Consider the following 57,671-nt stretch of genomic DNA (forward strand, 5'->3'; position numbering starts at 1 on the left):
TGTCGTTGTCCATGGCGGGCATGTCGTCGTGAACCAAGGAATAGACGTGTACCATTTCGATCGCCGCCATGGCTTGTTCGACGGCGTTTTGGTCGGCATCGCCCAATTCGGACGCGGCGAGCACCAAGAGCGGGCGCAGCCGTTTGCCGCCGCCGAGGGTAACGTAACGCATGGCTTCGTGCAGCGTGTGCGGCACTTGGTTTTCAGACGGTAGGAAACGCTCCAGCAGCAATTCGGTCTGCGCTTGGGCTTTTTGCTGCCATGCTTTCAATTCATTCGCCGGGTTCAAGGTTCAACTCCTTCAGTTCGCCCGCGTCCAATACTTGCAGTTTTTGTTCGACTTCCGCCAACTTGGTTTGGCAGTATCTGACCAGCTCGTTGCCTTCCTGATAGGCTGCCAAAGCGTCTTCCAGCGGCATTTCGCTGCTTTGAATGGACTGGGTCAGGGTTTCGAGGCGGGCGAGGGCTTCTTCAAAGGATTTGGGGGCTTTTTTCATGATGATGCGGGCAAAAAATCAAAGTGGTATTGTAGCATTTTATGGGCTGCTTCTTGGACGGGAACGGAAAAAGGTCGTCTGAAAACCCGATTTCCAAGTTTTCAGACGACCTTTTGAGCTGATGATACGGTAAAAATCAGTCTTTCAGCATGGCGGCGCCGAACGTACCGCTCTTGCCTTCGCTCGGATGGTCGAAGCGGCCTGCCATTTCTTCCGCCTGCGGACCGAGGAAGATGCCCGACATACTGTTTTTAGTTGTCCCGTCCACATAAACAAAACGGTTACCGGCGATATTGGCTTGGAGCATTACGGGGTCAAAACGTCCTTCTGCCGAATAAATGCCGCCGGTCAGCGTTTTTTCGCCGAAATCAACATTGAACAGGGATGAGCCGACAGTGTTGATGTTGGATGCGTCATTGTAAAACGCATTGCCTTGGTAGATAGCCGAACCGGTTTGCGGCATGGCTTCGACAGGCGTCATCAGACCTTGGTAGAACACCAGGGATGAATTGAGCTCGCCGTTTTCCTTTTTGCTTCCGTAAAAACCGTAATGGCCGTATTGCAGATGCGTACCGATGGCGCGGATAATTTTGTTGTCCGACAAGGACAGCATACCGTTTGCCGCGTCAAATGTTTGTGGCAGCAGGTTGATTTTTTGTCCGTTGACTTCGAGGACATCAGGACTACCCACTCTGTCGATCACTTTGTTATCGGTACCGTCAACCGTCAACATGGTGTAAAAACCGCCGATTGATTGCATAGCCGGAGCAACCTCCGATTTTGGGTTAACTTCTTCAGCGGCCTCATGCTCTGCTTCAGCTTTCTCGGCTTCTTCAGCAGCTTTGCGTTCTGCTTCCACTCTAGCTTTCTCGGCTTCTTCAGCAGCCTTACGTTCGGCTTCCGCCTTAGCTTTTTCAGCTTCTTCAGCCGCTTTACGTTCTGCTTCTGCTTTGGCTTTTTCGGCTTCTTCAGCCGCTTTTCGTTCTACTTCCGCCTTAGCTTTTTCAGCTTCTTCGGCGGCTTTTCGTTCTACTTCCGCCTTAGCTTTTTCAGCCTCTTCAGCAGCTTTACGTTCCGATTCCACTCTAGCCTTTTCAGCCTCTTCAGCAGCCTTACGTTCGGCTTCCGCCTTAGCTTTTTCAGCTTCCTCAGCCGCTTTACGTTCAGCCTCGGCTTTGGCTTTCTCAGCTTCTTCCGCAGCTTTACGCTCAACTTCCACTCTAGCTTTTTCAGCCTCTTCAGCAGCCTTACGTTCTGCCTCAGCCTTAGCTTTCTCAGCTTCTTCAGCAGCTTTACGCTCAGCTTCTGCTTTGGCTTTCTCAGCCTCTTCAGCGGCTTTACGTTCTGTTTCTACTCTGGCTTTTTCAGCTTCTTCAGCAGCCTTGCGTTCTGCTTTGGCTTTGGCAGCTTCTTCCGCAGCCTTGCGTTCTGCTTCGGCTTTGGCAGCTTCCTCAGCAGCCTTGCGCTCAGCTTCGGCTTTAGCTTTAGCGGCTTCTTCAGCGGCTTTGCGCTCAGCTTCTACTTTGGCTTTGGCAGCTTCTTCTGCCGCTTTACGTTCCGCTTCAACTTTAGCTTTGGCAGCTTCTTCCGCAGCTTTGCGCTCGGCTTCAGCTTTGGCTTTTGCAGCTTCCTCAGTCGCTTTGCGTTCAGCTTCAGCTTTAGCTTTGGCAGCTTCCTCAGCCGCTTTACGTTCGGCTTCTGCCTTGGCTTTAGCAGCCTCTTCTGCCGCTTTACGTTCGGCTTCGGCTTTAGCTTTGGCGGCTTCTTCCGCAGCTTTTCGTTCCGCTTCGGCTTTGTCGTTGCTATCCGCTTTTACGTCTTGATTCTGGTTTTCAGACGACGTTTGTGTTGAATTTACGGAATCTTCGACTTCTTTATGGATATTTTCTTCAGATGCTTCTAAAGCATTATTTGCATCAGCTTGATTACCGGCAGGAGGGGTTGCCGTTCTTTCCGTTTGTACGGATGGATTCGGAATATTGCCCGGCTGGACAATCGGGTAAGTCGGGGTTGGCGCGACAGACGGTGTACCGCCTCCGCCACCTCCTCCACAGGCTGTTAATATCGAAACGGCAATACAGGATAAGATATGGGGGTAAGGTGTTTTCATCGCAATGTTCTCAATTTAAAGTAGTTATGTGAAAATCATTCTATGCGTGTTTCATTTTTATGTCATCTAATTTTTGCGACGAACGGTATCATTTTTAGTTAAACGGTTTATTTTATTTGCATTTTTTTAGTGTAAAATATGCAAAAAGCGTGATAAATGGTCGTTTTTTATACTCAAACGGTATGTTTTTATTGTGTTATAATCCGCGTTTCATACAGGTCGGACAGACAGTCGCCGCGTATCGCGTAAGGCATACGGGGAGGAAAGTCCGGGCTCCGCAGAGCAGGATGCCGGCTAACGGCCGGGCGCGGAAACGCGACGGAAAGTGGAACAGAAAGCAATACCGCCGACGGCCGCCTTCGGGCGGCACGGGTAAGGGTGAAAAGGTGCGGTAAGAGCGCACCGTGCACTTGGTAACAAGGCGCAGCAGGCTAAACCCCATCCGGAGCAAGACCAAACAGAACGCTTTGACGCTGCTCGCCGAGCGTTCGGGTAGGTTGCTGGAGTGCATCAGTAATGGTGTGCCTAGAGGAATGACTGTCCGAGACAGAACCCGGCTTACCGTCCGGCCTGTATGTCCCGATTATTGAAAAAGGTCGTCTGAAAACAGAATTCTGTTTTTCAGACGACCTTTTGCTTTTTTAGGTCAATCAGTTTGACAGTTTTTTGATATTACGTTAAAAAAGGTTATGCCATATACGGCTGAAAAATGGGCGGTGCGCAATGTGCCGCAACTGATAATAAAAGGTGTTTCAACGCCTTTGGAGAACTTTTATGTCTGACAACTACTCCGCCCGCAAGGAAAAAACCTTCTTCGGGCATCCCATCCAGCTTTCCACCCTGTTCCACATCGAATTGTGGGAACGTTTCTCGTTTTACGGTATGCAGGGTATCTTATTGATTTATCTGTATTACACTGCCGACAAAGGCGGTTTGGGCATGGACAAGTCGCTCGCCGGCGGCATCGTCGGCGCGTACGGCGGCAGCGTTTATTTGTCCACCATCCTCGGCGCATGGCTTGCCGACCGGATTTGGGGCGCGGAAAAAACGCTGTTTATTTCCGGCATCGTGGTCATGCTCGGACACATCGTTTTGGCAATCGCACCGGGGCTGTACGGGCTGCTGTGCGGCTTGGTACTCATCGCGTTGGGCAGCGGCGGCGTGAAATCGTCGGCAAGCTCGATGGTCGGCTCGCTTTATGAGACAGACGAATTGAAGCCGCTGCGCGATGCGGGTTTTTCGATTTTCTATATTTCCATCAACATCGGCGGCTTCTTCGGCCCGCTCCTGACGGGTTTACTGCAAACCGAGATGGGTTTCCACTACGGCTTCGGCGCGGCGGCAGTCGGTATGGCTTTTGGATTGTGGCGTTACTCCGTCGGGCGCAAACTGCTGCCGCACACGCCCGCGCCCAATCCGCTGCGTCCTGAAAAAGTGAAAACCGCGGTTGCAGTCGGCGTGCTGATTGTCTTGGTTGTCGGCAGCCTGATTGCTTCGGGTACGCTCAATCTGGACAATTTCTCGAAATTCCTGCTCGGTACGGTAATCCTTACCGTCATTGCCTATTTCGCGCGACTGCTCGGCAGCAGCCATGTGTCGTCTGAAAACAAACGCTACATCACCGCCTATATTCCGCTGTTTCTGACCATCTGCCTGTTTTGGGCGGTCTGGTTCCAAGTTTATACCGTGGCGACGGTGTACTTTGACGAAACGGTTGACCGAACCATAGGCGGCTGGACTGTCCCCGTTGCCTGGAAAGATTCCATCCAAAGCATGTGGGTCGTCCTCTTTTCCGGCGTGATGGCGGCGATTTGGACAAAAATGGGCAGACACCAGCCGAAAACCCCATTGAAATTTACATTGGCGATGATTGTCGTCGGCATATCCTATCTTGGATTCGTGCCGTATATTTCGTCCGGCACGCCCATGCCGATCATCGTTTTCGCGCTGATCCTGCTTGCCATCACCGTAGGCGAACTCATGATTTCTCCGATTGCGCTTTCCATCTCTACCAAAATTGCTCCGCCCATGTTCAAAACCCAAATGGTCGCGCTCAATTTCTTGGGCTTTTCCTTGGGCTTCACTTTGGGCGGCGTGCTGTTCAAAGAAGGATTCAACGATAAAGCACCGCTGGATTTCTACTGGATGCTTTGCGGCATAGGCGTGATAACCGGTGTGGTATTGTTATTGCTTGTTCCCGTTTTGAATAAAATGCTCAAAGGCGCGGATTAAAAACCGCTCTGAGCAAGACATACAAAAGGTCGTCTGAAAAATTTTTCAGACGACCTTTTGCATGAACGCGGTTTGCCGTTCTTGCGTTGGGAACCGTCAAACCAAATGTTCCGCCAAAAATTCAAGGGCGAAGGCGACTGCCTGATTTCTGACGGCCTCTCGGTCTCCGCTGAAGATTTTCATTTGCTCCAACGATTCGGTCGGCGTGGACAACCCGAACCACACCGTGCCGACGGGTTTTGCCGCGCTGCCGCCGCCCGGGCCTGCGATGCCGGAAATACTCAGGGCGTAGTCGGCTTGTGCGACGGCTTTCGCACCGCGCGCCATTTCGTACACGGTTTCGCGGCTGACCGCGCCGTGTTGCAGCAAGGTGTCGGGCATGACGCCGAGGCGTTCTTCTTTGGCTTGGTTGCTGTAAGTAACGAAACTTTGATGAAACCATTGCGAGCTGCCCGCGATGCTGGTGAATGCGCCCGCAAGCAGGCCGCCCGTGCAGGATTCGGCGCAGGTAACGGTTTGTCGGTGTCGGGTGAGGTGTTCGGCGATGGTTTGCAGCGCGGTCATGTGACGTCCTTTCGTTTTTGGGGTTCGGACTTGATTATAGGCCGATTGCGATGAAGATAGGAAAGGTCGTCTGAAAAACTGATTTTTCGGTTTTCAGACGACCTTTTTTCATTCGCGGCAGCAGTGTCGCTACCCGCCCTTACCCCAAAAACTCTTTCAAAAACAGCAACACGCAGGCGAGTTCGTCGGCGGCATCATGTTGCGTACCGTTGCCGGTATGACCGCCGCCGTCCGGAGCGTAGAGCCACGATTGCGCGGAGGTTTCGCGCAGTTTGGCGTAGAACTTGAGCGCGTGGGCGGGATGGACGCGGTCGTCGCTGAGGCTGGTGGTGATGAGTGCGGGCGGGTATGGCACGTCGTCTGAAAGATTGTGATACGGCGACAATTCGCCCAGCCAGCGTTTGCAGACTTCGTATTTCTGCGGGTTGCCGTATTCATCCGTCCAGCTTGCGCCGGCGGAGAGCAGCGGATAGCGGATCATGTCGGTCAGCGGCACTTCGCACACCAGCGCGCCTATGCTTTGCGGCTCGCGCACGAAGGCGGCGGCGGTAATCAGGCCGCCGTTGCTGCCGCCCTGCAAACCGATGTGTTCGGGCGAACTCATGCCGCGTTCGGACAAATCGCGCACGACGGCAAGCAAATCATCGACGCTTTTGTGTTTGCTGATTCCCTGCGCCGCCTGATGCCAGCGCGGGCCGAACTCGCCGCCGCCGCGTATGTTCGCCAACACGAAGGCATTACCCTCTTCCAGCCAGTATTTGCCGATGCTGCCCAGATAATGCGGCAGCTCGGGCACGCCGAAACCGCCGTAGGCATAGACCAGCGTCGGCGTGTCGGGCGCGGCGTTTTTGCCGACGTGGAAATAAGGGATGCGCTCGCCGTCGGACGACACCGCCCAAAACTGCCGCACTTCGATACCATCTGAAACAAACTGCTGCGGCTGGCGGCGCATGACGGTCAGTTCCATCACGTTCAAATCCAGCGCAAACAGCGTCAGCGGCGTGGTGAAATCGCTGGCGGCAAGGTAAACCACGTCGCCGCCCCAAGGCTGGTCGGTCATTTCCAGCGCGCCCGAAGGCAGGCGCGGCAGTTCGGCCTCCTGCCATTTGCCATCAGTAAAACGCCACGCTTTCAGACGACCTTGCACGTTTTCCAGCAGGCTCGCCACCACAAAACGCTTGGTCGTTTCCACGCTTTCCAATGCCTGCGTTTCATCGGGCGCAAACAAAAGCTGCGCCGCCCCGAGTTCTCCCCGATTCAGCTTCACCGCTACCAGCGCGCCGCTCGGATAGCTTTGGTTCGCGCGGTTCCAGTCCTTGCGCAGCGTCAGCAAAAGATGCCCCGCCAAATAGCCGACCACGTCGCAATCGGCGGGCAGGTTCAACGGTTTCGCCTCGCCTTCAGACGACACCTGCAAATACGTCTTGGTATAAAAACCGTCCGACGCTTCAATCAAATCAATCGGCGAACCCTGCGGATCAAGGTAACGCCACGCGTTCACCATCATCCCGTCTTCACCGATTTGGTACACCGGCAGGCTTTCCTCGAAACTCTTGCCGCGCTCCACCAGCCACACCTCGCGCGGATAGCCCGATTCGGTCAACTGCCGCTCGTCCCAAGCCGGACACACCCACACGCTGTTTTCATCGCGCCACGACACATGGTTTTTCCCCGCCGGAAAATGAAAGCCGCCCTCGACCAGCCCGCCCGCTTCCAAATCCACTTCCAGCGTATAAGCCGTATCGCCGCCCGATTTGCTCAAAGTCAACAGCGCGCGGTTGGGCTGCTCCACCAAGTGCGACACCCCGCCCAGATACACATCGTCGCCGAGCAGCCCGTCGAAATCCGCCACCGAAAACAAGATTTTCCACTCAGGATAGCCTGAACGGTAGGTCGCCGCCGTACATACGCGGTACACACCCTTCGGATATTCCGCGTCCTGATGGAAATGGTACATCCGCGCGCGGTGTTCCTGACAAAACGGAATCTGCCGCGTGTCCTGCATCTGAGCCAAAATCCCGTCCGACAGCGCGCGTGCCTTATCGTTGTCAAAAAAACGAGCGCGCGTTTCGGCATGCGCTTCAGCGGCAAAATTTTGCGTTTCGGGGGCGTCGAGGTTTTCGAAATGGAGATAGGAATCGGGGTAGGATTTCATAGAAGGGAGGCCGTCTGAAAATAGCGAAAGCGGGAATTATAGCGGGAAAGCCTTGCAGACAGATGAAAAGGTCGTCTGAAAACGAGTGTGGCGGGTTTCTTCGCTACCGCTTCCGATACACCGCTTAGCCATCAGCCTTCAAAGCGGGAAACACCAGTTCGGTATCCGTAGAGCTTGGGGAAAGGTCATCTGAAAATAAGTGTGGGAGAGTCCACTACCGTTTCAGATACACTTAACCATCAGCCGTCATTCCCGCGCCGGCGGGAATCCAGTCCTGTCGGCACGGAAATCTGTCAGGAAAAAAGGTTTCCTCAATTCCGCATCCTGGATTCCCGCCGGCGCGGGAATGACGGGGCTAAAGGGAATGACGAGACTAAATAAGCTGCTGTATCAAAAGTTTCAGTAGGTCGGATTCTCGAATCCGACGGCTTTGGGGATGGCAGGTTTTTGTCGGATACAAGTATCCGACCTACGGCTACGGCTGTTTCGGCATTGCCGCGCAAACCAACCTACTTATTCGGCGGATTAATCGGCAGCGTCGAGCGGGAGACTTTGACGTCGGGGCATTTTTGCTTCATCCGATAGCGGAACACTTCCGCCTTGCGTTGATTGCCGGTTTTTTCGTAATTCGTGCCCAAAATCACCTCGTCCGCCTGATTCCGTATATCGGCATAAGGGATATAGATGGATTTAGTATCCTTGCAATATTCGATTTCCTCCGAATCGATTGGCTTGATGACCAACAGGCGGAACTCTTCTTCATCGCGGAAGGCGAAGTCTTTAAACAGATAGCGGATGTATTCCAAGGCATCTTTACTTTCGTCACTGACGGCAGATTTGTCCTTGAAAAACCCGATAAGCTCTTCCAACGCTTCTTTTAATCTTTCCAAGCGAAACTGATGCCATCCTTCATTTCCGACGGGTTTCAGGCGGATACCGAATTTCGGTTCTTCTTGAGACGGAAACCATATCCCGCATTTCTTTTCCGCAATATATTCATCTTTGTACGCGATATAGGCGACTTGATAAAGCGGCAGTTTTTCATATTCATCAACTTTGGGCAGGTCGTCTGAATTCTGCCCAGACGTTTCAGACAGACTACGGAATGTAAATGTAGCGGAAATATCCGCGTTTTTCAGCCAATTCCTGTTTTTATTGAACACCAGGCAGCAGCCCGAAGCCTCCACGCCGTCTTCTTTCCCATACAGGCGGAACTGGTTCAAATCGTTGACGCGGCTGGAGAAACAGGTAAAAAAAGCATTGTGGGACGCGCTATCCGACTTGTTTTCCACCCCTAAATCTTGCTGGTTTAGCAAGTCCAGCAAACTCTTGCCCTCGGACGGGTCGTTCATATAGGTAGAGCTGCCAAGCCGCATCGGACTGGCGGTTTCGTTGTTATCAATCCCGAATAATATATGGCATACATGGGGCGAGGTGTAATGCGCCATCGGGATGGAACCCAATTCTATCGGTGTGATATGGAGAACCGCCAACACGGTTGAAACGGCATCTTGCAGTTGTGAAGTTTCGTCTTTGAAAAGTGATTCCTGTATTTCTTGCTTTTTCTTCTCGAAATAGGAATGCCAATCTTCATTTAGGTAATGAATATCTTTTAAACCTTGATAGATTATTTTTTTCCATTCTTTTTTTTCTTCCTCATCCTCATCGCTTAATTGTGATAATTTTTCGTAAGCAGCCAAAAAATTTTCGTTAGCCTGTTTAACAAAGCTTTCTGTGCCTTTACTTCTCTTAATCAGTTCAAGATAACAACTGCCAAGTTGATATTGAATCAAGAATTGCTCTGAAATTTGGTTATTTTTATCTGGAATCTCGCACCAAGCCTGATTCAGCTTTTCAATCGCTTCAACGTATTTTCCATCATTGGATAATAGTAAACTTTCAAAAATCAAACGATTAATATCCATCATTTATCCCTTTATCAAACCAATCCATTAAAAAACGATCAAGCAGAAATTGTACATCATAAATAAGCAAATAACTTACTCCGATATATTGTTTACCGCCTGTGCGGGAATGACGGGGCTAAATAAGCTGCTGTATCAAAAGTTAAATTCCCCGCGATATACCAAAGCTCCCTCTTCCCACACCAAAAGCAGAAAACCGATTCAGTATCCATCCATGTTTATAAAAAGGTCGTCTGAAAACCCAAAAATCCGGTTTTCAGACGACCTTTCGACCATCGGTTTTTACCTGTCCGTCCTGACCCGCACAAACGTGGCAAATTTCGGCGTGCCTTTTTGTGTGAAGCCGCGGTAGCGGTATGTGATGACCGCGCCGATTTTGGGCGGGTTGTCGCGGTCTTTGTCTTTGAAGCCGCTGCCGATGCGGAATTCGCCGTGTTGGTTTTTGCAGCCGACCGCGCCCAGCCGTCCGGCGTTGCGCCCTTTGCCTTCATAATGCCGCGTTACCGTGCATTCGTCGTCGTATTGGCTTTTCAGCTTCAATAATTGGCTGCTCCTGCCGCCGATGTAACGCGATTCGGGCTGGCGCAGCATCACGCCTTCGCCGCCCTGCGCTTCGATTTGTTTCAAAAAATCCATCGCGTGCTGCCGGTCGCGGACTTTGATTTGCGGGATGATGGTAATGGGCGCATTCGGATGCGTTTTCAGCCATTGCGTTGCGACGGCGAGGCGTTGGTAGAGGTTGCCTTGCGCTTTGGGTACGTCGAAAACGTGCAGGCGGATGCCGCGCCAATCGCCGGAAGACGAGCGCACGGCGGCGGAAATCTGTTCAAACTGCCCGCGCCCGCTATACAGCTCGCCGTCGAGCGGATAGGGTGGGAACTGCGCGGTAAAGCCTTTGGGCGGCGTGAACGCGTAGCCCTGCCTGCTGACCAGTTGCCGCCCGTCCCAATACGCGCGCACGCCGTCGAGCTTCTCGCTCATCGCCCAGCCTGTAATGTCTTGGTCTTTGTATTCCTGCGCCAGCATCAAATCGGCGCCGAGCGCCGTTTGGATGAAAAAAGCGGCAAAAATCGGTATCATGCCCTGCATTGAAGTTCTCATAAACGTTCCAATAATGTGAGTGATTATTTCAAATATAATAATGATACCGCATAAGCAGACCGAAGGTCGTCTGAAAACATCGTTTCATCGTTTCAACGAAGTTCAATCCCCGTCCAACCACTACCCAAGGAATCCCGCCTCATGGCACTTCAAGCCGAAATCATTGCCGTTACCCCTTTCCGCCAAAACTGCACCCTCTTGTGGGATGACGAAACCCGCGAAGCCGTCCTGACCGATGTCGGCGGCGACGTTTCCTACCTCCTACAAGAGCTGGACGCGAAAAACCTCAGCCTGACCGCCATTTGGCTGACCCACGGACACCTCGACCATGCCGGCGGCGTGGTGGAATTGCGCGAACACCGCCCCGTCCCCGTCATCGGCCCTCATGCGGACGACGAATTCCTGCTGCAAGCCCTGCCCGAAACGACCGCCCAATACGGCTTTCCCGTTTCCCCCGCGTTCGAGCCGACCCGTTGGCTGACCGAAGGCGAAACGCTCAAGGTCGGCAGCCACGCCTTCCAAGTCCTGCACATCCCCGGCCACACGCCCGGCCACGTCGTTTTCTACTGCGCCGAAGCAGGGCTGCTCATCGCGGGCGACGTATTGTTTTACGAAACCATAGGCAGAACCGACTTCCCGCGCGGCAACCACGCCGACCTCATCCATAATATCCGCACCAAACTGTTCGTCCTGCCCGAAGACACGCGCGTCATCGCCGGACACGGCAGAATGACCGACATCGGGCATGAAAAACGGCACAATCCGTTTTTTTAAATCCTGAAAGCGAAAGGTCGTCTGAAACACGGATAAGCGTTTCAGACGACCTTTTTTAAAAAATTGGCATAAAACTTGCATGGAATCTGAACGAGAAATTTACATTTCGCCTTAAATTTGATTAAACATCAAAATAAACAACCAGTAACGCGATTTTACCCGACCCGGACACACGCTTTCCTGAAGCCGATGTACCATCATTTACAATTATATCCGTATGAAATTGTTACAAAGTGACAATAAACGGCATCGGCACAAAGGGCAGCGTGCGGGTAAATCGTATTTTTCCATGCGGCAGAGGCATAACCGAAGCCGCCAACACGAAAAAGGATTAACCATGAAAACGTCCCGCATCGCCAAAACCGCCCTTTACCTCGCTGCCGCAGCCGTATTGTCCGCCTGCGCCGGCAAAAGCCACGTTAAAGCCGACGGAACGACAGACAACCCCGTCTTTCCGAAACCCTACTCCGTAACCTTCAACAAAAACCAAGGCACATTCCCTACCGCCGATGAACTCGAACAGATGAAACCGGGTCTGAGCAAAGACGACATCTACAAAATCCTCGGCCGTCCGCACTACGATGAAGGTATGTTCGGCGTGCGCGAATGGAACTACCTCTTCCACTTCCGCACTCCCGGCGTTCCCGCCAATCCCGACATCGGCTCCGGCGTAGAAGGCATTACCACCTGCCAATACAAAGTCTTGTTTGACAAACACAAATACGCCCGCAGCTTCCATTGGAAAGCCGTCTTCCCGGAAGACGCCGTCTGCCCGCCCGTACAAGAAGTTGCCCCACAACCCGCGCCTGAACCTCAAATCATCATCCGCGAGGTTGCGCCCGAAACCCACCACCGCATCCGCAAATAACAGGAAAACATGTTTAAAAGAATCATCCTCGGCGTATCGCTGCTGGCAGGGCTGAACAGCTTTGCCGCAGCCGATGCCGCCAAAGAATACATGCAACGCAAAAAAGTCATCGTCAACACCGCCAAAGCCGAGCTGTGTTTCACCGACGATGCCCAGTGTTACCCCGTGCTCATCGGCAAAACCACGCCGAAAGGCACTTTTGATATGCAGTTGATGAAGACTTCCAAACCCGGCTACGGCGGCGAAATCATCGGCTTCAAGCAGGAAAAAGACTTCCTATTCGCCCTGCACCGCGTCTGGACGCTCAAACCCTCCGAGCGCCGTATGCAGCGCATCGCTTCCAACGTCGTCTCCGACCGCATCATCACCAACGGCTGCATCAACGTAACCGACAAAGTGTACGACAAATTGCGCCAATATTTTGTTTTGGAAGTGATTTGACGGGTTTCACCATATAGCAGGCATGAAAAAGGTCGTCTGAAAACTTGAAATTCAAGATTTCAGACGACCTTTTTATTGACTCGATACATACTTGGAGCAACCGAACCCGTAGCGTGGGCTTTGCTCACGAAATTTACTGCTTAATAATCTGAATTAGTTATCTGTGTCCGAGCATTCATCTCATGGACAAAACCCACGCTACTCGTTGCTTCAACGGCAACTTGTCCCTTCCCCAGTCGGGCGGGGGAAGGTTAGGATGGGGGTGGTTTTCTATGGCTCTGGGTAAAATCAAATTCGTGTAGCCCGCAGAGCCACCCTCTCCCCAGCCCTCTCCCGCCGGACGGGAGAGGGGGCGGTTTTCGGATAAAAACGAGGTCGTCTGAAACTTTAAGATTCGGGTTTTATAGAAACAAACCCGTTCATACCCGTTTTCAGACGACCCGTGTATTCAATCAATACAGATTTTGGATAACTCAAGTAGCGTGGGCTTTGCCCGCGAAATCCATCATTTAAGTAATCAAAATCAGACAATAGCCGAATGTGCTTTCATTTTGGCATTCATATCGTGGGCAAAGCCCACGCTACGGATTGCTGCAACGGCAATCTGTTCCTTCCCCCGTCCGGCGGGGAAAGGTTAGGATGGAGGTGGTTCTATGGCTTTGGGTAAAATCAAATTCGTTCAGCCTGTAGCCCCCCTCCCCAGCCAGACGAGAGAGATTGAAGACCGCAGATAAAAACAAGGTCGTCTGAAAACCTGAATCCCAAGTTTTCAGACGACCTCTTTATTTTCAAACCCAACTTACTTGACGCGTCCTGCTTTCAACACGCGTTGGGCGAAGAACACCATGCCTGTGATGAAGAATGCCAGTCCCAGCCATGATGCGGTGGTTTCCCAGTTTTCCAGACCCAGCGCGAGCGGGGCGTCGGAGCCGCCGTTGGTTACGGAGAAGGCGATGATGAACGCCATCACTACGCCGACCAGGCTTTCGCCGACAATCAAACCGGCGGAGAACAAGGTTCCGATGCGTTCGGCGTTTTTCAGACGACCTTCTCGGTTTTCCGCTTTTTTGCTGATGATGTGTTTCAACACCGCCGCCAACACTGCGCCGATCACGATAGGCATATTGATGGACGGGGGCAGGTAGATGCCCATGCCGACTGCGAGGACAGGCAGTGCGCGTTTGCCGCCGGACGATTTTTTCAACACCAAATCGACGACGATCAACACCGCGCCGATCGCGATACCGGTGAAGATGTACGCCCATTCAAGGTTGTGGGCGAAAATACCTGACGCGATAGTCGTCATCAAAGTCGCTTGCGGAGCCGCCAAGGCCTGTGCCGCGTCCATGCCTTCGCGCGGCATTGCGCCGGTAAAGCCATAAGCTTCGTAGAGCAGTTCCAACACGGGTGAGATGACGAATGCGCCGACGATACAGCCGATAATCAACGCAATCTGTTGTCTCCAAGGCGTTGCTTTGAGCAGGTAGCCGGTTTTCAAGTCTTGCAGGTTGTCGTTGGAAATCGAAGCCACACAAATCACTGCCGAGCCGCAGAACAAGGTCAGAGCCAGCAAGAATTTGCGGTTGGCTTCATCCGCCATCAAGCTGCCAGATTCACCTACGACCAACAACACCAGCGAAATGATGACGATGGAAACGATGCCCACACCCGAAATCGGGCTGGAAGACGAGCCGACCAAACCCGCCATATAACCGCAGGCGGCGGCGACCAAGAAGCCGATGATGGAAGCCAAAAGCGTACAAACGACCACCAAAAGCCAAGCCATGCCGCCTGTAATGTGCGAATCGCCGATAAAGTGATAAAACGATACGCCCAGCACCAGCATCATGGACAATACCCAGAAAATCATGGCCTTAGGTGACAAATCCTGTCCTGTACGTTCCGCAGCGGGCGCACCGCCGCCGAAACTCTTGAACGACATTTTCAGGCCCTCCAGCATCGGCTTGAGCAGCATCAAAAGCGTCCAAACCGCCGCGATACCGATGGTACCCGCGCCGATAAAGCGTACTTTTTCCTTCCACAGCTTCATCGCAAACGCCGCCATTTCCATATCGGAAGGCTGCGGAATGTGCGATGAAAAATACGGCACGGCAATACCCCAAGCAATCGAAATGCCCAACAGGATGGCGATACCGCCCGTCAGTCCGACCAAGTAGCCCGCGCCCAACAATGCCAGCGAAAAGCCCATCGGCAGTTGGAAAATTGCCGTGCCGCTTTTAAACCAATAACTCGCACTGTCGGCAATCACGCGCAAACCGTTGGAACAAAAGCTCATAAAGCCCGCCAGCGCGCCGCCGGCCGCCAGCTCTTTAATGCCGCTGCCGCCCTGACGGCCTTCCTCTTCCTCGTGGCTGCCGACTTTCAAAATCTCCGCCGCCGCCACGCCTTCGGGATAAGGCAACTCGCTTTTCACCACCATCGCATAACGCAGCGGAATGGTGAAAATCACCCCCAAAATTCCGCCGGCAATACATAAAAGCGTCGTCTGCCAAAACGGGAAACCGCTCCAGTAGCCCGCCATCAGCAAACCGGGCAGGACGAAGATGATGGTCGAAAGCGTACCCGCTGCCGAAGCCTGCGTCTGCACCATATTGTTTTCCAAAATATTGCTGCCTTTGCAAAACTTCAAAACCGCCATCGAAATCACCGCCGCCGGAATCGACGAAGCAAAGGTCAGACCGACCTTCAAGCCGAGGTAAACGTTCGACGCGGTAAAGATAACGGTAATCAGCGCACCGAGTATCATGCCCCGAAGCGTCAGCTCGCGGTAATCCGCGTAAGGATCGTGAGTGGATTGTGTCATCGTGGATAGCCTTTCGGTTGATAAAAAACACGACGGCAGGCTCGAACCGGCTGCCGAATCTGCCTTTATGGTGTTGCGGCGGCAAGGAAATGTCAAGTTAGACAAAGAATGTGCAAAGAAAGCGGAAAGGCAAAAGGTCGTCTGAAACCTTAAATCCCCCTTTTCAGACGACCTTTCCCCCGTCTCGCCCGCACGATTTACGGTATAATTCCACATCTTTATCCATTGTTTTCCCAAGCATAAAACCATGACACGCAAAATCCTCGTTACCTCCGCGCTGCCCTATGCCAACGGCAGCATCCACCTCGGCCACATGGTCGAACACATCCAAACCGACGTTTGGGTGCGCTTTCAAAAACTGCGCGGCCACGAGTGCCACTACTGCTGCGCCGACGACACCCACGGCACGCCCGTGATGCTTGCCGCGCAAAAACAAGGCATCGCGCCCGAAGACATGATTGCCAAAGTGCGCGAAGAACACCTCGCCGACTTCACCGGCTTTTTCATCGGCTACGACAATTATTACAGCACCCATTCCCCTGAAAACAAACAGTTTTCCCAAGACATTTACCGCGCGCTGAAAGCCAACGGCAAAATCGAAAGCCGCGTCATCGAGCAGCTTTTCGATCCCGAAAAACAAATGTTCCTGCCCGACCGCTTCGTCAAAGGCGAATGCCCCAAATGCCACGCCCAAGACCAATACGGCGACAACTGCGAAGTCTGCGGTACGACCTATTCCCCGACCGAACTGATTAACCCGTATTCCGCCGTATCCGGTGCCAAACCCGAATTGCGCGAATCCGAACACTTCTTCTTCAAACTGGGCGAATGTGCCGACTTCCTCAAAGCATGGACTTCCGGCAACAACCCGCACGACGGCAAACCCCATCTGCAGCCCGAAGCCCTCAACAAAATGAAAGAATGGCTGGGCGAAGGCGAAGAAACCACCCTGTCCGACTGGGACATTTCCCGCGACGCGCCGTATTTCGGTTTCGAAATCCCCGACGCGCCGGGCAAATATTTCTACGTCTGGCTGGACGCACCCGTCGGCTACATGGCGTCGTTTAAAAACCTGTGCGACCGCATCGGCATCGATTTCGACGAATACTTCAAAGCCGACAGCCAAACCGAGATGTACCACTTCATCGGCAAAGACATCCTCTATTTCCATGCCCTGTTCTGGCCCGCCATGCTGCATTTCTCCGGCCACCGCGCCCCGACCGGTGTGTACGCACACGGCTTCCTGACCGTCGACGGACAAAAAATGTCCAAATCGCGCGGCACCTTCATCACCGCCAAATCCTATCTGGAACAAGGTCTGAACCCCGAGTGGATGCGCTACTACATTGCCGCCAAACTCAACAGCAAAATCGAAGACATCGATTTGAACCTGCAAGACTTTATCAGCCGCGTCAACAGCGACCTCGTCGGCAAATACGTCAACATCGCCGCCCGCGCGTCAGGCTTCATTGCCAAACGCTTTGAAGGTCGTCTGAAAGACGTTTCAGGCAGCACATTGCTGGCAAAACTCGCCGCCGAAAGCGACACCATCGCCGAACAATACGAAAACCGCGAATACGCCCGCGCCCTGCGCGACATCATGGCATTGGCGGACGCCGTGAACGAATACGTCGATGCCAACAAGCCGTGGGAGCTCGCCAAACAGGAAGGTCAAGACGAACGCCTGCACGAAGTATGCAGCGAACTCATCAACGCCTTCACCATGCTGACCGCCTACCTCGCCCCCGTATTGCCGCAAACCGCCGCCAACGCCGCGCGTTTCCTCAATTTGGACGCGATTACCTGGGCGAACACGCGCGAAACCCTAGGCGAACACGCCATCAACAAATACGAACATTTAATGCAACGAGTGGAGCAAAAACAAGTGGACGATTTAATCGAAGCCAACAAACAAAGCATTCAGACGACCCCTGCGCCTGCCGCCGAAGAGGGCAAATACGAAAAAGTCGCCGAACAGGCGAGCTTCGACGACTTCATGAAAATCGACATGCGCGTCGCCAAAGTATTGAACTGCGAAGCCGTCGAAGGCAGCACCAAACTCCTGAAATTCGACCTTGATTTCGGTTTTGAAAAACGCATCATCTTCTCCGGCATCGCCGCGTCTTATCCCAACCCCGCCGAATTGAACGGCCGCATGGTCATCGCCGTCGCCAACTTCGCCCCGCGCAAAATGGCAAAATTCGGCGTATCCGAAGGCATGATCCTCTCCGCCGCCACCGCCGAGGGCAAACTGAGGCTCTTAGATGTCGATGCCGGCGCGCAGCCCGGGGATAAAGTGGGCTAAACGTTAAAAGGTCGTCTGAAAATAGTTTCAGATGACCTTTCTACACGATAACACGTTATGAACATCACTTTATTGCAAGCCTGCCACATCGAGCCGCTTACCCGTGCGCTCTACCAAGAATGGCACGACTTCGCCCCGTGGTCGTCGCTTGAAAAAATCCGTGCCTATTACCGAAAATGTCTGGACGGGGACGGTTTGCCGCTCGCCTTTGCCGCAGTTTCGGAAGACGGACGACTGCTCGGTTCCGCCGCGCTCAAACGCTTCGACATGGAAGAATTTCCGCAATACGAATACTGGCTGGGCGACGTATTCGTATTGGCCGAATATCGAGGCAAAGGCATCGGACACGCGCTCATCACCTATTGCCTGCAAACCGCCCGCTCCTTACGCCTGCCCGCACTTTATCTCTATACGCCTGATGTACAGGCGGTTTACGCCAAATACGGTTGGCGGGAAATCGCGACGCAATGGCACAACGGCGAAACCGTCTCGGTGATGAAACTGGATTTATAGTGGATTAAATTTAAATCAGGACAAGGCGACGAAGCCGCAGACAGTACAGACAGTACGGAACCGATTCACTTGGTGCTTCAGCACCTTAGAGAATCGTTCTCTTTGAGCTGAGGCGAGGCAACGCCGTACCGGTTTAAAGTTAATCCACTATACAAGTCGTCTGAAAACGTAGCAACAGAAATCGCAAGGTTGCGCCTGCTATGTTCAGACGACCCTTCCGACCATTCGTACCCCGTAAACGCCCTTCGGAAGAATTCTCCCCGCCCGCCCGCAAAACCGTCAAAATCCCTTATAATTCCGAACCTAAACGAATCCCGTCCTGCCGGCAGCGCCGTCGGGACTTGTCTTAACAACGAAAGAAACACTGTGGACAAACTCAAAATCACCGCCAACGGCCCGCTCAACGGCGAAATCACCGTATCCGGCGCGAAAAACGCCGCCCTGCCGCTGATGTGTGCCGGACTCTTGACCTCCGGCACCCTGCGCCTGAAAAACGTACCCATGCTCGCCGACGTCAAAACCACCCAAAAACTGCTGCAAGGCATGGGCGCCCGCGTTTTGACCGACAACGTTCACGAATTCGAAATCGACGGTGCTACCGTCAACAATACCCGCGCCCCCTACGAACTGGTAAAAACCATGCGCGCCTCCATCCTCGTGCTCGGCCCGACGCTGGCGCGTTTCGGCGAAGCCCAAGTCAGCCTGCCCGGCGGCTGCGCCATCGGTTCGCGCCCCGTCGACCAGCACCTCAAAGGCCTCGAAACCATGGGGGCGGAAATCACCATCGAACACGGCTACGTCAAAGCCAAAGGCCGTCTGAAAGGGGCACGCGTCCTGATGGACGTCGTTACCGTCGGCGGCACGGAAAACCTGCTGATGGCGGCAACCCTCGCCGAAGGCACCACTGTTTTGGAAAATTGCGCCATCGAACCCGAAGTCGTCGATTTGGCAGAATGCCTCGTCAAAATGGGCGCAAAAATCAGCGGCATCGGTACATCAACTATGACCGTCGAGGGCGTGAAAGAGCTGCACGGCTGCGAACACAGCGTCGTACCCGACCGCATCGAAGCCGGCACCTTCCTCTGCGCCGTCGCCATGACCGGCGGCAAAGTCGTCCTGCGCAACGCCGCCCCCAAAACCATGGAAGCCGTGTTGGACAAACTCGTCGAAGCAGGCGCGATCATCGAAGCGGGCGACGACTGGATTTCCATCGACATGCAGCAGCGCCCCAAAGCAGTGGACATCCGCACCGTCGTCCACCCCGGCTTCCCGACCGACATGCAGGCGCAGTTTATGGCGATGAACGCCGTTGCCGAAGGCGACAGCCGCGTCGTCGAAACCATCTTTGAAAACCGCTTCATGCACGTTCCCGAACTCAACCGCATGGGCGCGAACATCACCACCGAAGGCAACACCGCCTTCGTCAAAGGCGTGGAAAAACTCTCCGGCGCCGTCGTGATGGCGACCGACCTGCGCGCCTCCGCCAGCCTCGTCATGGCAGGCTTGGTCGCCGGCGGCGAAACCATCGTCGAACGCATCTACCACCTCGACCGCGGCTACGAACACATCGAGAAAAAACTCGGCCAAGTCGGCGCGAAAATCGAGCGGGTACGCTGTTAAGGGCCTCATAATCCCTTGGTCGTGGGTTCGAAACCCACCAGACCCGCTAATTGAATCAATGCCTTGCGTAAGCGGGGCATTTTTTTCAAGTTGACTGTGTCCAATTTGTGTCTTTACATAGCCTGATTTCGTCCAATACCTCGGCATGGGCTTGAAGATGTTCCGCCGACAAATGTGCGTAACCGCGTACCATCTCAACGCTTTCCCAACCACCCATCTCCTGTAAGGCGCACAACGGCACGCCAGACTGAAGCAGCCAGCTTGCCCACGTGTGCCGAAGATCGTGCCAGCGGAAATCAGAAATTCCTGCCTTTTCCAAGGCGTTTTTCCAAATCCTCAAGCTAATGCTTTGAACTTTTCGTCCATTGGAATAAGTAAACACAAATCGGGAATGCTTCCCCATCTGCCTTGATATAGTCAATTAAAAACAAAGTAGTACAATACTCAACTTTGAAGGTCTAACCATGGCATACTCTGCGGACTTAAGAAACAAAGCTTTAAACTATTACGAACAATGCAAAAACATCAGCCAAACCGCAGCAACGTTTAACTTGTCAAGAAACACGCTTTACCTGTGGATTCGCCTTAAAAAACAAACAGGCAGCCTAAAACATCAAGTTACCGGTCTAAATGCCGTCAAATTGGATAGGCAAAAACCGGCTCAATATGTTGGGCAACACCCGGATGCCTATCTGCATGAAATCGCCAAACATTTTGATTGTACGCCAGCCGCCGTTTGCTATGCACTCAAACAGATGGGGATGACGCGCAAAAAAAGACCACCACTTACAAAGAACAAGACCCGGCCAAAGTAACGCATTATTTGACACAGCCGGCCGAATTTTCTGACTACCAACGCGTTTATTTGGATGAAACAGGATTTGACCGCTACCTGTTCCGTCCCTATGCCCGCAGCCCGAAAGGGCAAATAGTGAAAGCGCAGATAAGTAGAAAAAGATACCGACGCTTATCTCTGGTGTCCGCACAAGTCGGCAACCGGCTGATTGCTCCGATGGTTTATCAAAATACGATGACCGGAGTCTTTTTTGAAGCGTGGTTTCAGCAATGCCTACTGCCCGCATTGACTCAAAAATCGGTGATTATTTTAGATAATGCACGATTTCACCGTATGGGTGTTTTACGGGAAATGGCGGAAAAATGGGGACATAAGGTATTGCCTCTTGCACCTTATTCACCTGAGCTCAACCCGATTGAGAAGGTGTGGGCGAATATTAAGCGGTATCTGCGAACCGTATTGTCTGATTACGCCCGATTTGACGATGCGCTACTGTCCTATTTTGATTTTAATTGACTATAAAGAAAGGTAGAAGAGTGATGATTCAAGAAGTTAAAGAAGTGAATATGATAGATAGAATTTTAAATGAAATTTCAGCGTTAAGCCCAAAGGAAATCCGAGAAATTTTTATGCGGATGTGGCGGCATATGAATGCGCTGAATGACGGCTTGACGGCTGACGATTGTGTCGAACTTTTTGCAACTGCATTAAAAGGCAGTTCAGATTTGACCTATGATTTGCTGAAAGACACCTGACATGATTATCGCGTTGGAACGATGACAGATACATTTACATTATTGCCGCGTGAAACGTATGACAAAATGTTTTCTGAATGCCTTAAAGGTAAAATTCCCGCTGAAACGGAGCTGGAAACTGAAGCCCTAATAAAGCTGTTGATGTTCGAAAACGTATCTGAAGTAGAGGCAAGCATTAGAAAAGGTTTATTAGGGCAACACATTTTATAGGTTCTGATAAAAATATATCTATGATACAGGAGCTTACGATGAAAACATTCAATGGAAAATTGAAGATTTCAAGGCTAATTACCCGCATATATGGTGGACGGGTAGAGCAGATTATTTACAATGACTAAGATATAGAGGTCGTCTGAAACGGCGATTTCAGACGACCTTTATATGCTGAAGGGAAATGAAAGAAAAAAAAGCCCGCCGCGGCCCTGTTACCGCCTCTCAAGGTTCTGCCGAAACGTCCTCACGCCCCCAAGAGAAAAACAGACTTAGGCAACTTTTCCGGCACCTTCGGCAGCCTGCAAAATTGCCACGCCTGTTTTTCTCTTGCCCCCTACGGCGGGCTTTTTTATTTATGCAAGATTAATACTATTCAATCTAGTAGCTGACAGCTCTTAAACTGGAGCTATTTAGACAAAATATCTGCCTTTGTCGATTTTGAGCGGTGTTTGACGTGGGCAGGGATGGAAAATAACACATAAGGAAAACTAATGCTTTTACTAAGGCGTGAACACATTGATCGCTTGTTTGATATGTTGATAGCAAACCGCAGGTTTGATACTCCATTTAAAATTACGGAGTACGATGGTGGGATGAATTTTTTGGGTACGTTTGGCGAAGTCCCGGTACACGAGCTTGGAAACCGATCGGCGACATTGTGCTTTGAATGGAAAGGGAAGATCTCCGAACCACGAGATACCCATGATATTGCGGGGATGAAGCCAAACATTCTTTATGACTTTAACGGATCAGGACGGCACTTTGATAACCCTGATCCACGTTACCTGCTTCCTGTGGGTTCAAAAGGGTTGATTCTGAAGCATATCGTGATTAATGACGAAGACGAGCTTTTGAGGATTTGGTGTAACCGACGAAAAATTTATTTTTACCGATACCGGATATTGAAAGCCACCCCAATTGTGCGGAACATTTTACTGCATAAGGCATGGCAGGAAATTTACCGGATAAATGAAATATGCCGTAACACTTCATTTGAAATTTCCATATGCCACCGTCTAATGGAAGACGAATAAACATCCAACCGAGCTTTTATCTACTAGAGCTAATAAAAGGTCTCTTTTTCTCTTTTTTTGTTCATTGCTATAATTGTCCATTTACATTACTTAGCCCAATTCTATGAAATCCTTCGTTTACTCCCAAGCCATATTTCCTCCATTATCACTATTATTCCTATCATTGATAGCTGCCTTTCCTGTCCCAACATCAGCCGCTCCCACTCCCGAAGCCATTTCACAACAACAGGATATTCTCCAGCGTCAACGGGAGAAGCAGCTGCGTGAACAGATGTTGCCTGAACAAGATGTGCGTTTAGATGATGCTGATACAGGTAGGGAGAAGATGGCAACACAGGCAGGTAGTGCAAATTCGGATGAAGCAAGCCCATGCTTTCCTATTTCTGAAGTGGAATTGGTGGGTAAAGGAGCCGCTAAATTTCGATTTGCGCTCAATCAGGCTTTGCGCCAAACACATTTTGTTCCCGGCAAGTGTTTGCATGCGGGCGATATCAATCAAATCATGTCTTTGGCGCAAAATGCTTTGATCGGCAGGGGGTATACCACGACACGTATTTTGGCTGCGCCACAAAATTTGAATAGTGGCAAACTTCAATTAACACTGATGCCGGGCTATCTGCGCTTCATACGAATCGATAGATCTAATGATACTCAAACCCATGCTGAACGCATTGCAGCATTCCAAAACAAATTTCCCACCCGCTCAGACAATCTGTTGAATCTACGTGATTTAGAACAAGGGCTGGAAAATCTCAAACGGCTCCCAACAGCAGAAGTCGATATCCAAATCGTTCCCGTAGAGGACGAACCAAACCAAAGTGATGTTGTGGTGCAATGGCGGCAACGTTTGTTGCCCTACCGTGTAAGTGTAGGCGTGGATAATTCAGGCAGTAAAGCGACGGGGAAATATCAAGGAAATATCACTTTCTCTGCCGACAATCCTTTTGGACTGAGTGATATGTTTTATGTAAATTATGGACGTTCAATTGGCGATACACCCAATGAGGAAAATTTTGACGGCCATCGCAAAGAAGGCGGATCGAATAATTACGCAGTACATTATTCAGTTCCTTTCGGTAAATGGACATGGGCATTTAATCATAACGGCTACCGTTACCATCAGGCAGTTGCCGGATTGTCAGAAGTGTATGATTACAATGGGAAAAGTTACAATACTGATTTCGGCTTCAACCGCCTGTTGTATCGTGATGCCAAACGCAAAACTTATCTTGGTGTAAAACTGTGGGCAAGGGAAACAAAAAGCTATATTGATGATGCCGAACTGACTGTACAAAGGCGTAAAACTGCAGGTTGGTTGGCAGAACTTTCCCACAAAGAATATATCGGCCGCAGTACAGCAGATTTTAAGTTGAAATATAAACGCGGTACTGGCATGAAAGATGCTCTGCGCGCACCCGAAGAGACCTTTAACGAAGGCTCGTCACGTATGAAAATTTGGACGGCTTCGGCTGATGTAAACATTCCTTTTCAAATCGGTAAACAGCTATTTGCCTACGATACATCTGTTTACGCACAATGGAACAAAACCCCGTTAACATCGCAAGACAAACTGGCCATCGGCGGACGCTACACTGTGCGTGGCTTCGACGGCGAAATGAGTTTGTCTGCCGAGCGGGGATGGTATTGGCGAAACGATTTGAGTTGGCAATTTAAACCAGGCCATCAGCTTTATTTTGGGGCTGATGTGGGACATGTTTCGGGACAGTCCTCCCAATGGTTGTCAGGACAAACCTTAGCAGGAACAACAATTGGAATGCGCGGACAAATGAAGCTTGGCGGAAACCTGCATTACGATATTTTTACCGGCCGTACATTGAAAAAGCCGGACTCTTTCCAATCAAGGAAATGGGCAAGCGGTTTTCAGGTAGGTTATACTTTTTAAAACGGTATAGTCAAATGAGTTGCAACAAAGGGATAATAAAATTCGATAATAGCTGAGATCCTGCAAAATCACTCTTCATCTTTTCCTCTCGACAGCCAAAACCCAAACATAGATTTTCTGCTGTTAGGTAAAAGGGCTTTTTTGCAAAGGTCTCAGGGTGTCGTCTTGCGCCAGCCAGTTACGGTAGCGGCATAAGGTGCTGTAATCGGGGATGCTCAGTTCGTCAAAACGGCAAAACAGGTTGAAATCGATGCGGGTGATGAGGCTGTGTTCGAGTTCGGAATCGGAGAGGCTGTGCCATTGTCCGAGCAGGACGGCTTTGAACATGGACAACAGGGGATAGGCCGGATGGCCGCGGTGGTCTCTAAGGTAATGGGTTCTTTGACGGTTCAGGTATTGTTCGATCGGTTGCCAATCAATCACCTGATCCAACTTCAATAATGGGAAGCGGTCGATGTGTTTGGCAATCATGGCTTGTGCGGTTTGCTGGAAGAAGGTGCTCATGGAAAATCCCCTAAATGTCTTGGTGGGAATTTAGGGGATTTTGGGGGATTTTGCAAAGGTCTAAGGATGTGTGTTGTTGTACAGGTAAGTAAAGACCGTCTGAAACGGTTTTGCTGTTTTCAGACGGCCTTTTGAATTCATACAAGCTATGGCTTGCTTATATTTATAATTGTATAAATTTCCAATAATCTCGTCCTTCAATTTTCCAGTAACAGAATTCGTCCGGTATTAAATACCCAAAATCCATCGCTTTTGAAAACCAGCCGTCATAAACATAATCTTCATGACATCTGTCCCAATCCATATGAAGGTAAACTTCCGTATCAAAATTAATATAGAACAACGGCAGTCTCGAAGAAATCTGATTGATTTTTAAGAAATCACTTTGCTGGCCAGAGTCTGAGATAGGATCATTGTACGACAGCTTGTTCTCGACAACGGAATATAATCTTACCGCTTCATCAGAAGTAAATCCCTGAAACATCAGTTCCTTCAATTCATCCTTTTTTAATACAATGACTGAATCTGATTGAAGATAGCTTTCAAAATTGTCCTTAGTTAACTGCCAGATACCATTACGGTAATTTTTATAATCATAATTATATTGTTCTTTTGTTATAATTCCTTCTCTTAGATAAATATCAAAAGATATTTTTGCGTTTAATTCAAAATTTTCCTTATAATCAATCAAATAATATATCTTTTTCTTGTGGACAAAAATAGATATGCATTGAATATACTGAAAGATGTCATTTAATAGTTCAGATTTAAATTTCTCAATCTTTTCCATATTTGCCAAATTCCTTAATAACTTTATCTTCAGCAAGCCGTAGCCCGCATTAGACCTATGGCGGGCTTTGAGTGTGATAAAAAAGATCGTCTGAAACAAGTTTCCGGCTTTCAGACGACCTTTTGTAAGATTATCGGCAGCGGCTCAATGCCAACCTTAAACCTGCTCCGATTTCTTCAGGGCTGTTATCCAATGATAAAATTACATCGTCTGCATCAATGGCATCCCACGCTTCCAGCTTGACATGGCGGCTCGGGCTGATTTTCAGGCAGCCGTTGTGCAACCAAATATCCCCGCTCATCATGTTTTTAAATAGGGCGCGTCTGGTTTTATAGCCCAAGTTCCCGCATAGGTTGGCAACCCAATCCTCATAACGTGGTTTAAAACTTTCCTGTTTTAAAAAATCAATACGTTCAACTTCGTTGTCTAACGTCCTGCTGTTCGCCAATGCTTGTAAGACTGTCGTGCCTAAAGTTTCATTGTCGGTATCCAATGGCAGGATATGAGGGGGATATAGGTGGTCTATTGCCGTTAAGCCCAAACCTGAACATGTTTGAACAATCAGAGCTTCTTCATTAGCATAAAAAACTGCCCAATAATTTTGATCCTGTTTAAAAATCATTATTTGATCTCCGTAATTTTGACTGTAATCTTTCGATTTTTGCCATACTCTACCACACGTTGCAACTGCAATTTTTGCTCCTTATTAGTTTGTGCGGGTATGGCCAGATGGATTTCGCGCTGTTTGATCATGTCGGCCCTTAATGTCATACCCGAAAGGTTATGACGTTCAAAATTTGCCGTCTTAGAGTTGTCTCTACACCGCTTCGGATAATGATTTTGCTAGCCGTGCTGCCGACATGGGTGTGGCGGTGGACTGCTTTTGTCTGATTGCTGTGGCGCCTTGTTGAAAGAAAGGTCGTCTGAAACCGTATTTGTTGTTTCAAACGACCTTTTGGCTCAAACCTTGAGAACCGCATGCGTGCGTTCCGCACACATGCTACTTTTTGAGTTTAGGTTTCATATAGGCTACGGCTTGCTAAATTTCATTTAAAAAATCAGGATTTTCAAATAACTTGTAAATAAAACTCTCTATTGAGTCAGCTAACGGGTTTTCCATATCCCATATCCAATAGACGGGTTGTTTAGGCTTATTTAAATTTCGCCTATCAAAACAAATAAAATATTCACTAAATCTTTCGAAAAATGGTACTTGATATGGTTCAATAACAAAATCAGAAGAAACTTGTTCTGATTCCCCAATCAATATATCTAAAATAGATAAAGGATCCATAATTCGATTATCGGACTCTGATCGAATACTTCCACTTTCATTTACAGTAAGAAAACCATAACCAATTTCTTTCCAAAAGCAGAATAAATCATATGGAATTTGGATATGCTTTTCTAACTCTAGAAAATCACTATCTGGTAATTTAAAAAATAGATTTTTTTCTTGGCATAATGAATATTTGTCGAAATTATTCACAATAATAGAAGAATTTTTTATTCGTTCAAACATATTATCTATCCAAATGTTTTTGAAGATTTCTTAATGGTCCATCTGCCCGATGAATGCCGCCTTGATGCTGTTCAGGATACCTGGCTGGAGTAATGTTTTGCCAAATATTACCACCATTATTTTCTAATGGCTGAATATGGTGAGCATCATACTTACTTCCTGTTGGCTTTATAGTCCTACCAGTTTTGGAAGATATTACAGGTTCAGTATAAGTTGGCCATTTTTTCCCTGTATTCTTTTCCCATTCTCGAATCAAGGCATCTCGATTTTTACCAAATTCTGCCCTACGTCTAGCCAGCTCCTGCTGGCTTGGTTTGACCGTACCATGAGTCCTTATGTATTCAAATAATCCTATACGCTGGTTAGGCTCAATTCGATATCCGGTCTGAGCCTGAATATCCTTTAAATACTCTCTGATATACAATGCTTTTTGATCTGTACTAGGTGCAGTATGGGCTTGACCTAAATCCTGTCCTTTAGATACTCCCAAATCATTCTTTTGATGACTCTTCGACGCCAATGCCGTATCCGGAATCCTATCCCCCTTCGCAACATTGCCGTTTGCCGGAATACGGATATTCCCGACCCCCGCCAATAAGGGATCGCTGCCGGTAACGGTCGGCTTGATGTTTCCCAGATTACGGATGCCTGCACGAACCGCTACATTTACCCTTGGGTTCGGGATGACGCCCGTCAGGATGTCGGTAACGTTCAGCGCAAATTCTTCGTTTTTCCGCTCTTCCTGCCTGATTTTGGTGTCTTTCGTCCCGCTGTGCAACCAGGTCAGGTTACGGTATTCGGGTTTGTCCTGTCGGCGGTATTCCTCAAACAGTTTCGGATCATTGTAGGCTTGCGGATTTCTTGCGCCGTAGTCGCGGTAGTCCCAAGTATAACCCAAGGCTTTGTCTTCGCCTTTCATGCCGATAAGGGATATAACGCTTTGATCCGTATAGCTGTCTTGGGAATCTTTGTCCACCCAGCGCAGTATCTGCCTGCGGATTCTCATTGCCGCTTCTCGGCTGCTGATTTTTCTGCCTTCGCGTTTTTCGACTTCGCGCTTGAGGGCTTCGGCATATTTGTCTGCCAGTGCCGTTTCTTTCGGATGCAGCTGCCTATTGTTCCAATCGACATTCGCCCCTACTGCCGCCGTACCGGCATTCCAGCCCGCCGCATAGCCGATGGCCGCCCCGCCCAGTGCGTTGACCGCCGCTTTGCCCGCCGGACCGAGGTTTTCCGCCGCTTTGTCCAAATACGGTGCGGCAAGGGAAGTGCCGCTGCCGGCCAGTATGCCGCCGAGGCTGCCCGTCGTCAGTCCGCCTGCCGCCCCGTGCAGGATACTCCTGCCTATGCCGCCTTCTTTCCAGGTGTCGTAGCGGCTTCGGTTTTCGGCAAGGTAGGCGTTTACTTGGCCGAGGGATGCGCGGATGGCGGCTTTTCCGGTTTCGCTGTCCGTGTTTTGCAGTTCGGCCTCCAGCAGGGTTTTGGCTGCCTGATACCGTTCGTAACTTTGGGTGTTGCCGAGTTTGTCGGAAACGGCCGCTGCGGCTTGTGCGGCATTTTTACCGAACTCCTGCGTTACTTCCCTTTGCAGGTTGATCTCTTTGGCAACCGCGTCTTTGTCGAAGCTGTTTTTCAGACGACCTGTGTGTCGATCCGCAGTTTCGGTGTCGATGCCGGTGTAGATACGCGCTTCGGTTTCTTCGGCAGTCCTGCCTGTTCGGGCAAGTTGTCCCGCTTCATCGGTGATGTGTATGTTGCGGGTGTTGATGCCGCTGCGGGTGGTGCTGTTTTTGCTGTCTCCATCGCTGCCGTAGCCGATGGCGTTATTGTTGTTTTGACCTTTAGAAACATCAATCAGGCGGATTCCCGGGCCGGAGTCGGCAGGACGGTTTTGTCCCATTGATTCACCGCTGATTGCAACACTTGCCCCGATGCCGAAGCTTTTGCCTTCGTAGCGGCTGTGGTTTTGAATGTCGCTATGGGTGAGGGTGGCCGTCTGAAAAAGGTTTTTTCCTTTGTCTTCGGCACTCTTGCCGGAGGTGATGATGCCGCCCTTGAGGTCTGTGTTGTCTCCAACTTTGATCTGATAGCCGTCTTCTCCGGCATAAATACCGCTTTGCCCGGTTACGGAGGCATGGTCGGCCCGGATTTTGCTTTGGCTGTAACTGCCGCTTGCACTGAGTCCGTAGCCGAGGGTAACTTGGACGTTGCCGTTTTGCTGTTTGCCCTGATAGGTTTCTGTGTCTTGAACGCTTCGGATGCGGAGGCTTTGTGCGTCCAACCCTATGCCTTTGCCGATGATTTGCGCGCCTTTGAGGGAGGTATCACCGCCGCTTCGGATGGTGGTTTTGCCGGCCGTGCTGCCGATATGGGTGTGGCGGCGGGTTGCTTTTGTCTGATTGCTGTGATGGCTTGTTGGAAGAAAGGCCGTCTAAAACCGTATTTGTTGTTTCAGACGACCTCTTGGCTCAAACCTTGAGAACCGCATACGTGCGTTCCGCACACATGCTTTTGTTAAGTAATATTAGGTGATAAAGCACATATGCCCAACCAGCCTTGTCAAGAGCTTCCAAAAGGCTACTTGCGCAGCATGACAAGCTACGGCTTGTTTAATTGAAACTCTCCTGATCTAAAAATTCTAACTCTATTTCCCGGCAAACTATATATATGCTAAAACCGGTCGGAAGATCATACCTACCGCCTATCAATTCCAGCGTACCTCCATAATCCAAGATTTCATCATCCTGCTTTAATTCTCCAAGCTCCAAGGTATTATCGATATTTATATCTTGGTTCTCCGTAGCGTATCCATAAATAAATTTCAGATAGCTGAACTGCTTGAATTTAATTTTTACCCAGTCTGAATAATTGGGCAGAGGGATTTCTTGAGGTAAATCCGGATAATCCACACAATTGACGATGATATGAAATTCATCGTTTTTCAAAGTATAGTTTAATAGAGTACCCTCATATATATACAGAAATTGATAATCTTTTCTTGGAATAGTATAAGTTGTCATATTATTTTACCTTCAAAAGGCTGCTTAGGTAGCATGCACTCCCTGCCGGTAGCGAGTCCGTGCTACGGCTTGTTTAATTAAAACTCTCCTGATCTAAGAATTCTAACTCTATTTCCCGGCAAACTATATATATGCTAAAACTGGTCGGAAGATCATACCTACCGCCTATCAATGCCAGTGTACCTCCATAATCTAAGATTTCATCATCCTGCTTTAATTCTCCAAGCTCCAATGTATTATCGATATTTATATCTTGGTTCTCCGTAGCGTATCCATAGATAAATTTCAGATAGCTGAACTGCTTGAATTTAATTTTTACCCAGTCTGAATAATTGGGCATAGGAATCTCTTGAGGAAAATCCGGATAATTCACATTCTTGACGATGATATGAAATTCATCATTTTTCAAAGTATAGTTTAATAGAGACCCTTCAATTATATGCAGAGATTGATAATATTTTCTTGGAATAGTATAAGTTGTCATATTATTTTACCTTTTCAAAAACAATGGTTTTAAAGTCCTGTGATCTTATGTTTGCGCCATTACTATCATGAAATTTCAGTTGTTTAAACTCCTCCTTTAACGGACCATTATATTTTAACCTTAATCCCATTCGGGCCAGTTCTGCTTCATTTGGAATTCCTCTTAAATACTTATTGTTTGGTGTGCCATTAATCACAATTTCTCCCCCTTTTTTTGTAATACGTGCTGCTTCAGGAAGATAATCCATTATTGTAAATTTCCCTGCTGGTTTAGGGATATAAGGATTATTTGCGATAACTCTCGCCTGACTGCCTGTCGGTATATTGGGCATAGAACGTGCATCTCTTGCAACAGCCATCGGATCTGATGGACTAACTCCTACTGCTCCAGGTATTTGTACCCCTTTGCTGTCTGTAAACAGCTCTACTGTACCATTAGGTCTTATCTTCGGTACAGAGCTATCGGGCTTAGGCAACGCCCTTTGCTCAGTTACCCCTGCATAACTAACATTTTTACCATTGGGCAAAGTTGCTTCCACTCCCTTGTCTGTTAGTCGTGCAATTGTCCCTACTGGCAGGGTTGTTCCATTGGACAGCTTCTGTGCCTGTGTGAGCTTAACGGTTTGATTAGATATCAATGTTCCACTGGTAAAATCAAATGCTTTTCCATTTGGAACAACTGGTGCTTGTTTTTTTATTTCTGCTGCCAGTTGTGCAGCAGATAACTTACCTTCGCGGTACAGTTTATATTTGTTAGCCAATTTACTAGGGATACGTCCTGCTAGCTCCATTACTGGCAATTGATACCACATTAACCGTTGTCGGGTTGCATGATTGTATTCATATATTCTACCTGCATCGTAATCTCTCCCTTGTAAACGTAGCAGGGCTATACGGTTAGTCTCCATTTGTTGATCGTCTAGTGGACCCACTTCATCACTGGTAGACGAATCATAGACGTATCTCGGCAAGGAAATTATGCCTTTCCCAATTATCTTTGGATCATTATGTGCATCGTTACTGCTATCTTTATAGCCTTGTTCCATTCCTCTTCTAAAATCCGTTGAGGCATTACGGTTTTGAATCTGAATACTATGCAAGAATTTATTTATTTCGTTTTTGTTTTTATCGGTATAAGCACTAAATAATGCTTTTAAATTTCTGTCTTGATCTAAATATTCATGATTAGTAGCTGTAAAGAATTGATGGCTTGCACCAAAATTATCTACATAATGGAATCTAGATGTGTTTTGAGATAAAAACTGTTCTGCAAGTTCATTGCGTCCATGCAGTATTGCCCATTCGCTGTCTACCATTGCGGCAGCTGCGCGGTCTAGCTGAATTTGAGCCTCTCGGGGAGTTAAATTTAATCCTTTGTTTTTTAAATAGTTAATATATTTTTGTAGTGTATCTTTACTGTGTAACCACTTCACTTCATCAGGATGCAACTGCCTATTGTTCCAATCGACATTCGCCCCTACTGCCGCCGTACCGACATTCCCGCCCGCCGCATAGCCGATTGCCGCCCCGCCCAGTGCATTGACCGCTGCTTTGCCCGCCGGGCCGAGGTTTTCTGCTGCTTTGTCTAAATACGGGGCGGCAAGGGAAGTGCCGCCACCGGCCAGTATGCCGCCGAGGCTGCCGGTCGTCAGTCCGCCTGCCGCCCCGTGCAGGATACTCCTGCCTATGCCGCCTTCTTTCCAGGTGTCGTAGCGGCTTTGGTTTTCGGCAAGGTAGGCGTTTACTTGGCCGAGTGTTGCGCGGATGGCGGCTTTTTCGGTTTCGCTGTCCGTGTTTTGCAGTTCCGCCTCCAACAGGGTTTTGGCTGCCTGATACCGTTCGTAACTTTGAGTATTGCCGAGTTTATCGGAAACGGCTGCTGTGGCTTGTGCGGCATTTTTACCGAACTCCTGCGTTACTTCCCTTTGCAGGTTGATCTCTTTGGCAACCGCGTCTTTGTCGAAGCTGTTTTTCAGACGACCTGACTGTTGATCCGCAGTTTCGGTGTCGATGCCGGTGTAGATACGCGCTTCGGTTTCTTCGGCAGTCCCGCCTGTTCGGGCAAGTTGTCCCGCTTCGTCGGTGATGTGTATGTTGCGGGTGTTGATGCCGCTGCGGGTGGTGCTGTTTTTGCCGTCTCCGTCGCTGCCGTAGCCGATGGCCGGGCTGATCCTGTCGGCAGGCCTGCCCTGTTTGTCGGTAACCGTGCCGTCCCAGCCGCCGTTCAGGTCGAAACTGCCGCCTATGCCGAAGCTTTTGCCTTCGTAGCGGCTGTGGTTTTGAATGTCGCTATGGGTGAGGGTCGCCGTCTGAAAAAGGTTTTTGCCCTTATCTTCTGCGCTTTGGCTAGACGTGATGATACCGCCCTTGAGGTCTGTGTTGTCTCTGACTTTGATTTGATAGCCATCTTCTCCGGCATAAATACCGCTTTGCTCGGTTACGGAGGCATGGTCTGCTTTGACTTTGCTTTGGCTGTAACTGCCGCTTGCACTGAATCCGTAACCAACGGTAACTTGGACGTTGCCGTTTTGTTGTTTGCTTTGATAGGTTTCAGTATCTTGAACGCTTTCTATATGCAGGTTGCGCGTATCTGCCTGTACGCCTTTGCCGATAAGCTGCGCACCTTTGAGGGTGGTATCCCCGCCGCTTCGGATAATCGTTTTGCCGGCCGTACTGCCGACATGGGTGTGGCGGTGGGTAGTACTTTCCCCTTGTCCTTTACCTTTGCCGAGATTTCCTCCGGCGGTAATTCCAAGACTGATGCCGTCGCCTATTTGGACGGCTACGCCTGCATTCCAGCCACTGCTTTTGTTTTTGCTTTGCTCGCTGCCGTCCTGTATGGCAGATTGGAGTTTGATATGGTTGTCGGCAATGAGTGTGGTACCTGCATGGCCGATGACATCGGAACCTGTAATATTGATATTGGACTGCTCCCCGCCTCCTGTGGCCACAAGTGTGGTTTGCCCTTTGCCGATAATTTGACTTGCTGCCGCTTCGGTGTAACGGCTTTTTTGCTCGTTACGACTTTTCTGTTCGCCGTAGGTGATGGACACACTGATACCGGAGCTTTGATTGTTGTTTTGACCTTGTCCCGCACTGCTGCTTGGAGCAAATTGTTGCATTTGTTGGGCTGCTTGATAACCCTGCCATGCAGCATTGGCTGCAGCCATGGCATTAACGCGTTTATTTTTACTTTTGCCCACATTTTGGGCTGCTTGTACGAAGTTTTGTGCAGCTTGGACAACCGGCACATTGAGGGCGACGGTGAGGCCTTTTTGTTCCCGGGTGTGGACGTAGTCAGTGGCATACCGGTTGTTTGCGGACTCTACATCTATGCTTTTGGCAGTGACGGTATTGCGCCCCTCGGGGCTGGAGACGGTACTGCCGGTTTGTCGGTAGCGGTTTCCGGCAACTGTAACGGTGTCTCCATTCAGGCTGCCTATAATGCTGCCTGTATGGACAATATTGGTACGATCAGTGTCATCGGTAGTTTTTCGGTTACCGATAGTAAAGCCCAATCCGCCTGTACCCATGACTCCTGATTTTTTGCTCTCGTGGTATTCATTGCCGGTGTAGCGATTATGGGCAGTAGAAATATCGATGTCGTTTCCTGCTTTTAAGACAGTGCCATTATCAGAAATAAGGTTGCTGCCGCGTACATTGATATCCTGCCCGGCTGCAACAATCATTTTGCCGCCGCCGATGTTGCTGCCGACTGCTTCATCATGACTGAAGCGGTAGCGGTCGTGTGTTTTGGTACTGGAAAGGATGCCTTTGCTTTTCCCGCTTACAGCGGCTTCCAATTCGGTTATTTGGCGTCCTTCGCTGATAGTGACATCACGTCCCGCAGCAAGGACGGTTTTACCCTCGTCGGCCTCAAGTTCGCCTTGGCGGATTTTTAAGTCGTTGCCGGCTCTAAGCATTGCGCCGTTTTGCGTGCGGATGCTGCTGCCGACTTCGGCACTTTGGCGGACATGGCGATGATTTTTGTCATCTAATGCGCCATAGGCTTCGCGATGTTCGGTGCGGATGGTGCCGAGGTTGAGATTATTACCGGCGGTAATTTGGGTGGTGCCGCCTTTAACTTGGTTAGAGATGGTGGCTGCATTAAGGTTGATATCGTTGTCGGCATGCAGGGATAGGATGCCGTCTGAAGCTCTGTTATCTACTTGCTCAGTATAGCTTCCGGCCACGTTAATGCCGGCCATATGATCGATGGCGGTATTGCCGTTACGTTCATTACCGGAAGTTTGGGTTGTACCGTTAAGGTTAATATTTTGCGCTTGGGCAGTCAGCAGTCTGCCTGCTTGTACCTGCCCGCCGTCGATATTGATACTTTTTTCAGCTTTTAAGCCGATTTGGTCGGCCTGAATATTGCCGTTGCTGTTAATATTCCGTGCTTGGATGAGTACGGCCTGCCGCCCCGCAATGGTACCGCTGTTAGTCAGGTTGCCGTTTTGCAGTTTAAGTAAGACTTGTTCGGCACTAATCAGGCCGCCGGAGGTATTGAGATCACCTTTTCGAGCCAGTGCATAAACTTTGGGGGCCAGTACGGTTTGAGTCGAACCGTCAGACAGGGAGACGGTTCGATTTTCCATCCAAACGATATCTGAAGTTAAGCGGGCAACTTGCTCTGCACTCAAGGCGATACCCGGGGTAAGGCCGAATGTTTTGGCAGCAGTAAGGCCGTTGTCCATCAGAGCTTTGAATTGTTCTTCATCACTTTTGTAGCCGTCGAGTCGGCGGTAGCCTGTTAACTGGTGGATTTGTTCATTAACAAGTTTTTGTTCGTAGTAGCCGTCGCCTAGCCGTTTGTGTAGATGATTGGTGTCCAATTTCAGTTGTTGCAACATGTAGTCGCTGCTCAACCAGCGGCGGTAGTCTGCAAATTGAGGATCTGTTTCAACCAACCAGCCTTTATTACCGGGGTGGACGGTGTAGAGGCTGCTGCTAGGTAGAGTAACAGTAGCGTTATTTAATGAGACCACATTACCGGTATGGATACGCTGCCCATTGACGGCTGCTGTGGATGCTCTGTCAATCAGTTTGGCTGCAGATGCTGCGGGTTGAAAGGAAGGGGAGGCGGCATTCTGTTGGATGACGGATACAGGCGTGTCGAAGTCGTGGGTAAATAGTTGGGTATCATGGTAAGAAGTGTGGTTTTTTTCAGTACGGCGTTGTCTTTTTCTTCCACTGTACCATCCTTTTTCTGTAACTGAATCCCACTGTGTGCCGACAGCATCTGTGCGTCCCTTGCCTGTTGTACCTTGATTGGTGATTTCTTTCTGGTTTAAATCATCAGTGATAATACGCCCGCCTACTATAATTCGACTGTCTTTGTTCAGCCAGTCTTGGCCTGAAGCAGTCAAATTACCACCCACAGTAATGTGTGCTGGTCGATTTTCAATGATACGTTCTTTATAAGTCTCGATGTGATAGTCTCGGACATGCCATTGGTTGGCCTCAATACGAGAACCATTGTTTAAATGGAAGGTAGCAGTTGTTTGGTCTTTTTTTCCGTGCGAGTTGTCGAATAGGCCGTCTTTTACTGCCTGATAATAGGTATTTTGCCCCAATACGGTGTAGTCGCGGACTTGCTTTTCCGCTTTGGCTAAGTATGCCTCTGTTTTAAAATGATTATTGATATTCTGCATATTCCTAACGGAAATCAATGCATCACCTTGTACTTCCAAACTGGCACTGCCATTAACAAAGGTATCGGCCATGCCTGCCGCATGATGTTGTTCATCCAGTCGATTACCGATGGCAAAAATACCTTCGCTGGATAGTAGGGCGCCTTCTTGGTTATGAATCTCTTTTGCTCCGATATCCAAACGTTTCCTTGCGGCTATTGCACCCGCTTTGGTGCTGCCTTCTGTCGTTTCTTCTCGGTTAAGCAGTTTTTGCGCGTTCAGTGCAATATGGTTGCCATAGATTTTGCCTGTCCCGGTGTTGGTCAGGGTTTGACCTGCACCGATGTGGGTCAAACCGTTGCTGTTGATCAAACCCCTGTTGTCTACATGCTGTTCAGATGTAATGTTTGTTTGCTCTCCGGCAATAATTCTGCCTGTAACTTGGTTATCTATATTGCCGGCATTGAGTTTGAGTGTATGGCCTGCTTGTAGGGTATGGGTATTTTTCAGACGGCCTTTTGTGCTTAGATTTAATTGGTTGCCTGCAGTGAGGTCGTGTTCTACGACGAAATCATCCGTCAAGGCGATATCCAGTTTGTTACCGGCCGTTAATGTGCCATTATTGGCCAGTGATTTGGCTTGCAGTGATACATTGCCAGTAGATTGAATCGTGCCATCCTCATTGTTTAGCACCAAAGTGTTTTGATTTTTATCGTGAATAGACAACTTCTGGTTAGTGGAGATTTCACCATGCTGGTTGTATAGGCTGTCTGAAACAGCTAATTGTGCTTGGTTTGCAGATAGGAGTTTGCCGTTTTGGTTGTCTACATTTCGACTATTGATAGTCAGTTGTTCGGTAGCAGTAATATGACCGCTTTGGTTAGTCAGTTGCTGACTTTGGATGCTAACCGTTTCAGCCTCTATACGTCCGTGCGTATTATCTAGAGTCTGACCTTTGGTATTCAGTTGTGCAACAGAAACTTTTCCTGTATTGCGAAGATTGTTATTGGTGGTGACGGTTCCACTATCGGCAAGAATGTTACCTGCGTTATGTAAACCGGCAGTATCAAGCTGTAAATGTGCAGCTCGAATATTGCCTTTTTTATCATTGCTCAAGCGGCCCGAATGTATGAGTGTCAGATTGTTGGCAGCAATTTCTCCCGCATTATGCAGTTCACGGTTGTCAATCTTGCCGATTTGAGTTGATAGGAGACCGCTGTTTTTAGCAGTTTGAGCACTAACAGCCAGATCGTGTGCCTGGAGTTTGCCTTTTGCCGTATTGTTAAATGAATCGCCTGATACTTGTAGTTTAGCCGCATTCAGACTGCCCGAATTTTCCAAACTTTTTTTGGCGGCAATGTCGATTTGTCCACTTGCATTGATTGATCCTGCATTATCAAGTACTCCCGTTGTTTGAATGCGTCCTCTGGCGTAGGTTTTTGCAGGTGCTGTAGGTGAAACGGGATTGTCTGAACCAGGCTTAGATGTCGAGACAATGCTGCTGCCTGAACCTGTAGCGGTACTCGGAATCTGCGGTATGACTGATGGATTGGGATTCAAACTGGTCTGTGGAACGTCACTCACACCAATCTTGCCACTGTTATCAAATTTGCCAGCAGATACCAAATCCAATGCTTGTGAACCTGTTTGAGTAATATTACCTGTGTTGTCCAAACTACCTGTTGACATATCTAAGCGGGCAGCCTGGATCGTCCCGTTGTTTTGGTTTTTCAGACGGCCTAAATTACGGATAGTCAATTCACCTGAGGATAAGACCGTACCTGAATTGTCCAGCGTCTGGCTGTGAATATTGGCATCATCCTGTGAGGCAATCGTACCGCTATTATGGACATTGCGAGCATGAATTGAAACCGCATGATTTTCTCCCGTCGCCGCAATCGTACCCGTGTTGACCAGTTTACCTTCAGCATTCACTGCTACATTGCCGGCTGAGGCAAATAATTGCCCCTGATTGTGCACGGATGCATCACGATCAGTGCTGATCAAGGTGATCTTACCGGCATACATGCCGCCCAATGCCCCTGTATCGATGGCATACAGTGAGTTGGCAGAATTTGTATTCGCAGAAGGGGAGTGTGAAGACCGGACAGAGCCATCAGCTGAGACACCATTTTGCCCTGCCAACACACGCACATCTTTACCCCACACAGGCCCATCAATCTTAACCGCGCGGCTCAATATCTGCGTGTAATCGGTATCGCGGGCATCCAAACCGTGTCCGGCGATTACAACATTGCCTTGCCTTATCTTAAAGCCGCTAAGGTCTCCTGCTTGATATTGCGGCTGGCCTGTAGTCAAAGTGGCACGGGAAGCATTGATAAATCCCCCTCCGTTCACTTGAATTCCCGAAGGGTTTGCAATCACCACTTCGGCACGTCTACCACCCACCTCAATATATCCGCCCAACAAAGAGGGATTAGCCGAATTGACTTGATTCACAATGACACGGGCCTCACCACCTGCAAGCCAGGGGTTGCCCTGTATCCAGCCGCCCAACTGTGTTTGTATGTTCCGACGGCTGTTGTTCAAAACGGCGCCATGGTTGTCAACATTGAAATGGGAGTATTGGTTAACTGAAACCCCTGCGGCAGTAGGGGTTTGGATATTGGCCTGCGGGATGCCGTTGCCGGTTTGTATAATAGTAGGCTGTTGCTGTGCAGGTGCCGATTTGTCGGCAACGATATTTTGGGCATCGGCATAGGGAGAAGTCAGGAGAAGGGCAGAGCCGAGCAGTAATGAAAGAGAGAATGAGATAACAGAGATAGAATGAATAAAACCTGTAAAGCCGGCAATATCATTTGATGAAATACCTGTAGCTTGGGTATCGGCCGTGTTTTTTCCTTCGCGTTTGGCATTTTCGGCAACAACCATCATGCAGTTTCGATGTTTGTTAAATACGACTTTGTACAGGGTGCGGTTCATAGTAAAGGCTTTCTTGATAATATTTTTTATAAATAAATATTAATTCTAACTTGAATTAACTTTGTATGGGTAACAAAATTAGTTTTGGACTAAAGTGGCTTAGCCTTAAATGGCACAATATTGAGCAAGTTATATAACAATTTGGTTGTCGTAGTATAGTAACTATGCCTAACACACAAAACTTAGATAACTAACTGTAACCTAGATAAGGGAACGGAAAAGGAGCTACTTTAAATTTTTATTCCTGAATTTATGGCTCAATTTGATAGAAACTTAGTCAAATAGTATTTGATGTTATAGTTCTGATAATTTAGACACAAAAAACCTAAAAGTAGAGAAAGCATCCGCCGCCGTCATTGACGCCACCATTATTCAGACCGCCGGCAGCAAACAGCGTCAGGCCATAGAAGTCGATGAAGAAGGACAAGTCAGCGGACAAACCACACCGAGTAAAGACAGCGATGCCCGCCGGACAAAGAAAAACGGCCTCTACAAACTCGGTTACAAACAACATACCCGTACCGATGAGGAAGGCTATATCGAGAAACTGCACATCACTCCCGCCAATACCCATGAATGCAACCATCTGTCCCCTTTGTTGGAAGGCATTGCCGAAGGTACGACCGTCTATGCCGACAAAGGCTACGACAGCAAGGAAAACCGGCAACATCTGAAAGAGCATCAGTTGTTAGACGGCATTATGCGCAAAGCCCACCGCAACCGTCCGCTGACGGAAGCGCAAACCAAACGCAACCGATATTTGTCGAAGACCCGTTATGTGGTCGAACAAAGCTTCGGTACGCTGCACCGTAAATTCCGCTACGCCCGGGCAGCCTATTTTGGTCTGCTCAAAGTGAGTGCGCAAAGCCATCTGAAGGCGATGTGTTTGAACCTGTTGAAAGCGGCCAACAGGCTAAGTGTGCCTGTTGCCGCCTAAAAGGCGGCCCGGATGCCTGATTATCGGGTATCCGGGGAGGATTAAGGGGGCATTTGGGTAAAATCAGGAGCAATTAGGGGCGGAAATAGACGAAAACCTGTGTTTGGGTTTCGGCTGTCGAAGGAAGGGCTTTTTTGCAAAGGTCTCAGGCTAAGTGTGCTTGTTGCCGCCTAAAAGGTAACCCAGATGCCTGATTATGGGACGTCCGGGGAGGATTAAGGGGGTGTTTGGGTAGAATCAGGAGTGATTGGGGGCGGAAACAGCCGAAAACCTGTGTGTTGGGGTTTCGGTTGTCGGGGGAAAAAGGAATTTTGCAAAGGTCTCGGCCTATTTATCACCTAGAAACGGGTTGATGACTTTTAATCCGGCTGCGGCAAACGGAGTCGTATCTCGGGTAGCAACTGTCATATGGTGGTAACGGGCGATGGCCGCAATATAGCCGTCTGCCGCCGCAACGGAGAATCCTGCCTCTCGCGCTGTTGCACGGACTTCGGCATACGCAATGGCAGCTTCGATGTCAAAATCCAAAATACGGTCTGAAAATACAGGTAATACTGTTTCTTCCAGTTTTTCCAACAACAGCCGTTTTTTTCCGCCTTCAGGAAGGATGGCGATGCCGAAACGCAGTTCCGCCACGGTAATGCTGGAAAGATATAGTGTTTCCACCGGTTGTCTGTCCAACCAAGCGATGACAGCAGAGTCAGGCTTGGGGCGGAGCGGTTCGGAAATGATATTGGTGTCCAGCAGAATCATTAGAACCGTACCTCAGTTTGCTCTTTCCGTTCTATGTCTAAATCCACACCTCCTGCTTCTCGACCAATATCGGATAACAGTGAACCAAGACGGACACGTTGTTTGGGGCGTGCAGCTTGATCCAGTATCAGCCGTATTTCGGCTTCCGTACTCCGACCGGCGGCTAATGCGCGTGCTTTAAGGGCTCGATGGGTCTCTTCGGATAGGTTTCTGACTGTAATGGAAGGCATATCCGTTCCTTTCGAGGTTGTTTGAATACTGTTAAATGCTATCATTTTTAAAAATTGATAGCAAGCGAGGCGGATATTTCCTACAAACCAAAAAGCCCGGCCTCAGCACCGTTTCGAGTGTTGCGGCCGGGTTGTCGTATGGCTTCTGCAAATATGGTTTGTCGTATGTACGGATTCAAAACTACCGCGTCAATCTGTCATCCCCGTGTTCTTGATACAGGGAAGGTTTTTCTGCCGATTGGGTATTGCTGCGTTCCACTGATGTTTCTCCGACAATGGATCGACCGGCTGCCGCAACGGCAATGTCCTGCATAAGCTTCGCTTCCGTTTTATAGTCAATTAAAATCAAAATAGGACAGTAGCGCATCGTCAAATCGGGCGTAATCAGACAATACGGTTCGCAGATACCGCTTAATATTCTCCCACACCTTCCCAATCGGGTTGAGCTCAGGCGAATAAGGTGCAAGAGGCAATACCTTATGTCCCCATTTTTCCGCCATTTCCCGTAAGACACCCATACGGTGAAATCGCGCATTACCTAAAATAATCACCGGTTTTTGAGTCAATGCGGGAAGTAGGCATTGCCGAAACCACGCTTCAAAAAAGACTCCGGTCATCGTATTTTGATAAACCATCGGAGCAATCAGCCGGTTGCCGACTTGTGCGGACACCGGAGATAAGCGTCGGTATCTTTTTCCACTTATCTGCGCTTTCACTATTTGCCCTTTCAGGCTGCGGGCATAGGGACGGAACAGGTAGCGGTCAAATCCTGTTTCATCCAAATAAACACGTTGGTAGTCGGAAAATTCGGCCGGCTGTGTCAAATAATGCGTTACTTTGGCCGGATCTTGTTCTTTGTAAGTGGTGGTCTTTTTTTGCGCGTCATCCCCATCTGTTTGAGTGCATAGCAAACGGCGGCTGCCGTACAATCAAAATGTTTGGCGATTTCATGCAGATAGGCATCCGGGTGTTGCCCAACATATTGAGCCGGTTTTTGCCTATCCAATTTAACGGCATTTAGACCGGTAACTTGATGTTTTAGGCTGCCCGTTTGTTTTTTAAGGCGAATCCACAGGTAAAGCGTGTTTCTCGACAAGTTAAACGCTGCTGCGGTTTGGCTGATGTTTTTGCATTGTTCGTAATAGTTTAAAGCTTTGTTTCTCAAGTCCGTAGAGTATGCCATGGTTAGACCTTCAAAGTTGAGTATTTACTATTTTATTTTTAATTGACTATAACACAGTGGATGCAAGAAAAACCTTTTTCCAGCAATTCAAACGTTTATCAGAATACGCAGTTGATTGAACAGTATTCATTTCTACTTCCTTATAAAAAAGATATAAAAAAACCGGCATAGAGCCGGAAGCATTACCCCAAGGGAAAATTCAAAATTCTTGGAAAACATCCCAATCCGCATAACGCTTGACGGAGGTTTGCGCCACCACCTTGACAGCGTTTTCAGACGACTTGTCGGAATGTGAAATGGCAGGTATGGGCTTGGCTTTGAAAGACCGGGGCGACTCGGATGCCAAAATCTCAGGATTACCGCTCAAGCGGGCGTAACGCGCTTTGACGTTACGGACATAATGTTGAGTTTCCCGATAAGGCGGAATACCACCATATTTCCTAACCGCCCCTTCACCCGCGTTGTATCCGGCAAGCACCAAATCAAGATTACAGCCGTGACTGGATTTGTCAGGGAAGTGGTTACATAAAAAACGCAGGTAACGTGTACCTGCGATGATGTTCTGCTCGGGGTCGTACGAATGCTTGGGATTGACCCCCATCCGTGCTGCCGTTGGTGGAATAACCTGTAACAGACCCCGTGCATTTTTGTTAGACAGTGCATAACGGTTGCCACTACTTTCACGTCCCATAACCGCCCAAACCAAATTCGTGTCTAGCCTTTGTGCAGCGGAATGTTTTTCAACCAAAGCCTCATATTGCGGGTATGCGGCAGCGGCAAACGCCGATGAATGGCAGATAACAAAGAGCGAGGCAGTTAGTCTCATCATTTTTTTCATATTTTTTTCATATTTTTTTCACATCCCATTTCTCGGCAGGAGACGCCTGCCAATCATTTACATAACGGATACGGCCGCCCTCAATTAAGTGATACCGTGTTCCATAAACATACACTTTCAAACGACCGTCAGACATAGTTTTCAACAGATTGCAGTACATCAAGTAATCAATCCGAGAACGGCTATTTAATGAATGCGTACATTTAAGAAGATGCGAACCGTTCCAACCTTTGGGCTGTTCATTGTGGATTGTTCTGTTCATCCGGAATATCTGATTAAGGGACATCTTGCACTCCTACTATACAAAAATGCCGCCTTTTAAGGCAGCATTACATAAGTTATTGACAAATATAATTAATTGTTTGTTTTTAAAGAAATGACTTTGTCGTTAATGATCATATTATTCATTACAATGGCTTGGTCCATAAGGTTAATCTGAGCCTTTAACATATGAATTTCCATTCGTTGCTGTAACAACATATTTTCTTGTTTGGAAATAATTTCATGCTGTATGACAATTACAATTGTGTTAGTTATAAAAACTATCAATAGGAATAATAATTTGAATATTTTCATTAGCTACAATTTTTCCATTTTGAAAACAAAAAACGAAAATCTAGCAAACTGAAAGTTAGATTGCTTGGATTTTCGTTCTTTAGGGTGTGTCCATTTTGTGACTGAAACACATTGAAATAAATAGTATGTGATGGTATGTGCAGACTTCACTTCTATTTAAAAAAATGGGTTAGTTTTTATATTTAAGTCTTTTGTCATAAAGGTCGTCTGAAAACTTGAGATTCAGGTTTTCAGACGACCTTTATCATAGAAAAAAGCCCGCAAATCCCTTACAATACGCCCCTAAAATTTTGAAAGCACACAAGAATCATGGAAGCCGAAGTAATCAACCAGATCAACAACACCCTGAACGATTTGGAAAAGCGCAGCGAAGACATCCGCGTCTATATGGACTATCAGGGCAAGAAAGACCGATTGGAAGAAGTCATCGGCCTTTCCGAAGACCCTGAGCTGTGGAACGACCCGAAACGCGCCCAAGAAATCGGCAAAGAGCGCAAAATCCTCGAAGGCATCGTGTTGACGCTCGACAACATCGCGATGGGCATCGAAGACAACCGCATGCTGATTGAAATGGCCGTCGAAGAAAACGACGAAGAAGGTTTCGCCGCCGTACAGGAAGACGTGGCGGGACTGGAAAAGCAGATGGCGGATTTGGAGTTCAAACGGATGTTCAACCAGCCCGCCGACCCGAACAACTGCTTTATCGACATCACCGCAGGCGCGGGCGGTACGGAAGCGGAAGACTGGGCCGGTATGCTGTTCCGCATGTACAGCCGCTACGCCGAGCGCAAAGGCTTCAAAATCGAAATCCTCGAAGAAGACGACGGCGAAATCGCGGGCATCAACCGCGCCACCATCCGCGTGGAAGGCGAATACGCCTACGGCTTGCTGCGCACCGAAACCGGCGTTCACCGCTTGGTTCGTTACTCGCCGTTTGACTCGAACAACAAACGCCATACGTCGTTCTCATCCGTGTTCGTGTACCCCGAAATCGACGATTCTATCGAAATCGAAATCAACCCCGCCGATTTGCGCATCGACACCTATCGCGCATCGGGCGCGGGCGGCCAGCACATCAACAAAACCGACTCCGCCGTGCGTATTACACACGAGCCGACAGGGATTGTGGTGCAGTGTCAAAACGACCGTTCGCAACACGCCAACAAAGCCGCCGCGATGGAAATGTTGAAATCCAAACTGTATGAATTGGAAATGCGCAAGCGCAACGAAGAGAAACAGGCGTTGGAAGAAGGCAAGTCCGATGTGGGTTGGGGCAGCCAAATCCGCTCATACGTCTTGGACTCCTCGCGCATCAAAGACTTGCGTACAGGCTACGAAGTCGGCAACACCAAAGCCGTATTGGACGGCGATTTGGACGGCTTCATCGAAGCCAGCCTGAAACAAGGCGTGTAAAACTCAAAATGTGAAAAGGTCGTCTGAAAACCAAGATTCATGGTTTTCAGACGACCTTTTTGTTTCCTACCCGTCAAATTATCCCTGACACAAAGTCATGGCAGGCTTTTAGCAAAGCCCGCACTGAATATTCAGATGATTTCCAACCGACATCAATTTAATCATCAGGTCGTCTGAAAACCAGAGATTTTGGTTTTCAGACGACCTTTTGCCGTCAATTCAAATGAGCAATACCCATAGCCTTTAATGGTATGGCTTTGCTTTGAAATTTTCAGGCAGGGGCGGCAATGCGTTCCACCATACCCACGCCGACCCCGCAGATGCCGACGTGCGCAGCGACAACGGGTGATACTGGTACGCCCTGCCCGAGCCGCCTTCCGGTTTTTTCAAAAAAACGTTCGGCAAAAAGCCGGTAGCGTTCTTCGTCGCCGCTGTATAGGCCGCCGAGGATAAATTGGTCTTTCGGCTTGTCGTTCATCAGGCTGACGGTATTGGCAATAATGGAATCAAACATTTTGACATCGTCGGTAACGGTTTCTAAGCGTTCCAAATTGTCTTGCGAAAAGTGCAGGACGTTACGCAATCCGAGCCAATCGCCGAAAGACGCGCCGACGCGGGAAAGCGTGCCGCCCAAAGAAAGGGACTTGAGCGAAGAAAGTCCGAATACGATGTGGCAATAAGGCTTGAGGCTTTCCAAGTGTGAGACGACCGTTTTGGGAGGCAGGCCTGCCCGAAGCAGCCGTTCCGCCTCCATGGCGAAAAAGCCTTCCGGCATACAGCAGGTACCTGTGTCGATAACATGGATTTTCAATTGTGGAAACTGCGCCGCCATTTTGCGGATAACATCCGCCGAGTCGCTCAATTTGTGACTCAACGTCGTAACGATGACTTCGTGATAGCCCTGCTCCACCAGATAATTGAATGTTTTGAACAATTCGTCTTCGCAAGGCGGCAGCGTGCTGATCGGGTCATCCAGATGATTGGTGCGCCATTCGCAATATTCTTTGTTGTTCACATCTGAACCGTCTGCATGCCATTGATGATTAAACGAAATGTTTAAATGCAGAATATGTATGGTGCTGTCGCGTCCGGCCATACTGTCAACTGAACCGCTGGATGTCGATAAAACCGCACAGCGGTACAATGCATAAGAACCCGGCATACTTTCTCCCTCGAATATCCGACAATGAAAATCTATCCCTTAATATGATTTAACCGTTAAGACAAACGGTATGTTTAAATGATAAACGGTATGTTTATTATTGTCTATATGATTATTACCTCAAGTCATATTTTAGGATGCCAGGAAGAAAACCGCTCCATACGCCATATCGTTTACAATACTGGCTTTCAGCCTCAAACAAGGATGCTCATGCAAAAAATCACTCTGATTGCCGCTTATGCCGCCCACCGTTGTATCGGCATCAACAATACCATGCCTTGGCATCTGCCCGAAGACTTTGCCTTCTTCAAAACCTATACCACGGGCAAACCGGTCGTCATGGGGCGTAAAACATGGGAATCCCTGCCTAAGAAACCCTTACCCGGCCGCCGCAATATCGTTATTACCCATCAGTCGGATTATCTTGCCGAAGGGGCGGAAACCGTTTCCGAGCTGGAAGAAGCATTGGCATTGTGTGCGGATGCCGAAGAAATCATTATCATGGGCGGCGCACAGATTTACGCCCAAGCCCTGCCGTATGCGACCGATTTGCGCCTGACCGAGGTGTCGCTCGATGTATCCGGAGACGCTTTTTTCCCTGAATTTTCATCGGATGAATGGAAAGAGCAGTTGCGTGAAACACACATAAGCGCGAAAGGTATCGGATACGCCTTTGTCCACTATGTCCGCCGTTGACCAAGCATTTCTTTGAATCCGTATATTAAAAAAGGTCGTCTGAAAACCTAGATATCGGTTTTCAGACGACCTTTTGATGTCGGCGCCAAACGGCTTACTTGAATTTGTAAGTGTATTGCAGGCCGATGATGTCGGCGTGGTTTTTGAAGTGCGCGCTGGATGCGCCTTTGCTGTCCACATCGCTGCCGGTGGCGCGGGCGGTGTGGTAGCGGGTGTCGTTGATGTGGATGTGGCTGTAAGCGGCATCGAGGACGTGGTTTTTGCCGATATGGTATTTCGCGCCGAGCGAGAACCAGATGCGGTTGCCGTCGGGCAGGCTGTTCATGCGGTAGCCGGCGTTTTTGACGGGCGAGCGGTCAAAGGCGATGCCTGCGCGCAGTTGCAGCGGGTCGGTCACTTGGTAAGAACCGCCGAGCGCGACTTTGTAAGTGTTGCGCCAGTTGGGGGTGATGACGGTGCGGTCGGATTTGCCGTTGACGACGTTTTTGGTGTTTTCAAAAACCAGTTCCGCTTTGTTGAAGCGGCTGTGGCGCGTCCAAGTTACATCGCTGAACAGGTTGAATTTGTCGGTGGCTTTGTACATGCCGTGAACGGACAAGGATTCGGGCGTTACGATTTTGACGCTTGCTTTTTCACGCGGAACGTAACCGCGGGCGGCAAGCGCGCCCAAATCCCAAGCGCGACGGGCGTATGCGCCGTCGGCTTCCCATTCTGCCGAGCCTTTGAGGGTGTGTGATACTTTGGAGCGGTAGTTCACGCCGACCCGTGCGCGGTCATTGATGTCCCACATCCAGGCAAGTTGATAGCCGAAGCCCCAGTCGTGGCCTTTAACTTCGGCGTGTCCGTCAGATTTGCCTTGCGCACTGACGGAGACAGGGCGGCCGGCGGCGCGTGAAGCAAGGCCGCTGGCGAGTTGGCTAATAGCGCCGGAGGCATCCCAGTCGGAATATTTGCGCAATTCGGCTTTGGAATATTGGGCGATCAGGCCGGCACCGAAAGCATGATTTTCATTGGCTTTCCAAGCGACGACCGGCTCGATGTCGATGCTGGTAAGGCCGAGTTTGTTGATGTTGTGGCGCAGCACGGAATCTTTTTCGTATTCGGTGACAGAGCCGAAAGGGACGTAAACGCCCAAGCCCAAAGTTACGTCGTCATTGACTTTGTATGCGCCGTAGAGGTGCGGAACGACGGTGGTTTTGGTGATTTTGCCGCTTTTCGAGCCGGAAACATCGCCGCCTTGATAGTATTGTGCGGAATCGGCTTCGTAGTGGATGCTGGGGAGGACGATGTTGGCGTTGACGGAAACTTGGCTGCTGTCGAGTTTGGACAGACCGGCGGGGTTGTAGAAGATGGTCGATGCGTCGGCGGCTTCCGCGCCGGAAGAGTTGGCAGTGCCTTGCGCGTTGACCGACTGCGTACCGAAATGGTAGCCCGAAGCGTGGACTGCGCCGGAAAAGAAGACTGCGCTGAGTAAGATTACGGTTTGTTTAATAGGTGAGTTCGTCATTTTCTTATACCTGCGTGCAAATAATAAAGAGGTCGTCTGAAACAAACGCCTCTATCCGATTAGTATAGGTGCTCGATTCTATACCACCTTACCGTTTTTGCCTAATCTTTTCGATTCTTTGCACGGTTTTAATCCTATTCGATTGTTGCAGGGAAGTCATTTCTCTTTCATGCCTTTGAATTATCGTTTGTTGTGAAACCGACAACACTTCCCAAATGTAAAAAGGTCGTCTGAAAACCTGATTTTCAAGTTTTCAGACGACCTTTTGCATTCATGCCGGTCCGGCCTTAGTTAAAACTAAGCCTCCGCTACGGAATCGCGGCTGAAGGTTTTTTCGCAGTAGTGGCATTTGAGCTTGGTCTGCCCGCTTTGTTTGCGGACGTAGAAGCGGCTTTTCACCGGCTCGCCGTGGCTGGCACAGTTGGTGTTCGGGCAGCGGAACACTTCGGCGATTTCGTCGGGCAGGGTGAGCCGGCGTTTGTTGATGACTTTGAAGTGGTCGATGGTGTTGACGACGGCTTCGGGGGCGAAGAGGGCGAGGCGGTTGGCGGCGTTGTCGTCCAGCCAGACGCCGGTGATTTTGATGATGTCTTTGCTGCCTTGGGTTTTGCTGGGCAGGTTGAAGCCGACGGTGACGGCGCTGCCGTAGTGCAGCAGTTTGAATTGGCGCAGGATAATCAGGCCTTTGCCGGCGGGGATGTGGTCGATGACGGTGCCTTTTTCGATGGCTTCGACGCTGAGTTTGGGGGTTTCCATATTTGCTCCTTATACTTCTTCGTTCAACACCAGCGATAAAATCGCCATGCGGGCGTAAACGCCGTTGGTCGCCTGCTCGAAATAGTAGGCGTGCGGCGTGGCATCGACGTCGGGGTGGATTTCGTCAACGCGCGGCAGGGGGTGCAACACGCGCAGGTTGGGGCGGGCGTTGGCAAGCATGGCGGCGTTGAGGTTGAATTTACCTTGGATTTTGGCGAACTCTTGTTCGTCGAAGCGTTCGCGCTGGACGCGGGTCATGTATAGGATGTCCGCCCATTCGACGGCGGCTTCGAGGTCGGGCAGGATTTGGTAACGGCAGCCTGCGGCTTCGAGTTCTTCGGTGATGTATTCAGGCATGGCAAGGCTGGGCGGGGAGACGAAAGCGAATTCGCAGTCCCAGCGTTTGAGGGCTTGGCAGAGGGAGTGGACGGTGCGGCCGTATTTGAGGTCGCCCGCCATGGCGATTTTGAGCTTGTTCAGACGACCTTGGGTTTCGTAGATGGTCACGAGGTCGAGCAGGGTTTGGCTGGGGTGTTGGTTGGTGCCGTCGCCGGCGTTGATGACGGGGACTTTGGAAAACTCGGTGGACACGCGCGCGGCGCCGTCTTTGGGGTGGCGTTGGATGATGGCGTCGGTGTAGCTGGAGATGATGCGGGCGGTGTCGGCGAGGGTTTCGCCTTTTTTCGCGCTGGTGTTCGCGCCGTCGGAAAAGCCGATGACTTTGCCGCCCAAGCGTTGTACGGCGGTTTCAAACGACAGGCGCGTGCGGGTGGAAGGTTCGAAAAAACATGAGCCGATGAGTTTGCCTTCGAGCAGGTCGTCGCGCGGGTCGGCTTTGAGCTTGAGGGCGGTTTGCAGGAGCAGCTCGAGCTGTTCGGTCGTCAGGTCGGAAATAGAAATGACGTGTTGTCGGTAAAGCGGGTTGGGCATTCGGCTTCCTTTCTTCAATTCGGCAAAAACCCCGCAAAAGCGGGGTTTTACGAAACAACGACGAACGCGCCGCGGCATGCGGTACGGGCAAAACGGGCGGGGCGGGTGTTGAGGCGCATGGGTCGTCTGAAATCGGTTTGAGGTGGCGGTATTATCGCATATTTGACGGGGCTAGGCTGCGGATTTTCGCGCAAAGGGGTCGTCTGAAAATGGCGACAGTTTGCGCTTTCAGACGACCCCATAGCCCCCGTCCCGCTCCAAAATCCTGTTAGAATACCGTTTCATTTCATTCATAATATAGTGATATAGTGGATTAAATTTAAATCAGGACAAGGCGACGAAGCCGCAGACAGTACAGATAGTACGGCAAGGCGAGGCAACGCCGTACTGGTTTAAAGTTAAGCCACTATAATCAAACCATTCCCATTTAAAGCCGCGCCCAATACGATGAAACTCCCGCCGCTCAAACCCCTCATCATCACCTCGCTGCCCGTCTTCGCCAGCGTCTTTATCGCCGCAACCCTCGTCTGGCGGTTCGGCACGCCCAAGCTCGCCATGCCTTTCGTGCTCGGCATCATCGCGGGCGGCCTCGTCGATTTGGACAACCGCCTGACAGGTCGTCTGAAAAACATCATCATCACCGTCGCCCTGTTCACCCTCTCGTCGCTCGTCGCCCAAAGCACGCTCGGCACCGGCCTGCCCTTCATCCTCGCCATGACCCTGATGACGTTCGGCTTTACCATTTTGGGCGCGGTCGGGCTGAAATACCGCACCTTCGCCTTCGGCGCACTTGCCGTCGCCACCTACACCACGCTCACCTACACCCCCGAAACCTTCTGGCTGACCAATCCCGTCATGATTCTGCTCGGGACCGTGTTATACAGCACCTGCACACTCGTTTTCCAAATCATCCTCCCGCACCGCCCCGTCCAAGAAAGCGTCGCCAACGCCTACGAAGCGCTCGGCGGGTATTTTGACGCCAAAGCCGACTTTTTCGATCCCGACGAAGCCGCCTGGCTCGGCAACCGCCAAATCGACCTCGCCATGAGCAACACCGGCGTCATCACCGCCTTCAACCAATGCCGCGCCGCCCTGTTTTACCGCCTGCGTGGCAAACACCGCCACCCGCGCACCGCCAAAATGCTGCGCTACTACTTCACCGCCCAAGACATACACGAACGCGTCAGCTCCGCCCACGCCGACTACACCGAGCTGACCGACACCCTCAAAAACACCGACCTCATCTTCCGCATCCGCCGCCTGCTCGAAATGCAGGGGCAGGCGTGCCGCAACGTTGCCGCCGCCCTGAGGAACGGCAAAGACTACACATACAGCAAACGCCTCGGACGCGCGATGGAAGGCTGCCGCCAATCCCTCTCGCACTACACCGACGACCACCCCGAAAGCCGCAACATCCACCACATCCGCCGCCTGCTCGACAACCTCGGCAGCGTCGACCACCAACTGCGCCAGCTCCAACACAGCGATTCCCCCGCCGAAAACGACAACAGCAGCGACACCCGCATCGCCGCCCTCGAAAACAGCAGCCTGAAAAACGTTTGGCAGACCGTCCGCAGCCAGCTCAACTTCGAGTCCGGCGTTTTCCGCCACGCCACGCGCCTCTCCATCCTCGTTGCCGCCTCCTGCATCATCGTCGAAATCCTCCATCTTAACCTCGGCTACTGGATACTCCTGACCGCCGTTTTCGTCTGCCAACCCAACTACACCGCCACCAAAAGCCGCGTGTACCAACGCATCGCCGGCACCATACTCGGCGTCATCGTCGGCTCCCTCGTGCCTTATTTCACCCCGTCCGTCGAAACCAAACTCTGGATCGTCATCGCCAGCACCACCCTGTTTTTCATGACCCGAAGCTACAAATACAGCTTCTCCACCTTCTTCATCACCATTCAAGCCCTCACCAGCTTCTCCCTCGCCGGGCTGGACGTCTATGCCGCCATGCCCGTCCGCATCATCGACACCATCGTCGGCTCCGTCCTCGCATGGGCAGCCGTCACCTACCTCTGGCCGGACTGGCGTTACCTCACCCTCGAAAAAACCGCCGCCCAAACCGTCGGCGGCAACGGCGCCTACCTCAGAAAAATCCTCGACCAGCTCCAATACGGCATCGCCGACGACGTCGAATACCGCATCGTCCGCCGCCAAGCCCACGAACGCACCGCCACCCTCAGCAGCACCCTATCCGACATGAGCAGCGAACCCAAAAAATACGGCAACAACCTGCAAAGCGGCTTCACCCTCCTCAAAACCAGCTACGCCCTGACCGGCTACATCTCCGCACTCGGCGCATACCGCAGCGAAATGGACGGCGCGTGCAGTCCCGACTTCGTCCGCAAGTTCTACCAAAGCGGCTACCGCATCGCCGACCTGCTCGAACGCCTCCCGCAAACCGGCGAACAAGATTTTCAGACGACCCTCTCCCAAATCCGAACCGACTTGGAAGCCTTACAAACAGAGGCAGGCGACGAACGTCAAAGCCACATCCTCCACCGGCAGCTCACCCTCATCGCCAACCAGCTCGACCCCTGCTACCGCAGCCTGCACGACATCGAAGCCATCCCGCAGGTCGCGTGATATTAATCGGCAGGCAAACGAAAAGTCGTCTGAAAATTAAACACGGTTTCAGACGACCTTTTGATTGTTGGGTTTTTAAACCGACCTAATATTTATTAATCTGTTGTACTTTCAATTCCAAATTCCTTATTAATAAAAGAGATTTCTTGGGATTCTTTTTCCGTAAGCTGGATATTGAAATCTTCAATATAATCACATAGCGTTTCAAAAGCTAGCAAACGTTCTGAAAAAGTAATGTACTCTAGTGCGGCATCAATTAGATTAGCGTCAATTCTATCTTCAAGAGATTTTCCTAAATTCTTTATTCGTTCGTCTAATGTTTTCATCTTTCAAATACTCATTATTTTACAGGGTTATATTTGGGATTGATAAGTGTGCAGCTTGGTTTGAGACCCAAACATTCCATATCAATTGAAGGAAGGGGCATTTGAAAAAATTTCAGACGACCTTTTGATTGTTGAACTTTTCAATTAAATCATTATTGTGATTGGTTTTATTTTTCATAATAAATTCAGAAATTACATCTTGAATTGTAGAAATATTTTTAGAGATATGCTCAATAGGGTAGACGTCTCCTAAAATTTCCATTGTATTTCCACTACAATTTTCTGTTTTAAGATTTTTTACTTCAATATCTCCATCTTCTAAAATTGTTTGAATTATTGGTAAATAATATCCTTTTTCAAAATAGATAGTTAATTCAGTATTGTCAAATTCAGGCTCAGGAATAATTCTGAAAACAAGGACTCCGGCTTTTTTTCAAAATTTGATACAGAAAAAAGTTATTTATTTCTTTAATGTTAGGATTTTCTAAAATAGGGATTTGGATTCGTTCCCCATTATCTGTAATAAAAAATCCGCCAAAAACAATTGTTGATGTTTTCATTGTAGCCTTCTACTGTTTTAACCAAGGTGCTGCCGTGGAAGGAGCAGGTGTAGGATTTTTGAAGAACTCAGTTCTCAATATCCTGTTTCAAATGAAGGAAAGGTCGTCTGAAAATTAAAAGCAGTTTCAGACGACCTTTGATTTATGCTTGTTACGAAAAGTCTTCTAAATGATGGCTAATTGCCTCTTCAATAGTCGGATACCAATCCATAAATGAAGACTGTAATTCCTCTAAAACCAACTCATTGAATAAATTATCTAAATTTCTCCAATCCATTTTTTCATTTGGATAGAGAAAATTTGCCATAACGACAGTATGTTTATTTTGGGAGTAATCTGATAGGGCGCAAATCATCAGATACTGCCCCGAATGCTCCAGATAAAAAATTCTTTTTTCTAAGGGAGATCGACTATTTTGGTGTCCATTTTCCATTTTTTACCCTTTTTGACGTATTGGCTTTCGAGTTCTTAAATTGAGTTACCTGTCTTCCATCAGGAGTTAGAATAACCACTTTATCTCCTTTTACATAAACATGGTTTCCTGTGTCGGCATCTAAATATTGCTTTCCTTCGCGAACGACACGATTGGAAACTCCCACACTTCGATGAGAATCGTTTTTAGCTTCTTCTTTTCTTTGTTGGGCATGATTGGTTGGTTTTGGTTTGGTCGGACACTCATTATGAACCCAAACCCCTTCCGTTTCCGCCTTATCGCCCTTGACGAAGTAAGTATGCCAGTCGGCAACGGTCAGATTGTAGGCTTGCAGCGGTTCTTGTTTGACGGTAACGCTCTGAACGGTCTGCCCTGCACCGTTTTCGGCAAACAGCCTGCTTCCCGCTTTCAAATCTTCCGCTTTAATCCATTTGCCGTCCGAATAAAACGGGTGGATACGGTTGGAAACGAGGGTCTGTATTTTACCGAGGCCGTCTGAAACTTCAATGTAAACGGTTTCTTGATACGGATTCCCGTATTGGGCGGTAAAGGGTTTGTATCCCGTTTCCCCGCTTGCCTCGTCCTTGGCGAAGACGCGGTCGCCGGCCCGGATACGGGCAATGGCTTTGTAGCCGTCTGCCGTTTTGACCAAGGTGCTGCCGTGGAAGGAGCAGGTATAGGATTCTTGAAGAACCTAGTTCCTAATATTCTGTTTCAAATGAAGAAAAGGTCGTCTGAAAAGCCAAACACAGTTTCAGACGGCCTTTTGATTGTTGGGTTTTCAACCCAACCTACGGTTCCTAATGATTTTCAGATAAAAATAAAGAAATATCTTCTAACGCATCTTCAGCCCTACCTTGAAGCTCTGGATCATCTTGCTTTGAATGTAGTAAAGAAATAACTTTATTGTAATCACCGATATTTGAATGTAGCCTGGCGAGATGTCCGAAACAGGTTAGCGATAATCCGGCAATATCCAAGTCTTTATTTTTCGATAATTCCATCAATTTCTCAGAAATCCACGGTACTTCATATGCTTTGGAATTAAATACCATATCAAGAATGCCATCTATAACACTTTGTTTATCATCAGAAGAAATCAACTTTTCTGTTTTACTTTTATCAGTCATTTTTTAATTTTTCCTTTTGAATTAACTAATCCTGCTTTTTTTAAAGCATTTTTCTGATCGGTATGCAAATCTTGCCAACTTCTGACATGCCCGTGATATTCCGCAGAACCGTTATTAAAAGTTTGAGTTTTGTCTAATACAACGATTTCATTATTGGCTTTATCAACCCCAACTCTTCGAGGAGAAGTTGATTTAACTTGAACGGAATTATCAAGAGCTGCTTGTCCGTTTGTTGGTGCTCTACTTTTCACAGAATTATCATTTTTGCCATGATAAGAAGCGTCTTTATATCGTTGGTTGCCTTTACCATACGGACAATCATTATGAACCCAAACCCCTTCCGTTTCCGCCTTATCGCCCTTGACGAAGTAAGTATGCCAGTCGGCAACGGTCAGATTGTAGGCTTGCAGCGGTTCTTGTTTGACGGGAACGCTCTGAACGGTCTGCCCTGCACCGTTTTCGGCAAACAGCCTGCTTCCCGCGTTCAAATCTTCCGCTTTAATCCATTTGCCGTCCGAATAAAACGGGTGGATACGGTTGGAAACGAGGGTCTGTATTTTACCGAGGCCGTCTGAAACTTCAATGTAAACGGTTTCTTGATACGGATTCCCGTATTGGGCGGTAAAGGGTTTGTATCCCGTTTCCCCGCTTGCCTCGTCCTTGGCAAAGACGCGGTCGCCGACTCGGATGAGGGCAATGGCTTTGTAGCCGTCTGCCGTTTTGACCAAGGTGCTGCCGTGGAAGGAGCAGGTGTAGGATGTTGAAGAACTTAGTTTTCAATATCCTGTTTCAAATGAAGGAAAGGTCGTCTGAAAATTAAACACGGTTTCAGACGACCTTTTGATTGTTGGTTTTTTCAACCTAACCTACAACTTTCTGTTAGTTCCCATACGAACCAAAACCTTCATAAGTACAATCATTTTTTTGTGCAATATCAAATAACGTAGTTTCAATAGCTAAAATGTTTTCAAGAGAAGGGATAATATTGACGGAACAATAGCAAGTCCACATTTCTCCGAATTCATTTTGCTCAATACTGATTTGAAAATCTTGCCGATAAGAAATGAGTTGACTTTCTATTGATTGCAGATTCTTTTGAGAACCCTCTATAAAAAACTCTATTATCATCGATTTTGTCAAATCAAACCCTAGTTCTTGATATTGTTTCAGTACATCTGAAGTAGATTTTTCGTCAACAACCATTTTTAATCTCCATCTTGTTTTCGATATTTTTTCCCCGGGCTTTCAATTCGATTGTAATTATTGGTACTTTTAGAACCACCGTGAGCATCAATTCTTCTAGATTCATCTTTGAATGCCTCTCGATTATTTTTGGCAGGAGTAAAATCTGTAGCTATATGAGGGTCATTATTAACCCTAGCTTCTCTTGCTCCAGAGATTTGGGAACGTTGTCTTGTGCCCTTTCCAGAATAAGTTCGACCACTTTCATGAGTATTAGTATAAGAACCAACTTCTGTCCTATATTTTTCTCCATACGGACAAGCATTATGAACCCAAACCCCTTCCGTTTCCGCCTTATCACCCTTGACGAAGTAAGTATGCCAGTCGGCAACGGTCAGATTGTAGGCTTGCAGCGGTTCTTGTTTGACGGTAACGCTTTGAACGGTCTGCTCCGCACCGTTTTCGGCAAACAGCCTGCTTCCCGCTTTCAAATCTTCCGCTTTAATCCATTTGCCGTCCGAATAAAACGGGTGGATACGGTTGGAAACGAGGGTTTGTATTTTACCGAGGCCGTCTGAAACTTCAATGTAAACGGTTTCTTGATACGGATTGCCGTATTGGGCGGTAACGGGTTTGTATCCCGTTTCTCCGCTTGCCTCGTCCTTGGCGAAGACGCGGTCGCCGGCCCGGATGCGGGCAATGGCTTTGTAGCCGTCTGCCGTTTTGACCAAGGTGCTGCCGTGGAAGGAGCAGGTGTAGGATTTTTGAAGAACTTAGTTCTCAATATTCTGTTTCAAATGAAGGAAAGGTCGTCTGAAAATTAAACACAGTTTCAGACGACCTTTTGATTGTTGGGTTTTCACCTCAATCTACATTTACTATGTACTATGTTTTATTGAAATAATCAAATTTCATGTTATCTATATCTATATCAGTAAA

Annotated in this window: 45 protein-coding genes, 1 other RNA gene and 5 pseudogenes (2 of these 51 only partly in view); 16 read left to right on the top strand and 35 right to left on the bottom strand. The window is 49.2% G+C overall.

The window, feature by feature from the left end; genetic code table 11:
• The 3 genes from RSJ68_09885 to RSJ68_09895 form a co-directional block, all read right to left on the bottom strand.
• Positions 1–289: the 5' end (the start) of a polyprenyl synthetase family protein gene (locus RSJ68_09885; GenBank protein WNU96725.1), read on the bottom strand. 608 nt of this gene lie to the left of the window's left edge; 289 of the gene's 897 nt are visible here — the first part of the coding sequence; the start codon lies at positions 287–289; the stop codon falls past the left edge of the window.
• Entirely contained in the window at positions 273–497 is a 225-nt protein-coding gene (locus RSJ68_09890; protein ID WNU96726.1) for an exodeoxyribonuclease VII small subunit, read from the bottom strand. Before RSJ68_09890 ends, RSJ68_09885 begins: the two co-directional genes overlap by 17 nt.
• A gap of 136 nt (positions 498–633) precedes the next feature.
• Positions 634–2,607 carry a transferrin-binding protein-like solute binding protein gene (locus tag RSJ68_09895; protein ID WNU96727.1) on the bottom strand — a complete coding sequence of 658 codons (1,974 nt, stop codon included), beginning with the start codon at positions 2,605–2,607 and terminating at the stop codon, positions 634–636.
• A 215-nt stretch (positions 2,608–2,822) separates the two neighbouring features.
• Here RSJ68_09895 and rnpB point away from each other — a divergent pair.
• Both rnpB and RSJ68_09905 read left to right on the top strand, forming a co-directional pair.
• Positions 2,823–3,184, top strand: an RNA gene (gene rnpB / locus RSJ68_09900) — RNase P RNA component class A.
• Positions 3,185–3,381: 197 nt separating this feature from the next.
• Positions 3,382–4,839 (top strand): oligopeptide:H+ symporter, encoded by a 1,458-nt coding sequence (locus tag RSJ68_09905; protein WNU96728.1) that lies wholly within the window; start codon positions 3,382–3,384, stop codon positions 4,837–4,839.
• Between the two features lie 96 nt (positions 4,840–4,935).
• Here the strand turns inward: RSJ68_09905 and RSJ68_09910 are convergent, their stop codons facing one another.
• From RSJ68_09910 to RSJ68_09925, 4 genes are all read right to left on the bottom strand, one after another.
• Entirely contained in the window at positions 4,936–5,403 is a 468-nt protein-coding gene (locus tag RSJ68_09910) for a nicotinamide-nucleotide amidohydrolase family protein (GenBank protein WNU96729.1), read from the bottom strand.
• Between the two features lie 139 nt (positions 5,404–5,542).
• Complete coding sequence (locus tag RSJ68_09915; protein ID WNU96730.1) at positions 5,543–7,558, bottom strand: prolyl oligopeptidase family protein; 2,016 nt, start codon at positions 7,556–7,558, stop codon at positions 5,543–5,545.
• 509 nt (positions 7,559–8,067) lie between these two features.
• A complete protein-coding gene (locus RSJ68_09920; GenBank protein WNU96731.1) occupies positions 8,068–9,258 on the bottom strand; it encodes a UDP-N-acetylglucosamine-peptide N-acetylglucosaminyltransferase in 1,191 nt (396 codons plus the stop codon).
• 507 nt (positions 9,259–9,765) lie between these two features.
• Positions 9,766–10,584 (bottom strand): DNA ligase, encoded by an 819-nt coding sequence (locus RSJ68_09925; protein ID WNU96732.1) that lies wholly within the window; start codon positions 10,582–10,584, stop codon positions 9,766–9,768.
• A gap of 141 nt (positions 10,585–10,725) precedes the next feature.
• Between RSJ68_09925 and RSJ68_09930 the strand changes: the two genes are divergently transcribed.
• From RSJ68_09930 to RSJ68_09940, 3 genes are all read left to right on the top strand, one after another.
• Entirely contained in the window at positions 10,726–11,358 is a 633-nt protein-coding gene (locus RSJ68_09930) for an MBL fold metallo-hydrolase (protein WNU96733.1), read from the top strand.
• A 337-nt stretch (positions 11,359–11,695) separates the two neighbouring features.
• Positions 11,696–12,226: an outer membrane protein assembly factor BamE gene (gene bamE / locus RSJ68_09935; protein ID WNU96734.1), complete on the top strand. Its 531-nt coding sequence runs from the start codon at positions 11,696–11,698 to the stop codon at positions 12,224–12,226.
• Positions 12,227–12,235: 9 nt separating this feature from the next.
• Complete coding sequence (locus tag RSJ68_09940; GenBank protein WNU96735.1) at positions 12,236–12,667, top strand: murein L,D-transpeptidase; 432 nt, start codon at positions 12,236–12,238, stop codon at positions 12,665–12,667.
• A 799-nt stretch (positions 12,668–13,466) separates the two neighbouring features.
• Here the strand turns inward: RSJ68_09940 and RSJ68_09945 are convergent.
• Complete coding sequence (locus RSJ68_09945; protein ID WNU96736.1) at positions 13,467–15,491, bottom strand: oligopeptide transporter, OPT family; 2,025 nt, start codon at positions 15,489–15,491, stop codon at positions 13,467–13,469.
• A gap of 247 nt (positions 15,492–15,738) precedes the next feature.
• Here RSJ68_09945 and metG point away from each other — a divergent pair, with 247 nt between their 5' ends.
• The 3 genes from metG (at position 15,739) to murA (ending at position 19,929) form a co-directional block, all read left to right on the top strand.
• Positions 15,739–17,796: a methionine--tRNA ligase gene (gene metG / locus RSJ68_09950; protein ID WNU96737.1), complete on the top strand. Its 2,058-nt coding sequence runs from the start codon at positions 15,739–15,741 to the stop codon at positions 17,794–17,796.
• A gap of 57 nt (positions 17,797–17,853) precedes the next feature.
• The gene (locus RSJ68_09955) at positions 17,854–18,309 is read left to right on the top strand and encodes a GNAT family N-acetyltransferase (GenBank protein ID WNU96738.1); all 456 of its coding nucleotides are present in this window, start codon (positions 17,854–17,856) and stop codon (positions 18,307–18,309) included.
• 366 nt (positions 18,310–18,675) lie between these two features.
• Complete coding sequence (gene murA / locus RSJ68_09960; GenBank protein WNU96739.1) at positions 18,676–19,929, top strand: UDP-N-acetylglucosamine 1-carboxyvinyltransferase; 1,254 nt, start codon at positions 18,676–18,678, stop codon at positions 19,927–19,929.
• On the opposite strand, the pseudogene RSJ68_09965 reads toward murA, so the two are convergent.
• Positions 19,927–20,344 (bottom strand): annotated as a pseudogene (locus RSJ68_09965) (tyrosine-type recombinase/integrase). The gene murA and the pseudogene RSJ68_09965 overlap by 3 nt on opposite strands.
• Positions 20,345–20,393: 49 nt before the next feature.
• Between RSJ68_09965 and RSJ68_09970 the strand changes: the two are divergent.
• The 4 genes from RSJ68_09970 to RSJ68_09985 all read left to right on the top strand — a co-directional run bounded on the left by RSJ68_09970 (position 20,394) and on the right by RSJ68_09985 (position 24,630).
• A protein-coding gene (locus RSJ68_09970; GenBank protein ID WNU96740.1) for an IS630 family transposase occupies positions 20,394–21,241 on the top strand; the annotation gives its coding sequence in 2 pieces (ribosomal slippage) (positions 20,394–20,709 and positions 20,709–21,241; 849 coding nt in all).
• Between the two features lie 23 nt (positions 21,242–21,264).
• Positions 21,265–21,480 (top strand): hypothetical protein, encoded by a 216-nt coding sequence (locus tag RSJ68_09975; protein ID WNU96741.1) that lies wholly within the window; start codon positions 21,265–21,267, stop codon positions 21,478–21,480.
• A gap of 704 nt (positions 21,481–22,184) precedes the next feature.
• Positions 22,185–22,727, top strand: coding sequence for a hypothetical protein (locus RSJ68_09980; GenBank protein ID WNU96742.1), 543 nt, complete (start codon positions 22,185–22,187; stop codon positions 22,725–22,727).
• 103 nt (positions 22,728–22,830) lie between these two features.
• The gene (locus tag RSJ68_09985; protein ID WNU96743.1) at positions 22,831–24,630 is read left to right on the top strand and encodes a ShlB/FhaC/HecB family hemolysin secretion/activation protein; all 1,800 of its coding nucleotides are present in this window, start codon (positions 22,831–22,833) and stop codon (positions 24,628–24,630) included.
• 153 nt (positions 24,631–24,783) lie between these two features.
• On the opposite strand, the pseudogene RSJ68_09990 reads toward RSJ68_09985, so the two are convergent.
• From RSJ68_09990 to RSJ68_10025, 8 genes and pseudogenes are all read right to left on the bottom strand, one after another.
• Positions 24,784–25,134, bottom strand: a pseudogene (locus tag RSJ68_09990) (transposase).
• Between the two features lie 163 nt (positions 25,135–25,297).
• Entirely contained in the window at positions 25,298–25,924 is a 627-nt protein-coding gene (locus RSJ68_09995; GenBank protein ID WNU96744.1) for a hypothetical protein, read from the bottom strand.
• A 130-nt stretch (positions 25,925–26,054) separates the two neighbouring features.
• Positions 26,055–26,546 (bottom strand): contact-dependent growth inhibition system immunity protein, encoded by a 492-nt coding sequence (locus RSJ68_10000; protein WNU96745.1) that lies wholly within the window; start codon positions 26,544–26,546, stop codon positions 26,055–26,057.
• A 417-nt stretch (positions 26,547–26,963) separates the two neighbouring features.
• Positions 26,964–27,446 (bottom strand): hypothetical protein, encoded by a 483-nt coding sequence (locus RSJ68_10005; GenBank protein ID WNU96746.1) that lies wholly within the window; start codon positions 27,444–27,446, stop codon positions 26,964–26,966.
• A 1-nt stretch (position 27,447) separates the two neighbouring features.
• Positions 27,448–29,934: pseudogene (locus RSJ68_10010) on the bottom strand (hemagglutinin repeat-containing protein).
• A 121-nt stretch (positions 29,935–30,055) separates the two neighbouring features.
• Entirely contained in the window at positions 30,056–30,466 is a 411-nt protein-coding gene (locus tag RSJ68_10015; protein ID WNU96747.1) for a hypothetical protein, read from the bottom strand.
• A gap of 73 nt (positions 30,467–30,539) precedes the next feature.
• Entirely contained in the window at positions 30,540–30,950 is a 411-nt protein-coding gene (locus RSJ68_10020; GenBank protein ID WNU96748.1) for a hypothetical protein, read from the bottom strand.
• A gap of 1 nt (position 30,951) precedes the next feature.
• Positions 30,952–39,525, bottom strand: coding sequence for a hemagglutinin repeat-containing protein (locus RSJ68_10025; GenBank protein ID WNU96749.1), 8,574 nt, complete (start codon positions 39,523–39,525; stop codon positions 30,952–30,954).
• A 325-nt stretch (positions 39,526–39,850) separates the two neighbouring features.
• On the opposite strand from RSJ68_10025, the pseudogene RSJ68_10030 reads away from it, so the two are divergent.
• Positions 39,851–40,462, top strand: a pseudogene (locus tag RSJ68_10030) (IS5 family transposase).
• A 327-nt stretch (positions 40,463–40,789) separates the two neighbouring features.
• Here the strand turns inward: RSJ68_10030 and RSJ68_10035 are convergent.
• The 4 genes from RSJ68_10035 to RSJ68_10050 form a co-directional block, all read right to left on the bottom strand.
• Positions 40,790–41,215 (bottom strand): type II toxin-antitoxin system VapC family toxin, encoded by a 426-nt coding sequence (locus RSJ68_10035; GenBank protein ID WNU96750.1) that lies wholly within the window; start codon positions 41,213–41,215, stop codon positions 40,790–40,792.
• 411 nt (positions 41,216–41,626) lie between these two features.
• A complete protein-coding gene (locus RSJ68_10040) occupies positions 41,627–41,758 on the bottom strand; it encodes a hypothetical protein (GenBank protein ID WNU96751.1) in 132 nt (43 codons plus the stop codon).
• A 22-nt stretch (positions 41,759–41,780) separates the two neighbouring features.
• Positions 41,781–42,628 (bottom strand): IS630 family transposase gene (locus tag RSJ68_10045; protein WNU96752.1). Its coding sequence is split into 2 segments (ribosomal slippage): positions 41,781–42,313 and positions 42,313–42,628, totalling 849 coding nucleotides; the frame shifts between segments, so codons are not numbered across the junction.
• Positions 42,629–42,827: 199 nt separating this feature from the next.
• A complete protein-coding gene (locus tag RSJ68_10050) occupies positions 42,828–43,457 on the bottom strand; it encodes a lytic transglycosylase domain-containing protein (protein ID WNU96753.1) in 630 nt (209 codons plus the stop codon).
• Positions 43,458–44,351: 894 nt separating this feature from the next.
• Here RSJ68_10050 and prfB point away from each other — a divergent pair.
• On the top strand, positions 44,352–45,455 hold the full coding sequence (gene prfB / locus RSJ68_10055; protein ID WNU96754.1) for a peptide chain release factor 2: 1,104 nt from the start codon (positions 44,352–44,354) through the stop codon (positions 45,453–45,455).
• 271 nt (positions 45,456–45,726) lie between these two features.
• On the opposite strand, the gene RSJ68_10060 is transcribed toward prfB, so the two are convergent.
• Positions 45,727–46,617: a DegV family protein gene (locus RSJ68_10060; protein WNU96755.1), complete on the bottom strand. Its 891-nt coding sequence runs from the start codon at positions 46,615–46,617 to the stop codon at positions 45,727–45,729.
• Positions 46,618–46,827: 210 nt separating this feature from the next.
• On the opposite strand from RSJ68_10060, the gene RSJ68_10065 reads away from it, so the two are divergent.
• Complete coding sequence (locus tag RSJ68_10065) at positions 46,828–47,313, top strand: dihydrofolate reductase (protein WNU96756.1); 486 nt, start codon at positions 46,828–46,830, stop codon at positions 47,311–47,313.
• A 94-nt stretch (positions 47,314–47,407) separates the two neighbouring features.
• Here RSJ68_10065 and RSJ68_10070 read toward each other — a convergent pair whose 3' ends face one another.
• The 4 genes from RSJ68_10070 to RSJ68_10085 all read right to left on the bottom strand — a co-directional run bounded on the left by RSJ68_10070 (position 47,408) and on the right by RSJ68_10085 (position 50,748).
• Positions 47,408–48,820: an OmpP1/FadL family transporter gene (locus RSJ68_10070; protein WNU96757.1), complete on the bottom strand. Its 1,413-nt coding sequence runs from the start codon at positions 48,818–48,820 to the stop codon at positions 47,408–47,410.
• Between the two features lie 297 nt (positions 48,821–49,117).
• Complete coding sequence (gene pyrI, locus RSJ68_10075) at positions 49,118–49,576, bottom strand: aspartate carbamoyltransferase regulatory subunit (GenBank protein WNU96758.1); 459 nt, start codon at positions 49,574–49,576, stop codon at positions 49,118–49,120.
• Between the two features lie 9 nt (positions 49,577–49,585).
• On the bottom strand, positions 49,586–50,506 hold the full coding sequence (gene pyrB, locus RSJ68_10080) for an aspartate carbamoyltransferase (protein WNU96759.1): 921 nt from the start codon (positions 50,504–50,506) through the stop codon (positions 49,586–49,588).
• A gap of 47 nt (positions 50,507–50,553) precedes the next feature.
• The gene (locus tag RSJ68_10085) at positions 50,554–50,748 is read right to left on the bottom strand and encodes a hypothetical protein (protein ID WNU96760.1); all 195 of its coding nucleotides are present in this window, start codon (positions 50,746–50,748) and stop codon (positions 50,554–50,556) included.
• A gap of 205 nt (positions 50,749–50,953) precedes the next feature.
• Here RSJ68_10085 and yccS point away from each other — a divergent pair, with 205 nt between their 5' ends.
• Positions 50,954–53,101, top strand: a complete 2,148-nt coding sequence (gene yccS, locus RSJ68_10090; GenBank protein ID WNU96761.1) for a YccS family putative transporter — start codon at positions 50,954–50,956, stop codon at positions 53,099–53,101.
• Positions 53,102–53,196: 95 nt separating this feature from the next.
• Here the strand turns inward: yccS and RSJ68_10095 are convergent, their stop codons facing one another.
• From RSJ68_10095 to RSJ68_10135, 9 genes and pseudogenes are all read right to left on the bottom strand, one after another.
• On the bottom strand, positions 53,197–53,427 hold the full coding sequence (locus tag RSJ68_10095; GenBank protein WNU96762.1) for a MafI family immunity protein: 231 nt from the start codon (positions 53,425–53,427) through the stop codon (positions 53,197–53,199).
• 112 nt (positions 53,428–53,539) lie between these two features.
• Positions 53,540–53,987, bottom strand: a pseudogene (locus RSJ68_10100) (hypothetical protein).
• Positions 53,988–54,138: 151 nt separating this feature from the next.
• On the bottom strand, positions 54,139–54,420 hold the full coding sequence (locus RSJ68_10105) for a hypothetical protein (protein WNU96763.1): 282 nt from the start codon (positions 54,418–54,420) through the stop codon (positions 54,139–54,141).
• Positions 54,398–55,072, bottom strand: coding sequence for an HINT domain-containing protein (locus tag RSJ68_10110; protein ID WNU96764.1), 675 nt, complete (start codon positions 55,070–55,072; stop codon positions 54,398–54,400). The genes RSJ68_10105 and RSJ68_10110 overlap by 23 nt, the downstream gene beginning before the upstream one ends.
• A 148-nt stretch (positions 55,073–55,220) precedes the next feature.
• Positions 55,221–55,550, bottom strand: a complete 330-nt coding sequence (locus RSJ68_10115) for a hypothetical protein (protein ID WNU96765.1) — start codon at positions 55,548–55,550, stop codon at positions 55,221–55,223.
• On the bottom strand, positions 55,547–56,278 hold the full coding sequence (locus RSJ68_10120; protein ID WNU96766.1) for a polymorphic toxin-type HINT domain-containing protein: 732 nt from the start codon (positions 56,276–56,278) through the stop codon (positions 55,547–55,549). Before RSJ68_10120 ends, RSJ68_10115 begins: the two co-directional genes overlap by 4 nt.
• 151 nt (positions 56,279–56,429) lie before the next feature.
• Positions 56,430–56,753, bottom strand: coding sequence for a ribonuclease E inhibitor RraB (locus RSJ68_10125; protein WNU96767.1), 324 nt, complete (start codon positions 56,751–56,753; stop codon positions 56,430–56,432).
• 2 nt (positions 56,754–56,755) lie between these two features.
• The gene (locus tag RSJ68_10130) at positions 56,756–57,463 is read right to left on the bottom strand and encodes an HINT domain-containing protein (GenBank protein WNU96768.1); all 708 of its coding nucleotides are present in this window, start codon (positions 57,461–57,463) and stop codon (positions 56,756–56,758) included.
• A 154-nt stretch (positions 57,464–57,617) separates the two neighbouring features.
• Positions 57,618–57,671, bottom strand: partial view of an immunity 41 family protein gene (locus RSJ68_10135; protein WNU96769.1) — the end only. It continues 324 nt past the right edge of the window; the window shows 54 of its 378 coding nt (coding positions 325–378); its start codon lies beyond the right edge, outside the window — the gene reads right to left on this strand; it ends in the stop codon at positions 57,618–57,620.

Origin of the sequence: Neisseria sp. DTU_2020_1000833_1_SI_GRL_NUU_006 (genome assembly GCA_032388755.1) — a bacterium.
In the GTDB taxonomy this organism is placed as follows: Bacteria; Pseudomonadota; Gammaproteobacteria; order Burkholderiales; family Neisseriaceae; genus Neisseria; species Neisseria sicca_C.

What these genes read in the sequence shown, in the direction of transcription:
- RSJ68_09890 (WNU96726.1), bottom strand. Translation starts at nt 497, where the DNA reads ATGAAAAAAGCCCCCAAATCCTTTGAAGAAGCCCTCGCCCGCCTCGAA.
- RSJ68_09895 (WNU96727.1), bottom strand. Translation starts at nt 2,607, where the DNA reads ATGAAAACACCTTACCCCCATATCTTATCCTGTATTGCCGTTTCGATA.
- RSJ68_09905 (WNU96728.1), top strand. Translation starts at nt 3,382, where the DNA reads ATGTCTGACAACTACTCCGCCCGCAAGGAAAAAACCTTCTTCGGGCAT.
- RSJ68_09910 (WNU96729.1), bottom strand. Translation starts at nt 5,403, where the DNA reads ATGACCGCGCTGCAAACCATCGCCGAACACCTCACCCGACACCGACAA.
- RSJ68_09915 (WNU96730.1), bottom strand. Translation starts at nt 7,558, where the DNA reads ATGAAATCCTACCCCGATTCCTATCTCCATTTCGAAAACCTCGACGCC.
- RSJ68_09925 (WNU96732.1), bottom strand. Translation starts at nt 10,584, where the DNA reads ATGAGAACTTCAATGCAGGGCATGATACCGATTTTTGCCGCTTTTTTC.
- RSJ68_09930 (WNU96733.1), top strand. Translation starts at nt 10,726, where the DNA reads ATGGCACTTCAAGCCGAAATCATTGCCGTTACCCCTTTCCGCCAAAAC.
- bamE (WNU96734.1), top strand. Translation starts at nt 11,696, where the DNA reads ATGAAAACGTCCCGCATCGCCAAAACCGCCCTTTACCTCGCTGCCGCA.
- RSJ68_09940 (WNU96735.1), top strand. Translation starts at nt 12,236, where the DNA reads ATGTTTAAAAGAATCATCCTCGGCGTATCGCTGCTGGCAGGGCTGAAC.
- RSJ68_09945 (WNU96736.1), bottom strand. Translation starts at nt 15,491, where the DNA reads ATGACACAATCCACTCACGATCCTTACGCGGATTACCGCGAGCTGACG.
- metG (WNU96737.1), top strand. Translation starts at nt 15,739, where the DNA reads ATGACACGCAAAATCCTCGTTACCTCCGCGCTGCCCTATGCCAACGGC.
- RSJ68_09955 (WNU96738.1), top strand. Translation starts at nt 17,854, where the DNA reads ATGAACATCACTTTATTGCAAGCCTGCCACATCGAGCCGCTTACCCGT.
- RSJ68_09975 (WNU96741.1), top strand. Translation starts at nt 21,265, where the DNA reads ATGATTCAAGAAGTTAAAGAAGTGAATATGATAGATAGAATTTTAAAT.
- RSJ68_09980 (WNU96742.1), top strand. Translation starts at nt 22,185, where the DNA reads ATGCTTTTACTAAGGCGTGAACACATTGATCGCTTGTTTGATATGTTG.
- RSJ68_09985 (WNU96743.1), top strand. Translation starts at nt 22,831, where the DNA reads ATGAAATCCTTCGTTTACTCCCAAGCCATATTTCCTCCATTATCACTA.
- RSJ68_09995 (WNU96744.1), bottom strand. Translation starts at nt 25,924, where the DNA reads ATGGAAAAGATTGAGAAATTTAAATCTGAACTATTAAATGACATCTTT.
- RSJ68_10000 (WNU96745.1), bottom strand. Translation starts at nt 26,546, where the DNA reads ATGATTTTTAAACAGGATCAAAATTATTGGGCAGTTTTTTATGCTAAT.
- RSJ68_10005 (WNU96746.1), bottom strand. Translation starts at nt 27,446, where the DNA reads ATGTTTGAACGAATAAAAAATTCTTCTATTATTGTGAATAATTTCGAC.
- RSJ68_10015 (WNU96747.1), bottom strand. Translation starts at nt 30,466, where the DNA reads ATGACAACTTATACTATTCCAAGAAAAGATTATCAATTTCTGTATATA.
- RSJ68_10020 (WNU96748.1), bottom strand. Translation starts at nt 30,950, where the DNA reads ATGACAACTTATACTATTCCAAGAAAATATTATCAATCTCTGCATATA.
- RSJ68_10025 (WNU96749.1), bottom strand. Translation starts at nt 39,525, where the DNA reads ATGAACCGCACCCTGTACAAAGTCGTATTTAACAAACATCGAAACTGC.
- RSJ68_10035 (WNU96750.1), bottom strand. Translation starts at nt 41,215, where the DNA reads ATGATTCTGCTGGACACCAATATCATTTCCGAACCGCTCCGCCCCAAG.
- RSJ68_10040 (WNU96751.1), bottom strand. Translation starts at nt 41,758, where the DNA reads ATGCAGGACATTGCCGTTGCGGCAGCCGGTCGATCCATTGTCGGAGAA.
- RSJ68_10050 (WNU96753.1), bottom strand. Translation starts at nt 43,457, where the DNA reads ATGATGAGACTAACTGCCTCGCTCTTTGTTATCTGCCATTCATCGGCG.
- prfB (WNU96754.1), top strand. Translation starts at nt 44,352, where the DNA reads ATGGAAGCCGAAGTAATCAACCAGATCAACAACACCCTGAACGATTTG.
- RSJ68_10060 (WNU96755.1), bottom strand. Translation starts at nt 46,617, where the DNA reads ATGCCGGGTTCTTATGCATTGTACCGCTGTGCGGTTTTATCGACATCC.
- RSJ68_10065 (WNU96756.1), top strand. Translation starts at nt 46,828, where the DNA reads ATGCAAAAAATCACTCTGATTGCCGCTTATGCCGCCCACCGTTGTATC.
- RSJ68_10070 (WNU96757.1), bottom strand. Translation starts at nt 48,820, where the DNA reads ATGACGAACTCACCTATTAAACAAACCGTAATCTTACTCAGCGCAGTC.
- pyrI (WNU96758.1), bottom strand. Translation starts at nt 49,576, where the DNA reads ATGGAAACCCCCAAACTCAGCGTCGAAGCCATCGAAAAAGGCACCGTC.
- pyrB (WNU96759.1), bottom strand. Translation starts at nt 50,506, where the DNA reads ATGCCCAACCCGCTTTACCGACAACACGTCATTTCTATTTCCGACCTG.
- RSJ68_10085 (WNU96760.1), bottom strand. Translation starts at nt 50,748, where the DNA reads ATGGGGTCGTCTGAAAGCGCAAACTGTCGCCATTTTCAGACGACCCCT.
- yccS (WNU96761.1), top strand. Translation starts at nt 50,954, where the DNA reads ATGAAACTCCCGCCGCTCAAACCCCTCATCATCACCTCGCTGCCCGTC.
- RSJ68_10095 (WNU96762.1), bottom strand. Translation starts at nt 53,427, where the DNA reads ATGAAAACATTAGACGAACGAATAAAGAATTTAGGAAAATCTCTTGAA.
- RSJ68_10105 (WNU96763.1), bottom strand. Translation starts at nt 54,420, where the DNA reads ATGGAAAATGGACACCAAAATAGTCGATCTCCCTTAGAAAAAAGAATT.
- RSJ68_10115 (WNU96765.1), bottom strand. Translation starts at nt 55,550, where the DNA reads ATGACTGATAAAAGTAAAACAGAAAAGTTGATTTCTTCTGATGATAAA.
- RSJ68_10125 (WNU96767.1), bottom strand. Translation starts at nt 56,753, where the DNA reads ATGGTTGTTGACGAAAAATCTACTTCAGATGTACTGAAACAATATCAA.